Annotated in this window: 58 protein-coding genes and 2 pseudogenes (2 of these 60 running past the window's edge); 33 read left to right on the top strand and 27 right to left on the bottom strand. The window is 59.9% G+C overall.

Going from position 1 to position 54,291, the window contains the following annotated elements:
- Positions 1-97, bottom strand: the 5' portion of a protein-coding gene (locus ACJ8OK_RS06145) for a LysR family transcriptional regulator (RefSeq protein WP_033633109.1). The gene continues 815 nt to the left of window position 1, outside the view; only the first 97 of its 912 coding nucleotides appear in the window; the start codon lies at positions 95-97; the stop codon falls past the left edge of the window.
- A gap of 103 nt (positions 98-200) precedes the next feature.
- Here ACJ8OK_RS06145 and ACJ8OK_RS06140 point away from each other — a divergent pair, with 103 nt between their 5' ends.
- Positions 201-767, top strand: coding sequence for a chromate transporter (locus tag ACJ8OK_RS06140; protein ID WP_033633658.1), 567 nt, complete (start codon positions 201-203; stop codon positions 765-767).
- The gene (locus tag ACJ8OK_RS06135) at positions 764-1,285 is read left to right on the top strand and encodes a chromate transporter (protein ID WP_033633108.1); all 522 of its coding nucleotides are present in this window, start codon (positions 764-766) and stop codon (positions 1,283-1,285) included. The genes ACJ8OK_RS06140 and ACJ8OK_RS06135 overlap by 4 nt, the downstream gene beginning before the upstream one ends.
- A 4-nt stretch (positions 1,286-1,289) precedes the next feature.
- On the opposite strand, the gene ACJ8OK_RS06130 is transcribed toward ACJ8OK_RS06135, so the two are convergent.
- The gene (locus tag ACJ8OK_RS06130; protein WP_004940750.1) at positions 1,290-1,643 is read right to left on the bottom strand and encodes an AprI/Inh family metalloprotease inhibitor; all 354 of its coding nucleotides are present in this window, start codon (positions 1,641-1,643) and stop codon (positions 1,290-1,292) included.
- A 411-nt stretch (positions 1,644-2,054) separates the two neighbouring features.
- On the opposite strand from ACJ8OK_RS06130, the gene ACJ8OK_RS06125 reads away from it, so the two are divergent.
- Entirely contained in the window at positions 2,055-3,671 is a 1,617-nt protein-coding gene (locus tag ACJ8OK_RS06125; protein ID WP_242141697.1) for a serralysin family metalloprotease, read from the top strand.
- A gap of 42 nt (positions 3,672-3,713) precedes the next feature.
- Here ACJ8OK_RS06125 and ACJ8OK_RS06120 read toward each other — a convergent pair whose 3' ends face one another.
- Together ACJ8OK_RS06120 and ACJ8OK_RS06115 are read right to left on the bottom strand one after the other, a co-directional pair.
- Complete coding sequence (locus tag ACJ8OK_RS06120; RefSeq protein ID WP_437198965.1) at positions 3,714-4,364, bottom strand: dihydrofolate reductase family protein; 651 nt, start codon at positions 4,362-4,364, stop codon at positions 3,714-3,716.
- A gap of 68 nt (positions 4,365-4,432) precedes the next feature.
- Entirely contained in the window at positions 4,433-5,437 is a 1,005-nt protein-coding gene (locus tag ACJ8OK_RS06115) for an alpha/beta fold hydrolase (RefSeq protein ID WP_437198963.1), read from the bottom strand.
- Positions 5,438-5,671: 234 nt separating this feature from the next.
- Between ACJ8OK_RS06115 and ACJ8OK_RS06110 the strand changes: the two genes are divergently transcribed.
- From ACJ8OK_RS06110 to ACJ8OK_RS06065, 10 genes and pseudogenes are all read left to right on the top strand, one after another.
- Entirely contained in the window at positions 5,672-6,103 is a 432-nt protein-coding gene (locus tag ACJ8OK_RS06110) for a DcrB-related protein (protein WP_033633102.1), read from the top strand.
- A 31-nt stretch (positions 6,104-6,134) separates the two neighbouring features.
- Positions 6,135-10,352: a TreTu family toxin gene (locus ACJ8OK_RS06105; protein ID WP_442530454.1), complete on the top strand. Its 4,218-nt coding sequence runs from the start codon at positions 6,135-6,137 to the stop codon at positions 10,350-10,352.
- Positions 10,337-10,603, top strand: coding sequence for an immunity protein TriTu family protein (locus ACJ8OK_RS06100; protein WP_041035036.1), 267 nt, complete (start codon positions 10,337-10,339; stop codon positions 10,601-10,603). Before ACJ8OK_RS06105 ends, ACJ8OK_RS06100 begins: the two co-directional genes overlap by 16 nt.
- An 81-nt stretch (positions 10,604-10,684) precedes the next feature.
- Positions 10,685-11,434, top strand: a pseudogene (locus tag ACJ8OK_RS06095) (RHS repeat-associated core domain-containing protein); the annotation flags it as partial.
- 3 nt (positions 11,435-11,437) lie between these two features.
- Positions 11,438-11,791, top strand: coding sequence for a hypothetical protein (locus tag ACJ8OK_RS06090; protein WP_442530453.1), 354 nt, complete (start codon positions 11,438-11,440; stop codon positions 11,789-11,791).
- A gap of 147 nt (positions 11,792-11,938) precedes the next feature.
- A pseudogene (locus ACJ8OK_RS06085) lies at positions 11,939-12,793 on the top strand (RHS repeat domain-containing protein); the annotation flags it as partial.
- 336 nt (positions 12,794-13,129) lie between these two features.
- Positions 13,130-13,429, top strand: coding sequence for a hypothetical protein (locus tag ACJ8OK_RS06080; protein ID WP_033633099.1), 300 nt, complete (start codon positions 13,130-13,132; stop codon positions 13,427-13,429).
- Between the two features lie 262 nt (positions 13,430-13,691).
- Entirely contained in the window at positions 13,692-14,126 is a 435-nt protein-coding gene (locus tag ACJ8OK_RS06075) for a hypothetical protein (RefSeq protein ID WP_072056078.1), read from the top strand.
- A 52-nt stretch (positions 14,127-14,178) separates the two neighbouring features.
- Positions 14,179-14,517 (top strand): hypothetical protein, encoded by a 339-nt coding sequence (locus ACJ8OK_RS06070; RefSeq protein WP_050501254.1) that lies wholly within the window; start codon positions 14,179-14,181, stop codon positions 14,515-14,517.
- Positions 14,504-14,836: a hypothetical protein gene (locus ACJ8OK_RS06065; RefSeq protein ID WP_033633098.1), complete on the top strand. Its 333-nt coding sequence runs from the start codon at positions 14,504-14,506 to the stop codon at positions 14,834-14,836. Before ACJ8OK_RS06070 ends, ACJ8OK_RS06065 begins: the two co-directional genes overlap by 14 nt.
- A gap of 158 nt (positions 14,837-14,994) precedes the next feature.
- On the opposite strand, the gene ACJ8OK_RS06060 is transcribed toward ACJ8OK_RS06065, so the two are convergent.
- Complete coding sequence (locus tag ACJ8OK_RS06060; protein ID WP_442530452.1) at positions 14,995-15,891, bottom strand: PhzF family phenazine biosynthesis protein; 897 nt, start codon at positions 15,889-15,891, stop codon at positions 14,995-14,997.
- Positions 15,892-15,944: 53 nt separating this feature from the next.
- Positions 15,945-16,862: a DMT family transporter gene (locus ACJ8OK_RS06055; RefSeq protein ID WP_060559638.1), complete on the bottom strand. Its 918-nt coding sequence runs from the start codon at positions 16,860-16,862 to the stop codon at positions 15,945-15,947.
- Positions 16,863-17,040: 178 nt separating this feature from the next.
- Here ACJ8OK_RS06055 and ACJ8OK_RS06050 point away from each other — a divergent pair, with 178 nt between their 5' ends.
- The 4 genes from ACJ8OK_RS06050 (at position 17,041) to ACJ8OK_RS06035 (ending at position 19,627) form a co-directional block, all read left to right on the top strand.
- The gene (locus ACJ8OK_RS06050) at positions 17,041-17,910 is read left to right on the top strand and encodes a helix-turn-helix domain-containing protein (RefSeq protein ID WP_033633095.1); all 870 of its coding nucleotides are present in this window, start codon (positions 17,041-17,043) and stop codon (positions 17,908-17,910) included.
- A gap of 18 nt (positions 17,911-17,928) precedes the next feature.
- Entirely contained in the window at positions 17,929-18,363 is a 435-nt protein-coding gene (locus ACJ8OK_RS06045) for a glyoxalase/bleomycin resistance/dioxygenase family protein (protein ID WP_021504557.1), read from the top strand.
- Positions 18,364-18,673: 310 nt separating this feature from the next.
- On the top strand, positions 18,674-19,126 hold the full coding sequence (locus ACJ8OK_RS06040; protein ID WP_015377823.1) for a MoaF-related domain-containing protein: 453 nt from the start codon (positions 18,674-18,676) through the stop codon (positions 19,124-19,126).
- Between the two features lie 9 nt (positions 19,127-19,135).
- On the top strand, positions 19,136-19,627 hold the full coding sequence (locus ACJ8OK_RS06035; RefSeq protein WP_021504558.1) for a nuclear transport factor 2 family protein: 492 nt from the start codon (positions 19,136-19,138) through the stop codon (positions 19,625-19,627).
- A 171-nt stretch (positions 19,628-19,798) separates the two neighbouring features.
- On the opposite strand, the gene ACJ8OK_RS06030 is transcribed toward ACJ8OK_RS06035, so the two are convergent.
- Positions 19,799-20,998: a multidrug efflux MFS transporter gene (locus ACJ8OK_RS06030; RefSeq protein WP_004940721.1), complete on the bottom strand. Its 1,200-nt coding sequence runs from the start codon at positions 20,996-20,998 to the stop codon at positions 19,799-19,801.
- 255 nt (positions 20,999-21,253) lie between these two features.
- Here ACJ8OK_RS06030 and ACJ8OK_RS06025 point away from each other — a divergent pair, with 255 nt between their 5' ends.
- Genes ACJ8OK_RS06025 through ACJ8OK_RS06015 form a run of 3 tightly spaced genes read left to right on the top strand, consistent with a single transcriptional unit; the run spans position 21,254 to position 23,379 of the window.
- Complete coding sequence (locus ACJ8OK_RS06025) at positions 21,254-21,826, top strand: isochorismatase family cysteine hydrolase (RefSeq protein WP_033633093.1); 573 nt, start codon at positions 21,254-21,256, stop codon at positions 21,824-21,826.
- Positions 21,823-22,872: an FUSC family protein gene (locus tag ACJ8OK_RS06020; protein ID WP_442530451.1), complete on the top strand. Its 1,050-nt coding sequence runs from the start codon at positions 21,823-21,825 to the stop codon at positions 22,870-22,872. The genes ACJ8OK_RS06025 and ACJ8OK_RS06020 overlap by 4 nt, the downstream gene beginning before the upstream one ends.
- Before the next feature lie 57 nt (positions 22,873-22,929).
- A complete protein-coding gene (locus ACJ8OK_RS06015) occupies positions 22,930-23,379 on the top strand; it encodes a MarR family winged helix-turn-helix transcriptional regulator (RefSeq protein WP_015377827.1) in 450 nt (149 codons plus the stop codon).
- A gap of 37 nt (positions 23,380-23,416) precedes the next feature.
- On the opposite strand, the gene ACJ8OK_RS06010 is transcribed toward ACJ8OK_RS06015, so the two are convergent.
- Positions 23,417-23,698 carry a YjcB family protein gene (locus ACJ8OK_RS06010; protein WP_004940713.1) on the bottom strand — a complete coding sequence of 94 codons (282 nt, stop codon included), beginning with the start codon at positions 23,696-23,698 and terminating at the stop codon, positions 23,417-23,419.
- 294 nt (positions 23,699-23,992) lie between these two features.
- Between ACJ8OK_RS06010 and mrdA the strand changes: the two genes are divergently transcribed.
- Both mrdA and ACJ8OK_RS06000 read left to right on the top strand, forming a co-directional pair.
- Entirely contained in the window at positions 23,993-25,918 is a 1,926-nt protein-coding gene (gene mrdA, locus ACJ8OK_RS06005; protein ID WP_442530450.1) for a penicillin-binding protein 2, read from the top strand.
- A gap of 107 nt (positions 25,919-26,025) precedes the next feature.
- On the top strand, positions 26,026-27,744 hold the full coding sequence (locus tag ACJ8OK_RS06000; protein ID WP_033633091.1) for a penicillin-binding transpeptidase domain-containing protein: 1,719 nt from the start codon (positions 26,026-26,028) through the stop codon (positions 27,742-27,744).
- A 6-nt stretch (positions 27,745-27,750) separates the two neighbouring features.
- Here ACJ8OK_RS06000 and ACJ8OK_RS05995 read toward each other — a convergent pair whose 3' ends face one another.
- The gene (locus ACJ8OK_RS05995; RefSeq protein WP_021504564.1) at positions 27,751-28,149 is read right to left on the bottom strand and encodes a hypothetical protein; all 399 of its coding nucleotides are present in this window, start codon (positions 28,147-28,149) and stop codon (positions 27,751-27,753) included.
- Positions 28,150-28,195: 46 nt separating this feature from the next.
- Positions 28,196-29,434 carry a hypothetical protein gene (locus ACJ8OK_RS05990; protein ID WP_082997656.1) on the bottom strand — a complete coding sequence of 413 codons (1,239 nt, stop codon included), beginning with the start codon at positions 29,432-29,434 and terminating at the stop codon, positions 28,196-28,198.
- Between the two features lie 335 nt (positions 29,435-29,769).
- Between ACJ8OK_RS05990 and ACJ8OK_RS05985 the strand changes: the two genes are divergently transcribed.
- Positions 29,770-31,395, top strand: coding sequence for a methyl-accepting chemotaxis protein (locus ACJ8OK_RS05985; protein WP_103686716.1), 1,626 nt, complete (start codon positions 29,770-29,772; stop codon positions 31,393-31,395).
- Positions 31,396-31,548: 153 nt separating this feature from the next.
- Here ACJ8OK_RS05985 and osmB read toward each other — a convergent pair whose 3' ends face one another.
- Positions 31,549-31,761 (bottom strand): osmotically-inducible lipoprotein OsmB, encoded by a 213-nt coding sequence (gene osmB, locus ACJ8OK_RS05980; RefSeq protein WP_004940700.1) that lies wholly within the window; start codon positions 31,759-31,761, stop codon positions 31,549-31,551.
- Between the two features lie 230 nt (positions 31,762-31,991).
- On the opposite strand from osmB, the gene ACJ8OK_RS05975 reads away from it, so the two are divergent.
- The 3 genes from ACJ8OK_RS05975 to ACJ8OK_RS05965 all read left to right on the top strand — a co-directional run bounded on the left by ACJ8OK_RS05975 (position 31,992) and on the right by ACJ8OK_RS05965 (position 33,320).
- Complete coding sequence (locus ACJ8OK_RS05975) at positions 31,992-32,387, top strand: DUF427 domain-containing protein (protein WP_135638192.1); 396 nt, start codon at positions 31,992-31,994, stop codon at positions 32,385-32,387.
- Positions 32,388-32,518: 131 nt separating this feature from the next.
- Complete coding sequence (locus tag ACJ8OK_RS05970) at positions 32,519-32,989, top strand: Rrf2 family transcriptional regulator (protein ID WP_004940698.1); 471 nt, start codon at positions 32,519-32,521, stop codon at positions 32,987-32,989.
- 193 nt (positions 32,990-33,182) lie between these two features.
- The gene (locus ACJ8OK_RS05965; protein ID WP_004940695.1) at positions 33,183-33,320 is read left to right on the top strand and encodes an AcrZ family multidrug efflux pump-associated protein; all 138 of its coding nucleotides are present in this window, start codon (positions 33,183-33,185) and stop codon (positions 33,318-33,320) included.
- Positions 33,321-33,359: 39 nt separating this feature from the next.
- Here ACJ8OK_RS05965 and ACJ8OK_RS05960 read toward each other — a convergent pair whose 3' ends face one another.
- The 6 genes from ACJ8OK_RS05960 to ACJ8OK_RS05935 all read right to left on the bottom strand — a co-directional run bounded on the left by ACJ8OK_RS05960 (position 33,360) and on the right by ACJ8OK_RS05935 (position 39,726).
- Positions 33,360-34,121 carry an amino acid ABC transporter ATP-binding protein gene (locus ACJ8OK_RS05960; protein ID WP_004940693.1) on the bottom strand — a complete coding sequence of 254 codons (762 nt, stop codon included), beginning with the start codon at positions 34,119-34,121 and terminating at the stop codon, positions 33,360-33,362.
- Positions 34,118-35,023 carry an amino acid ABC transporter permease gene (locus tag ACJ8OK_RS05955; RefSeq protein ID WP_021504568.1) on the bottom strand — a complete coding sequence of 302 codons (906 nt, stop codon included), beginning with the start codon at positions 35,021-35,023 and terminating at the stop codon, positions 34,118-34,120. The genes ACJ8OK_RS05960 and ACJ8OK_RS05955 overlap by 4 nt, the downstream gene beginning before the upstream one ends.
- A complete protein-coding gene (locus tag ACJ8OK_RS05950) occupies positions 35,020-35,934 on the bottom strand; it encodes an ABC transporter substrate-binding protein (RefSeq protein ID WP_442530464.1) in 915 nt (304 codons plus the stop codon). The genes ACJ8OK_RS05955 and ACJ8OK_RS05950 overlap by 4 nt, the downstream gene beginning before the upstream one ends.
- Before the next feature lie 17 nt (positions 35,935-35,951).
- Positions 35,952-37,289, bottom strand: coding sequence for an LLM class flavin-dependent oxidoreductase (locus ACJ8OK_RS05945; protein ID WP_048795820.1), 1,338 nt, complete (start codon positions 37,287-37,289; stop codon positions 35,952-35,954).
- Positions 37,290-37,308: 19 nt separating this feature from the next.
- Entirely contained in the window at positions 37,309-38,613 is a 1,305-nt protein-coding gene (locus tag ACJ8OK_RS05940) for an MmgE/PrpD family protein (protein ID WP_060559644.1), read from the bottom strand.
- Between the two features lie 225 nt (positions 38,614-38,838).
- Positions 38,839-39,726 (bottom strand): LysR family transcriptional regulator, encoded by an 888-nt coding sequence (locus ACJ8OK_RS05935; protein WP_085336917.1) that lies wholly within the window; start codon positions 39,724-39,726, stop codon positions 38,839-38,841.
- 121 nt (positions 39,727-39,847) lie between these two features.
- On the opposite strand from ACJ8OK_RS05935, the gene ACJ8OK_RS05930 reads away from it, so the two are divergent.
- Together ACJ8OK_RS05930 and ACJ8OK_RS05925 are read left to right on the top strand one after the other, a co-directional pair.
- Positions 39,848-41,002, top strand: a complete 1,155-nt coding sequence (locus ACJ8OK_RS05930) for a serine hydrolase domain-containing protein (RefSeq protein WP_033633082.1) — start codon at positions 39,848-39,850, stop codon at positions 41,000-41,002.
- Positions 40,993-42,210: an MFS transporter gene (locus ACJ8OK_RS05925; RefSeq protein WP_033633081.1), complete on the top strand. Its 1,218-nt coding sequence runs from the start codon at positions 40,993-40,995 to the stop codon at positions 42,208-42,210. The genes ACJ8OK_RS05930 and ACJ8OK_RS05925 overlap by 10 nt, the downstream gene beginning before the upstream one ends.
- On the opposite strand, the gene ACJ8OK_RS05920 is transcribed toward ACJ8OK_RS05925, so the two are convergent.
- The gene (locus tag ACJ8OK_RS05920) at positions 42,137-43,012 is read right to left on the bottom strand and encodes an alpha/beta hydrolase (RefSeq protein WP_311266440.1); all 876 of its coding nucleotides are present in this window, start codon (positions 43,010-43,012) and stop codon (positions 42,137-42,139) included. The genes ACJ8OK_RS05925 and ACJ8OK_RS05920 overlap by 74 nt on opposite strands.
- Positions 43,013-43,155: 143 nt before the next feature.
- On the opposite strand from ACJ8OK_RS05920, the gene ACJ8OK_RS05915 reads away from it, so the two are divergent.
- From ACJ8OK_RS05915 to ACJ8OK_RS05905, 3 genes are all read left to right on the top strand, one after another.
- The gene (locus tag ACJ8OK_RS05915) at positions 43,156-43,905 is read left to right on the top strand and encodes a DeoR/GlpR family DNA-binding transcription regulator (RefSeq protein ID WP_033633079.1); all 750 of its coding nucleotides are present in this window, start codon (positions 43,156-43,158) and stop codon (positions 43,903-43,905) included.
- Positions 43,906-43,917: 12 nt separating this feature from the next.
- Entirely contained in the window at positions 43,918-44,985 is a 1,068-nt protein-coding gene (locus ACJ8OK_RS05910) for an oxidoreductase (protein ID WP_060559647.1), read from the top strand.
- A gap of 113 nt (positions 44,986-45,098) precedes the next feature.
- Positions 45,099-46,493: an MFS transporter gene (locus ACJ8OK_RS05905; protein ID WP_442530449.1), complete on the top strand. Its 1,395-nt coding sequence runs from the start codon at positions 45,099-45,101 to the stop codon at positions 46,491-46,493.
- On the opposite strand, the gene ACJ8OK_RS05900 is transcribed toward ACJ8OK_RS05905, so the two are convergent.
- From ACJ8OK_RS05900 to ACJ8OK_RS05870, 7 genes are all read right to left on the bottom strand, one after another.
- Positions 46,478-47,017, bottom strand: coding sequence for a dihydrofolate reductase family protein (locus tag ACJ8OK_RS05900; RefSeq protein WP_021504579.1), 540 nt, complete (start codon positions 47,015-47,017; stop codon positions 46,478-46,480). The two genes, ACJ8OK_RS05905 and ACJ8OK_RS05900, sit on opposite strands and share 16 nt — an antisense overlap.
- Positions 47,017-47,418 (bottom strand): VOC family protein, encoded by a 402-nt coding sequence (locus tag ACJ8OK_RS05895; protein ID WP_015377846.1) that lies wholly within the window; start codon positions 47,416-47,418, stop codon positions 47,017-47,019. The genes ACJ8OK_RS05900 and ACJ8OK_RS05895 overlap by 1 nt, the downstream gene beginning before the upstream one ends.
- A gap of 147 nt (positions 47,419-47,565) precedes the next feature.
- Positions 47,566-47,760 carry a ribbon-helix-helix protein, CopG family gene (locus ACJ8OK_RS05890; RefSeq protein ID WP_004928567.1) on the bottom strand — a complete coding sequence of 65 codons (195 nt, stop codon included), beginning with the start codon at positions 47,758-47,760 and terminating at the stop codon, positions 47,566-47,568.
- 80 nt (positions 47,761-47,840) lie between these two features.
- Positions 47,841-48,629: a spermidine synthase gene (locus ACJ8OK_RS05885; RefSeq protein ID WP_004928565.1), complete on the bottom strand. Its 789-nt coding sequence runs from the start codon at positions 48,627-48,629 to the stop codon at positions 47,841-47,843.
- 30 nt (positions 48,630-48,659) lie between these two features.
- Complete coding sequence (gene fabZ, locus ACJ8OK_RS05880; RefSeq protein WP_004928563.1) at positions 48,660-49,115, bottom strand: 3-hydroxyacyl-ACP dehydratase FabZ; 456 nt, start codon at positions 49,113-49,115, stop codon at positions 48,660-48,662.
- 187 nt (positions 49,116-49,302) lie between these two features.
- Positions 49,303-49,797, bottom strand: a complete 495-nt coding sequence (locus tag ACJ8OK_RS05875) for a TIGR00645 family protein (RefSeq protein ID WP_442530448.1) — start codon at positions 49,795-49,797, stop codon at positions 49,303-49,305.
- A 94-nt stretch (positions 49,798-49,891) separates the two neighbouring features.
- Entirely contained in the window at positions 49,892-51,091 is a 1,200-nt protein-coding gene (locus ACJ8OK_RS05870) for an MFS transporter (RefSeq protein WP_060559651.1), read from the bottom strand.
- Between the two features lie 97 nt (positions 51,092-51,188).
- Between ACJ8OK_RS05870 and ACJ8OK_RS05865 the strand changes: the two genes are divergently transcribed.
- Positions 51,189-52,130 carry a LysR family transcriptional regulator gene (locus ACJ8OK_RS05865; protein WP_033633074.1) on the top strand — a complete coding sequence of 314 codons (942 nt, stop codon included), beginning with the start codon at positions 51,189-51,191 and terminating at the stop codon, positions 52,128-52,130.
- 6 nt (positions 52,131-52,136) lie between these two features.
- On the opposite strand, the gene ACJ8OK_RS05860 is transcribed toward ACJ8OK_RS05865, so the two are convergent.
- Entirely contained in the window at positions 52,137-52,430 is a 294-nt protein-coding gene (locus ACJ8OK_RS05860; protein WP_033633073.1) for a SelT/SelW/SelH family protein, read from the bottom strand.
- A gap of 127 nt (positions 52,431-52,557) precedes the next feature.
- Positions 52,558-53,796: an NAD(P)/FAD-dependent oxidoreductase gene (locus tag ACJ8OK_RS05855; protein WP_033633072.1), complete on the bottom strand. Its 1,239-nt coding sequence runs from the start codon at positions 53,794-53,796 to the stop codon at positions 52,558-52,560.
- A 65-nt stretch (positions 53,797-53,861) separates the two neighbouring features.
- Between ACJ8OK_RS05855 and ACJ8OK_RS05850 the strand changes: the two genes are divergently transcribed.
- On the top strand, positions 53,862-54,291 hold the 5' end (the start) of the coding sequence (locus ACJ8OK_RS05850; RefSeq protein ID WP_238545856.1) for a sulfite exporter TauE/SafE family protein. The gene runs 482 nt beyond the window's last position; only the first 430 of its 912 coding nucleotides appear in the window; it begins with the start codon at positions 53,862-53,864; its stop codon lies off the right edge, out of view.

Below are 54,291 nucleotides of genomic sequence, written 5' to 3'. Positions count from 1 at the left end.
GCTGCTGGATAAACAGCCGCTCGGCGGCGCGGGTGATGTTGCCTTCTTCCACCACGGTGACGAACGCCCGCAGGCGACGCAGTTCGATCATAGCCATACCTCAAAGGTATCTTTAGTAGTTCCGGAATGCATTAGACATCATGGCACGGCGGCGCGCATGATACCAGACATCAAAACAAGCGATGTGGAACGGCAATGTCATGTCAGATATCAATACGTTAAAACCGCACCCGGCGGCAGCGCCGGGCAACGCGGCGCTGTTTTTGGGCTTTCTGTGGTTGGGGCTGATCGGCTTCGGCGGTGTGCTGCCGATGGCGCGCAGCATGTTGGTGGAGCGGCGGCGCTGGCTGAGCGGCGAACAGTTCACCGAGCTGCTCGGGCTGTGCCAGTTTCTGCCCGGCGGCAACGTGATCAACCTGTCGGTAGCGGTGGGCATGGAGTTTCGCGGGCTGCGCGGCGCGCTGTGCGCCTTGCTGGGCCTCATCAGTGCGCCGACGGCGATTGTGGTGGGGCTGGGCGTGGTGTACGCCCGTTTCCAAAACGATCCTCATGTGCAGCATGTGTTCGCCGGTCTGGCCGCCGCCGCCGCCGGGTTGCTGCTCTCGACCGGGATTAAGATGCTGCTGCCGCTGCGCGGCAAGTGGGCGGCGCTGGCGATTGTGGCGCTGGCGCTGATCGCCATTGCCTGGCTGCGCTTGCCGCTGTTGCCGACCATGCTGGTGCTGGCGCCGCTGAGCATTCTGCTGATGTGGCGGTGGCCGTCATGAGCGGGGTGTTGATGGCGTTGGCGCTGATCTTTACCGAGCTCTCTCTGCTGGCGTTCGGCGGCGGCATGACCATTCTGCCGGAGATGCAGCGGCAGGTGGTGGAGGTGCATCAGTGGATGAGCGCCCAGGAGTTCAGCGCGCTGTTCGCCATGGCGCAGGCCGCGCCGGGGCCGAACATGATGATCGTGCCGCTGGTCGGTTGGCACGTGGCCGGCTGGGCGGGGCTGCTGGTGTCTTCGATCGCCAAGTTCGGGCCGTCTTCCATCGTCACGCTGCTGGTGATGGGGGCCTGGCGGCGCTTTAAGGATCGTCCGTGGCGCCGCATCGTGCAGGCCGGGCTGGTGCCGCTGACCGTGGGGCTGGTGGCGGCCAGCGGCCTTTTGATCGCCGAGGCTTCCGCGCCCAATTGGCGGCTGGCGGCGATCGTGGCGCTGGCGACGGGGTTGAGCATGAGCAAGCGCCTCCATCCGCTGTGGGTGCTGGCCGGTGGCGCGCTGCTCGGCTTGCTGTTCGCCTGAAGGATTAGCGCGGGATCAGCACAAAGCGCGAAGGGCCGTTGCGGTCGATCAGCTCATAGCGTTTCGGCGCGGTCAGGGCCAGAAACGCCACCATGCTCCCTTCGGCGTCGGTCAGCGTCATGCCGTCCGGCGTCGGCCGCCAGGCGACCGGCAGCGCGTGCAGCGCCAGCGGCTGCAGGCATTCGGCTGAGGCGCTGAAGCGGAAGGCGTTGGTGTTGGCTACCGCTTCGTCGCTCAGCTGCACCTCGCAGACGGTTTTACCGTCGCCGATGGCGGCGAGCTGCCAGTCGCCCTTCAGCGCGGCGGGTTCCAGCAACGGCAGTGAACTGCCCAGGGCACTGCTGCACAATACGCTCATAACGACTCCTGTCAGGCTGGCGCGGCGCAAGGCGCGCATAAGGAAATGGGTTGGCATCGGGTCACTCCTTTCGGCTGTCCGTTCACACCTTAGCACGTTCCCGGCGGGATGATGAGGCAAGGATTAGGTTTTTTAATCCTCGATAATTCTGATCTAACCGGCGATAACATGCCCAAAAAGACGAGTCATTAGCCCGCCGATACGTTTATCTTTCTCATTAATACTGCGCTAATACAAATCGTTATGATTATTTCCGCCTTAACGCCCGGCGCGGTGATGCGCGGCGGCGTGGGCTCGCGCCGTCGGGGTTAATTACTATACTGGTCAATCCTAAGCCATGGCTTAGATTAAAACGACTGATGAATAGTCTTACAAAGCGAGTGGATTCCTACTGTGTAAAAGGAGAATGCAATGAGCAGTCGCCACAACGACATTTTGCAAGATGACGATGAGTTCACCAGCCTGGCCGCCACATCCCCCAACGATCACAACTATCAGTTTTACTATCATCAGCCCGGCAGCCCCTATGACGGATTGGGCTACGGCGCGCTGTTCACGCTGGACAACGCTAACCTGTACAGCAACCAGCGCGGCGGGGCAGCCATCAACAACCTGGGTAAAATCCGCGATAACTTCAGCTTCGATCGCGCCGCCGATCAGCTGACGCGGCCGGGCCTGACGCACAACGGCGATCAGGCGTATCACCAGCCGGTGGCGCTGACCTATTCCTTCCTGACGCAGAGCGCGCTGAACCGCATCGGCCAGACCGGCGACGGCGACAAGGGGCTGCAGCCGCTGACCCTGGCGGCGCAGGCTCAGGCGCTGAAATCGATGCAGGCCTGGGCCGATGTGGCGAACGTAACCTTTACTGCGGCGGCGTCCACCGACATCAACCACCGCGCGGATATTACCTTCGCTTACTTCACCCAGCGCGCCGACGGCAGCACCGCCGCCGGCAGCGGCCCGAATGCCATCAACGCGTACGCCTATTATCCGCCTAGCTCCAAAGCGGGCAGCGATAACGCCTTCGCCGGCACGGTGTGGTTCAACAAAAATTTCGCCACCCATAAGGCGCCGGTTAGCGGCGACTTCAGCAGCCAGACCTTCACCCACGAGCTGGGGCATGCCCTGGGGCTGGCGCACCCGGGATCTTATGACGCGTCGCTGGGCAACCCGAGCTACCAGAACGACGCGGCTTATTATCAGGATTCGCTGCAATACTCGATCATGAGCTATTTCAACGCCGGTTACACCGGCGCCGACACCAAAGGGGTGTATGGCTATGGCCCGATGGTGGATGACATCGCCGCGATCCAAAAATTGTACGGCGCCAACATGAGCACCCGCACCGGCGACACGGTGTACGGCTTCAACTCCAACACCGGGCGCGATTTCCTGACCGCCACGGCGGACAACGGCAAACCGGTCAACTTCGCGGTGTGGGACGCCGGCGGCAACGACACGCTGGACTTCTCCGGCTACAGCCAGCAGCAGATGATCAACCTGAACGACGGCGCGTTCTCCAGCGTCGGCGGCGGCACGCAGAACGTCGCCATCGCGCGCGGGGCGATCATCGAGAACGCCATCGGCGGCAGCGGGCGCGATCTGATCATCGGCAACGATCAGGACAACCTGCTGGCGGGCAACGCCGGTTCCGATATCCTGTACGGTGGGCTGGGGGCGGATCATCTGTGGGGCGGCAAAGACGCCAACAACTTCACCGACTATTTCGTCTATCTCAACGCCAAAGAGTCCACGGTGGCGGCGTTCGACGTGATTGAAGACTTCGAGCACGGCATCGACAAGATCGATCTCTCCGGCCTGCGCTTCAACAACAGCCTGAGCGAGCTGCGCTTTATCGACAGCGGCAGCGCCTTCAGCGGCCAGAAAGGCGAGATCCAGCTCAACTTCGACGCCTTCAACGGCACCACCGATCTGTTGATGAACACCCAGAGCAACAGCTACGCCGCCGACTTCAAGATCCACGTGGTCGGGCAGGTGGAGCAGAGCGATATTCTGTTTGCCTGAGGGCGAGGAAGGAAAAGAGAAAAGGGCCGAACGGCCCTTTTTTTACGACTGGGCCGCCGCCGCGCTTTCCACCGTGAAGTCGCCGGTGGCCACCTCGCCGGCGCGGCGGTAGTGGGCCACGATCACGCCGCCGGGTGAGACCACCGATTGGGTCAGCGTGAAGGCCGCCGGCGCGGCGTTGTCATCGAACAGCCGCTTGCCTGCGCCGAGCAGCACCGGGTAGGTAAGCAGGCGCAGTTCGTCCACCAGATCGTTGGCCAGCAGCTGTTGCATCAGCGTGCTGCTGCCCTGCACCAGCAGCACCGGCCCCTGAGCGCGCTTCAGCTCGCGCAGCCGGGCGATGATGTCCCGCCCCAGCCACTGGCTGTTCTCCCACGCCAGCGTCTCGCCGTGGTGGGTGGCGACGTACTTGGTGGCCTGATTGAACACGCGGGCGATATCGGCCGAAAACGGGTCGGCCTCGTCGGTGATCTGCGGCCAGTAGCCGGCGAAGATATCGTAGGTGCGCCGTCCGAGCAGCAGATCGAAAGGCGCAGAGAAAAGATCGCTCATCGTTTCCGCGACGGCGTCATCCCAGTAGGGGGCGGTCCAGCCGCCGAAGCGAAAGCCGCCGCTGCGGTCTTCGTCCTGCCCGCCCGGCGCCTGCATCACGCCGTCGAGGCTGACGAACGCGCTGGCAATAATCTGTCGCATGGCTGTCTCCTGCAATTGAGTGCCAGCTGAAAGTTTAGCCGCCGTGCAGCGGCTGCGCCAACGGCCGCTCAGGGTTGCAGCGCCTTGAGCAACGCCTGATGGAAGCGCTCCGGCTCCTCCATCTGCGGCGCGTGGCCGAACCCTGCGAACTCGATCAGCGTGGCGTGCGGGATCAGTTTCGCCGCCTGTTTGCCTAACACGTCATAATGCCCGATTTTGGCCTTGACTGCCGGCGGGGCGATATCGCTGCCGATGGCGGTGGTGTCGGCGGTGCCGATCATCAGCGTGGTGGGCGTTTGCAGATCCTTGAACTCGTAATACACCGGCTGGGTGAAAATCATGTCATAGATCAGCGCCGAGTTCCACGCCACCAGGCGATGGCCCGGCCCGTTGTTCAGCCCGGCCAGCATGTCCACCCAGCGATCGTACTCCGGCTTCCAGCGGCCGCCGTAGTAAGTGTGCTGCTCATAATTGCGGATGCTCTCAGCGGAGGTGTTCAGCTCGCGCGCGAACCATTGATCGACGCTGCGCCACGGCACGCCTTTCGCCTTCCAGTCCTCAAGGCCGATCGGGTTGACCATCACCAGCCGTTCCACCGCCTGCGGGTACATCAGGCTGTAGCGCGTGGCCAGCATGCCGCCGGTGGAGTGGCCGATGACGATGGCCTTGCTGATGTTCAGGTTCTGCAGCAGGCCGTGGGTATTTTGCGCCAGCTGCTGGAAGCTGTACTGGTAATGCGCCGGCTTGGTGGAGGAACAAAAGCCGATCTGATCCGGCGCGATCACGCGATAACCGGCCTTGCTCAGCGCCTTGATGGTGTCCTGCCAGGTGGCGGCGCAGAAGTTTTTACCGTGCAGCAACAGCGCGGTGCGGCCGTTGGCGGTGCCTTCCGGCGGCACGTCCATATAGCCCATTTTTAACGGCTGCCCCTGCGAGGTGAAGCTGAACTGCTGCAACGGGTAGGGGTAGTGAAAGCCCTGCAGCTCCGGGCCGAACGTCGGCGTTTCGGCGGCACCGGCGGCGAACGCGGCCAGCGCGGCGCACAGCAGCGCGCTACGGGTGAATCTCAGCATCCTGATCTCCTGAAAAACGGACGAAAGCCGAGTATAGCCATAATCGGCGCGGCGGCGCGCCGGTGGATTCAGATAATTCTGTAATATGACGGTTTGATTCCCGGCCAGATTCCGGCACCGCTCTTTTGCACAGTGAACGCGGTCACGCCGCGCAACATTCGCCGTATCTGATGGTTTTATTTCAAGGCTAAGTTATGCGATGCTTAAGCATTATTTATGCAAAAGGATCCTCGCATGTCCGCTTTATCCCGCTGCGCTTTTAGCGAAGGCAGCGTCGCTTTGCCGGAAGGCTATGCCGATCGCACGGTCAACGTCCTGTTGGCCGGCGATGATGTTTCCCCCTCAGTCAATATTTCCCGCGATGCGCTGCAGCCGGCGGAGAATCTGGAAAGCTACGTCACCCGCCAGCTCGATGCGCTGGCGCAGGGGCTGAAAGGCTGGGCGTTCAAAAGCCGCGAACCGGCGACGTTGGGCGATGGGCTGGCCGCCGGTGAGTGGGTGCGCGCCAGCTACCTGCGCGACGGCAAACGCATCTGGCAGAACCAGGCGGTGTTCGCGCTGGCGGAGGGCCGGGTGCTGGTGTTCACCCTGGCGATGGCGCGCAAGCTGACGCCGCAAGACGACGCGCTGCTGCAGCAGGTGCTGAACAGCTACCGGGCGGCCTAACGATGAACTCTTTGCGTAAAAGGAACTTACGATGACCGAAGCGGCTCGCGTCGGCGATACCATCGGGCATTCCCATGCCCTGGCCGGCATGATTGCCGGCACCCTTGTCGGCGGCCTGATCGCCGCCGCAGGCGCATTGGCGGCGGGTGCGCTGTTCGTCGCCGGCCTGGCGGCTTCCTGTATCGGCGTCGGCGTGCTGCTTATCGGCGCCAGCCTGGCGGTGGGGTATCTCACCGGGGAGGCGGCCACCGCGGCGCGCGACGGCATTGCCGACGCCGGTGCCGGTAGCCTGACCCCCAAAGGCAATATCGTCACCGGCTCCCCCAACGTCTTCATCAACGGCAAACCCGCTGCGCTCGCCACCAACAGCCAGGTGGCCTGCAGCGACGACGGCCCGAGCATGCAGATGGCGCAGGGCTCCGACAAGGTCAGCATCAACGGCCAGCCCGCCTCGCGCGTGGGGGACAAAACCAACTGCGACGCGCAGGTGATGGAAGGCTCGCCCAACGTGTTTATCGGCGGCGGCACCGTCACCACCTTGCCGATCAAGCCCGAAGTGCCGGATTGGCTGTACAAGGTCTCTGACCTGACGCTGCTGTTCGCCGGCCTGGTGGGCGGCGTGGGCGGCGCCGCCGGCAAGCTGGGGGCGCTCGGCAAACTGCTGGGCAAGCTGCCCGGCATCAACAAACTGGCGCGCATCGCCTGCCGCGCCGGCACCCTGATGACCGCCACCGCCGCGGTCGGCATTATCGCCCGGCCGGTGGATATCGTCAGCGGCCAGAAATTCCTCGACGGCGAAGACGATCTCGATTTCGTGCTGCCTTCGCGCCTGCCGGTCGCCTGGCAGCGCTATTGGCGCAGCGGCAACCCCGGCGACGGCGTACTGGGCCGCGGCTGGAACCTGTTCTGGGAGAGCAGCCTGCAGCCGTATCAGGACGGCCTGGTGTGGCGTGCGCCTTCCGGCGACTTCGTCGCTTTCCCTAGGGTGCCGCGCGGCCACAAAACCTACTGCGAAGCCGAAAAATGCTGGCTGATGCACAACGACGACGGCAGCTGGCAGCTGTTTGACGTCGGCGAACAGATTTTCCACTACCCGCCGCTGGCGGGCGACCAGCCGAGCCGGCTGAGCATGATCACCGACGCCATCGGCAACGCCACCTCGCTGTTCTACGACGATGAGGGACTGCTGAGCGAACTGGTGGACAGCGCCGGGCAGCGCCTGATGTGCCGCTATGCGCAGGGCCGCCTGCGTGAAGTGGCGCTGCAAACCGCCGACGGTGAACGAACGCTGGCGCGCTACGGTTACGATGAGCAGGGCCAACTGACGACGGTGAGCAACCGCGCCGGTGAGGTGACGCGGCGCTTTGGCTGGCGCGACGGCCTGATGATCAGCCACCAGGACGCCGCCGGGCTGCTGAACGAATACCAATGGCAAGAGATCGACGGCGTGCCGCGCGTGACGGCCTACCGCAACAGCGCCGGGGAATCCCTTGAGTTCGGCTATGACTTCGCCGGCGGGCGCCGCAGCGCGGTGCGCGGCGACGGCAAACGGGCGGAGTGGCGGCTGGATGACGACGACAACGTGGCGCAGTACACCGATTTCGACCAGCGCCGCTACGGTTTCATCTACCAACGCGGCGAGCTGTGCAGCGTGCTGCTGCCCGGCGGCGCGCAGCGCCAGAGCGAATGGGATCCTTACGGCCGCCTGCTGTCGGAGACCGATCCGCTCGGCCGCGTGACGCGCTATCAATATTCGCGCAACAGCGGCCGGCTGTTCGCCGTCGCCTACCCGGACGGCAGCAGTGAGGCGCAGCATTGGGACACGCTGGGGCGCCCGACGCGCTATGTCGATGCGCTGGGCAACGCCACGCTGTACCGCTATCCGGATGACGAAGAGAGCCTGCCCGCTAGTGTGATCGACGCGCTGGGCGGGGAAGTGAAGCTGGAGTGGGACGCCCGCGGCCAGCTGACGCGCTACACCGACTGTTCCGGCAGCGTAACGGCTTATACCTACGATGCGCTGGGGCAACTGACGACGCAGACCGATGCCGAAGGCCATCAGACGCGCTACTTGTGGGATAACGGCGGCCGCCTGCATACCCTGATCCACCCGGACGGCGGCGAAGAGCGCTTTAACTGGAATGCGCACGGCCAGCTGGCCGTGCATCAGGATGCGTTGGGCAGCCTGACCCGCTGGCAGTACAACGCCCTGGGGCTGCCGGTCAGCATTACCGATCGCATCAACCGCACCCGGCGCTATCACTACAGCCCACAGGGCTGGCTGACGCGGCTGGATAACGGCAACGGCGGCGAATACCGCTTCGGCTACGACGCGGTCGGCCGCGTGCTGGCTGAAGAGCGCCCGGACGACACCCGCCACTATTATCGCTACGGCGCGGCCGGGCTGCTGGAGGAGCACCGCGAGGTCGGCCAGCCGGGCAGCGCAGGCGAACTGACGCAGCGCGAACAGCGCTTCCGCTTCGACGAGGCCGGGCAACTGGTCTGGCGCGGCAACGCCAGCGCGGAATGGCATTACCGTTTCGACGCCATGGGGCGGCTGCAAGAGCTGAACCGCCTGCCGACGGCGAGCGGCGCGGCGCTGGGCATCGAGCCGGACAGCGTGCAGATGCGCTATGACGCCGCCGGGCGGCTGCTCGGCGAGCAGGGCGTGAACGGCGAGCTGCAATACCAATGGGATGCGCTGGCCAACCTGCAGGCGCTGACGCTGCCGCAGGGCGATCGCCTGCAGTGGCTGTATTACGGCTCCGGCCACGCCAGCGCCATCAAATTCAACCAGCAGGTGGTGAGCGAATTCACCCGCGATCGCCTGCACCGGGAAACCGGCCGCAGCCAGGGCGCGCTGCAGCAGCAGCGGCGTTACGACGCCCTGGGCCGCCGCAGCTGGCAGAGCAGCGCCTTTGGCCACGACAAATTGACCCGGCCGGAAGACGGCGTGCTGTGGCGCGCTTATCGCTACACCGGCCGCGGCGAGCTGGCCGGGGTGAGCGACGCGCTGCGCGGCGAAGTGCACTACGGTTACGACGCCGAAGGCCGCCTGCTGCAACACCGCGAACCCAATCAGGGCAAACCGGGTGCGCGGCTGGTGTACGATCTGGCGGATAACCTGCTGGGCGAACGCAGCCCGCAGAGCGACATCGACGCGCACCTGCCGCTGGCGCCGATCGCCGATAACCGCCTGAGGCACTGGCAAAAACTGTTTTACCGTTACGACGCCTGGGGCAACCTGATCAGCCGGCGCAACGGCCTGTACGAACAGCACTACCGCTACGACGCCGACAATCGGCTGGTGCAGGCGCACGGCCGCGGCCCGCAGGGCGAGTTCGAGGCGCAGTATCATTACGACGCGCTGGGCCGCCGCAGCCGCAAAACGGTGCGCTACAAAGGCAAAACCGAACAGACGACCCGTTTCCTGTGGCAGGGTTACCGGTTGCTGCAGGAGCAGCGCGACGACGGCAGCCGCCGCAGCTGGAGCTACGATCCGGCCAGCCCGTGGAGCCCGCTGGCGGCGCTGGAGCAGGCGGGCGACAGCCGCTCGGCAGATATTTACTGGTATCACACCGATCTGAACAGCGCGCCGTTGGAAGTGACCGACGCAGCGGGCAACCTGTGCTGGTCCGGGCAGTACGACACCTTCGGCAAGCTGCAGGGCCAGACGGTGGCCGGCGCGGCGAAGCGGCAGGGCGCGCAATATCAGCAGCCGCTGCGCTACGCCGGGCAATATCAGGACGACGAAAGCGGCCTGCACTATAACCTGTTCCGCTACTACGAACCCGAGGTGGGGCGTTTTACCACGCAGGATCCGATAGGGTTGCGTGGCGGGTTGAACCTGTATCAGTATGCGCCGAACCCGCTGATGTGGGTGGATCCGTTTGGGTTGACTGAGGTTACTGTTGGTCGCTGGATGGGACCGGCAGAATATGAAAAAATGGTTTCCACAGGTAAGGTTGTGCAAAGCACAACGGGAACAACCCATGTAGCATCACCTGCAAATGTTGATGCGTTTGGAAAACAAGCTAAACCGGGTACTATGTACGTTGAATTCGAAGTGCCTGAACGATCATTAATCAAGACAAATGAAGGTTGGGCAAAAATAGTTGGCCCTGACTCGTTGGAGGGGCGATTAGCCAAACGTAAGGGGCTACCAGTACCAGAAATGCCGACTGTGAAAAACATTGAGGTTAAGGCTCATAAAACAGAATCAGGAATTTCAACATGCTCAAAAAAATAAGTGATTGGATCTTATCCAATAGCCATTATGAAGTTAAGTACAATGCTAATGATTTTACAGATAGTCTGGTTGTTGATATAGATGACGATACGAAGATTGCGCGTTTTACGGTGTGGGATGATGCATCTTGTATGTTGGAGATCATTGATGTTGAAACCGGGAACTATATAATTAATGAACGAAGAGAATTATCAGACGAGGAAACAGTAATAGAAGCATTTAAAGAGTTTGTATCGTTGCTTAGAACTTAGTTATAAAGATTATTGATCTGATTTTGATTTGCTAATTTTAAATGCTCGGCTTTATGCACTGATGGACTTTTAAATAACGATCCGGCGAGCCCGCTGGCGGCGTTGGAGCTGGCGGGTGACAGCCGCTCGGCGGATATTTACTGGTATCAAACCGATCTGAATAGCGCGCCGCTGGAGGTGACCAACGCGGCGAAGCGGCAGGGCGCGCAATATCAGCAGCCGCTGCGCTACGCCGGGCAATATCAGGACGACGAAAGCGGCCTGCACTACAACCTGTTCCGCTACTACGAACCCGAGGTGGGGCGTTTCACCACGCAGGATCCGATAGGGCTGCGCGGCGGGTTGAACCTGTATCAGTATGCGCCGAACCCGCTGATGTGGGTGGATCCGTTTGGGTTATCTGTAGAAGGAGTTCCACATGGCTTTAATAGTTTCGGCCAATTTAAACAGTTCGGTGAAGCATTACAGGCAGGAATGAGTAAATTAGGATATCCCGGCACAGTTTCATATATGCAAGGAAGCTCCGTATCGGGGGTAAGTTTCTCTACAGGTCAACCATTTGATGTTGGCCGTGTTAGTGATTTTGACGTTGCTATTTCACATCCTGAGCTATATCAAAAAGCAGAGCAGCTGGGAATAGGAAAAGGAGGGCGCACTGGACCAATTGATATGGGTAGTGAAATGGCTAAGAAATTAGGTATTGATGATACATTGCAAAAATTATCCAAAATGTCAGGAGGTAGACCTGTGAACGCAATGGTCTTTGAGTCTGCTGCTGAAGTTAAGGCTAAAGGAAAGGGAACTAGAATACCTGGTAAATGTGGTGGATAAATTATGAAAAAATTATATTTTTTAAAATATGGTAGTATTATATCAAAAAAAGAAGCGAGCAAATTACTGGACGATAAATGGGATATAACTTGTTCGGAGTATGATAGCTCCTATTTTGGTGTTTACTTTGCATATGCTGGCCTTTATGCGGACAAGTTAACCATTACTGATAATTATATTCCTCACTCTAATGAGTGGTTAGAGGAAGATAACAAAGAGTTTAGCACGATAATTAAGGTGTCTTTCACTAATGGGAAGAATCCAGAAAAACTCAGCAGGTACAAATTCTTGAAGAATGCGTTTAATCAACTTGATGGATTATCGATCATAAGTGATGAGTGCATCGAAGAAGAGTGACCGACAAGCTGCGAAAGGATCCTTTCTTTGGGGCTCTTTAGTGTGCAGTATTAAATATGAGATATAAGATCAAAGCTTGAAAAGGAGATATTAGGTTCTTTAAAAATAAAAAAGGAAGAGTAAAAACATTAGATTGTTAGTTGCATCAAAGGCCGCCTGCTGCAACACCGCGAACCCAATCAGGGCAAACCGGGCGCGCGGCTGGTGTACGATCTGGCGGATAACCTGCTGGGTGAGCGCAGCCCGCAGAGCGACATCGACGCGCACCTGCCGCTGGCGCCGATCGCCGACAACCGCCTGACGCACTGGCAAAAACTGTTTTACCGTTACGACGCCTGGGGCAACCTGATCAGCCGGCGCAACGGCCTGTACGAACAGCACTACCGCTACGACGCCAATCGGCTGGTGCAGGCGCACGGCCGCGGCCCGCAGGGCGAGTTCGAGGCGCAGTACCATTACGACGCGCTGGGCCGCCGCAGCCGCAAAACGGTGCGCTACAGGGGCAAAACCGAACAGACGACCCGTTTCCTGTGGCAGGGCTACCGGTTGCTGCAGGAGCAGCGTGACGACGGCAGCCGCCGCAGCTGGAGCTACGATCCGGCCAGCCCGTGGAGCCCGCTGGCGGCGCTGGAGCAGGCGGGCGACAGCCGCTCGGCGGATATTTACTGGTATCACACCGATCTGAACAGCGCGCCGCTGGAGGTGACTGACGCGGCGGGCAACCTGTGCTGGTCCGGGCAATACGACACCTTCGGCAAGCTGCAGGGCCAGACGGTGGCCGGTGCGGCGAAGCGGCAGGGCGCGCAATATCAGCAGCCGCTGCGCTACGCCGGGCAATATCAGGACGACGAAAGCGGCCTGCACTACAACCTGTTCCGCTACTACGAACCCGAGGTGGGGCGTTTCACCACGCAGGATCCGATAGGGCTGCGCGGCGGGCTGAACCTTTATCAGTATGCGTCGAACCCGCTGATGTGGGTGGATCCGTTGGGGTTGAAAGTACTATATCGAGGCATGAGTCTCGATGAGTACAATAGTTTGATGAATGAGGGATGGAAAGCAGGCCAAGGAACGATGGAGGGGAAATGGTTCGCTGAGTCTTATAAAGATGCAGTTACGTGGGGTAACAAAATGGGGCATGGGGGCGATGTTTTTAGAGTCGTACAAATTGATGTGCCCGACAACGTGGCAAGTAAAATGCATATTGACCCTCACCTAGATGGAATAGGACCTGCGAGATATGCTGAAGTTGTTGATTTGAATAATCACGCTAAGGTTACTTGGAGCAAAGAAATTAAAGCTAAGCGTGGGTGTTGAGTATCTAATGGAGAGTGTGTTATGAATCTCGTAAAGGTTGATTGGACTCCTGAACATATGGGCGGGAGAAAAACAGTCCCTCCAGCAGGAAAGTATTATGCAGTATCTCGATTTCCTGAGGACAAGGAGTGGCAAAACAATGCCTGGAGCGTTGTTTTTGAGCTAGAGGAATCCAAGTCTGAAAATGGCAAGACGTTTTCGTTGGGAACTGTAGATTTTCTTATGGAATCTGCACCTAAAGAGCGTATGGTTCAGCATGATAAATTCGAAATTTACGAAGGTCCCAAAAAAGTAGCGGATGTTTTTCTTCTTCGAACCTGATTATTGATAGTGTTGGTACTGGATAGTGCTAACTACTACAGGATCAGGTGGTAGTCGGCGCAAAGAAGCTGCAGGGCGCGAAATATCAGCAACCGCTCGCTACGTCGGGCAATATCAAGTGGCCTGCATACAACCTAACCTGTTCCTAGGCTAGGTGTTTTACCACGCTGGAGCCGATAGGGCTGCGCGGTGGGTTGAACCTTTATCCGTATGTGCTGAATACGTCGATGTGAGTTGTTCCGTTTAAGATATGTCCATAAAAATGAAGAATGTAATTACTGAACTGTGGGAAGCTGGTGAATTACCGATTAAAAATGCTCTGTATTTTTCAGATGGTAGAGCTGAGTTGATCGATATCATATCCTACCCCACGCCTAAAGTATCTAAATCGGGATGTTTCGATTTTTTTGAGTTCTATGAAAAAAATAAAGATGAGATTACTACTATTGATGTAATTAAAAAAATTAACTTGAGTTGTGGTGGATACTTATGTTTAGGTGAGGGGAGCTATGGTTCAGAAGGTTTTATCGCTTATTTGGATCGCGAAGAAAAACTAGTTTGGGTTGTTTACTCGGAAAACTCCAACCCCTTCGTTTCTGCAACCATATTACATGATTCAACGGTTGCTATAGATTCAAGTGCTGGATTCCGACTGAAGGTCAATGTGCTAAAACCTGAGGAAATGGTGATAGTTTGATTGCTGAGTGTGCAGGAATTGAATGAGGAAATAAAGAACATGGAGGATTGTCATGAGGTTTTTTATCTGTGATGACGGTTATCCGTCTATAGAATCTAATAGTGACTATAGGATACTAACTGACTTTATAAAGGATGATATCCAAAGAGGTTTTTATGGTGTCAATGAGTTTATTGAGGCTTGTAAACTTGTAAGATCTGGAAATCTGCCATTTTGGGAGGGAACGGGAAACTCTCATACTATAACTATTAAACCTAATGGCGTGGGGATTTTTAATGAGTACACCGAGGAGTCTATGATTGTTTCGAGTATAGATGAGTTTGAGGGGTGCCTTGAACAATGGAAGAGTCTGTTTTTTAATATGGGTGATTTTACAAATGAAACTAAATAAAGAGAATGAGAGAATAGTTCTATCTGGCCATGAAGCGATAGATATATTATCTGAGATAGAGTTTATTTTGATATCATTGCGGAACATTGCACGGCATTATTATACCGATGCAAGTGGGGAAGTAAGTCAGAAGGTGAGAAATGCATATTGTGAGGAAACTACGCAGTTTATTGATAAAAATAATGTTACTGGCCGCTTATCAAAAGTAAGAGGGGTTATTTCTGAAAGGTTTAGTCATGAGTTAGGGATGGATAATATGGATGATATAGAAAGGGAAATGGAGAAAATCATTTATTGGGAGAAACCCGTTGACGAATGATGTTTAAATCTATTTGAGAAAATACTTTATGAAATTTATTGATGACAATATAATTAATGAGTGGGTTTCCAAGCATTATGCTACGATTAACCTTTCTCTATTAGGGGAAGCCGAATAGGCAGATAAAACCACTCCCTCCAACCTGTTACCCCCCCAAACTAAATACCCAATGTGCCATTAATCAGGGTGCAGCACTGCCCGCCGATCCAGGGCTCGCCGTCAATAAAGCGCACGCTCACGCGGCCATCTCGCTTCAGTTGGGTGCCCTGGCGCACCTGGTAGCCCTGCGCGGTCCGGCCGCCGTCGGGGAAGCGGCTGGCCTTCAATAAGCGCGCCAGGCAGGCGTTGGCGCTGCCGGTTACCGGATCTTCAATCAAAACACCGCATTCCACCATAAACGCGCGCATTTCGTAATCGGCGGGTTCGGTTGCGGAGCAGGCGCCATAAATCACTACGCCATCCACATCACAGGCGGTTTGCAGCTGTTTAATCGTGGCCTGATCCGGCGTTACCGCCAGGCAGGACTGCGCGTCCGGCAGGCGCACCATCAGCCAGCGAATACCCATCTCGGCAATCACCGGCAGGGGGGGTGCTGCAATCACTGCAGGCCGTAAAGCGGCCGTCAGCCGTTCGGTTTCCTCGGCCGCCATGGGGCGGAACTCTACTTCGGGCGCGGCGAACGCCAATGTACCTTCCGGCAGGATATTGACCGCCACCAGGCCGACGCCGCATTCCTGCATCATCGTTCCAGGGCGTTTAGGCGTCAACCCGGCTTCCAGCAGGGCGTGGGCGGTGCCCAGCGTTGGGTGGCCGGCGAAGGGCAGCTCTTTTTCGGTGGTGAAAATGCGCACCTTATAATCCGCCGCCGGGTGCGTCGGTTTAAGCACAAAGGTGGTTTCCGAAAGGTTGGTCCAACGGGCCAATGCCAGCATCTGCGCGTCGTTCAGCCCTTCGGCTTCCAGCACCACCGCCACGGGATTGCCCTGCAGCGGCGTACGGGTAAACACGTCCACCTGTTGGTAGGCGCGGGGTGTCACATCATCACTTCTGAGCATTTGCCATCATCCGTTATCAACAAAACCTGATGATAACGATATTTGCAATAGCTTCAAAGGGTTGAGTTTTGTTTTGAGATGCCCGCCCGTCGCCACTTCATCCCCGGCTTGGCGAACATCACCAGGTTGCCCAACAGGATCAGGCACAGGCCCAGCACGGCGTTGAAATGCCACTGGTAGCCTTCGTAAATCGTTGAGATGGTCAGCGCCACCAGCGGGAACAGCAGGGTGCTGTAGGCCGCCGCGCCGGCGCCGATGCGGCCGAGCAGGCTGAAGTAGGCGGCGAAGGCGATCACCGATCCGAAGACAGCCAGGTACAACAGGGATCCGATATAGCGGCTGCTGTATTCCATCTGGAACGACGCGCCCTGCGCCAGGGCGATCAACGCCATCAACAGCGCGCCGTAGGTCATGGCATAGGTATTGGTGGAAAAAATATCCAGCCCGCGGCGCTGATGGCGCGCGCTGATCATATTGCCCAGCGAGAAGCCGTAGGTGCCGAGCGCGCTCAGGCCGATGCCTTTAAGCAGCTCCGGCGCCATGCGGGTGGCGGCCAGATCTTGCCAGAACAGCGCCACGATGCCGGTCAACCCCAGCAGCGCCGCCGGCAGCAGGTTGGGGCTGGGGCGCTGGCGGAAGAACAGCAGGCTGTTGAGGGCGTTGAACAGCACCGCCATCGAGAAGATCACCGATTCCAGCCCGCTGCTGATATAAGCCGCTGCGTGGTAAAAACAGAAGAAGTTGAAACCGAACACGCAGCAGCCCTGCAGCACGCAGAACAGATGATCGCGCGGGGCGATGCGGCGCAGGCGGCGTGTTAACAACAGCACGGCGAACATCACCGCAGCGGAAATGGCGAAACGGTAAGCGATCGACACGGGAATGGCCACCGGGCCTTCCTGTTGCAGGGTAATCGCTATCCAGGTGGTGCCCCAAATCAGCACCACGGCGAGGTACAACAGCGCATTCATTCTATTCACTCCGAAAAAACCGATGGCGCAGTATCCGCTTTGGCGCGCGGCGGCGCTTGCAGCGCTTTGCGCCCAGTTGCATATTCTTGCGCTTTTTTTGCCAAAAGCGCGGGGCGGCCGCTGGCATGCCGCGGCGCCACTCTTTACACTGTCAGCATGTCGAACAACGGGGCCGGCGATGTCCAACTATCAGGCGTTTGAAACACTGCGTGAGCACAAGGCGCGGCTGCACGGCAGCGTGCTGCTGGGCACCGGCGTGGAGCTGGCGGCCTGGTCTAACTGCAACGATCGCGTCACGCAGGAAAGCGCCGACCACCATACCCTGAGCCTGTACGTCGCCGACGGCTATGAGTGCTACCAGCAGGTGCCGGGCGGCTGGCGCAACGGCGGCGGGCCGGATCGCTTCTGCATCATGCCGCGCCAGTACGCTTCCACCTGGGATGTGCGCAGCGATCTGTCATTCGTGCATCTGTACTGCACCGATGACCATCTGCGGCAGTTGGCGGAGCAAACCTGGGATCGCAGCCCGGCGGCGATCAACGTGGAGCAACGCAGCTTCGGCGAAGATCCGCAGATCACGCTGCTGTATCGTCAGTTTTTGCTCAACTGCGACTGGCGGGACAGCGCCAACCTGCTGGCGCTCAGCAGCGCCTCGAACCTGCTGATGTCGCACCTGATCCAGCGCTACAGCCAACTGCAGTGGAAGCTGCCGGCGGCGCGCGGCGGCCTGGCTCCCGCGGTAGCCAGGCGGGTGCGGGAATATATCGCAAGCCACCTGGATCGGCCTTTGTTGTTGGCCGATCTGGCGGCGCAGGCCGGGTTGAGCGAATACCATTTTGCCCGCATGTTCAAACATTCGACCGGCCTGGCGCCGCACCAGTTTGTGATGCGCGCGCGGCTGCAGCGGGCGGAACAGCTGTTGCGGCACAGCCAACAGCCGATCACCGAGATCGCGCTGGCGTGCGGCTTCAGCTCCGCCAGCCATTTCAGCAACCGCTTCAAGGCGGCCTATGGATTTGCTCCGCTGCAGGTGCGGCAGGGGCGCTAACCGGAAGGGAGTGCAAGCATGGATCAACCATTTGCCGGGCTGGGCGTGTTGTTCGTCGCCGGATTCGGGCCGATCACGCGTGAGAGCGACGAGAGCAAGGCGTTTTATGTCGAGGCGCTGGGGTTGCCGCTCAAGCCGATGCCGGGCAACGAAACCTATCTGCTGGCCGAGCAGGGCGCGCTGGACGGGGTGAAACACTTCGCCCTGTGGCCGCTGGCGCAGGCGGCGCAGTCCTGCTTTGGCGACGATCGCTGGCCGGCGGATCTCGCGGTGCCGCAGGCATGGATCGAGTTCGACGTGGCCGACATGGCGGCCGCCACCCAGGGGCTGGTCGATCGCGGTTATCGGCTGCTGGTCGCCAATCGTGAAGAGCCGTGGGGGCAAAGCGTTACCCGTTTGCTCAGCCCGGAAGGGTTGCTGGTTGGCGTCACCTATACGCCCTGGCTGCGTTAAACGCCACGCCGTTCGCCGCCGTTTCCCTGCGGCGGGCGGCTTAAGAATAAATACGCATTAGCTTAAAGCGATCTGCGCTATAGACCCATCAAATCCCCGAGTGGTTTCCCTTTCTGAAAGCAGTAATTCCGTTCATTGCGTAAAAACCAATGGCCAGAACGCGCTATTGCCATGCCATTTTACGGCGATTTTTCGCCCGCTTTTTTCGCCGCCAGGTGCCTGATAGGAATAGAGATTATTCTTATATTTCCGCCAACCGTTAAGAAATAATAATGATTCTCGTTTTCAACCACGGAAAGGAGAAGGAACGATGAAAACAGTGAAACGAACGGGCATCGCGCTGGCGATAGCCCTGACTTTCCCCCTGGCATTGCCTGCCGCTTTGGCGGCGCAAACCACCCTGACAAACAGTAAGGCGGCGACGATGACGGAAAAACACGGGCAGTTTATTGCGGTCGGTAAAGTGGTGCAGGTGACCTTCGGCGATTTCGCCTTCAAGCTGGATTTTACCGATGACAAGACCATGACCTTCACCGGTATCGGCGAAGCGTCGCAGGGCATCACCGATACCGTGCAGTACACCGCGGTGGAGATTCGGCCGAAGGTCTACATGGTCTATTGGCATGAACCACAGTCCGGCGACAACGTGACGCATGTCGAGGACTTTGAGCGCGGCGAGGTATACACCAACATCGCCGCCAGGGACGGCAGCTTCACCCATCTGAAAGGGCAGCTGAAAATCGTAGGTCACTCAGGAAACTAAGGAGCAGTTATGAAAAAGGCATTGATCACCTGTGCGATCGTCGGCGGTTTGCTGGCGAGTTACCCGGCGCTGTCAACGGATCAGGCGGCGTCTTACAAATCGGCCGGCAAGGGCGGTTATCATCATGCCCAGCAGAAGCTGAAGGTGGTGGAAGATCTGTATGCGGGCTTTTTCAACCGTCATGACATCAGCGTGGCGCAAAAGCTGATTGTGGAGAACTACAAGCAGCATAACCCGTTCGTCGGCGACGGCATCAAGCCGTTCCTGGATTTCTTCAGCCAGACCTTCAAAGACAATCCGCAGTACAGCGCCAAAATATACCGCAGCGCGGTCAACGGCGATCTGGTCTACGTTCACGTCCAATACCAAAATAATCCGCAGGATCGCGGCACCGCCAGCGTGGATATTTATCGGGTGAACGATCAGGGTAAAATCACCGAGCATTGGGACGTCAATCAGGATGTGCCGGAAAAATCGGCCAATGACAATACCATGTTCTGATCCGCAAGGGCCGCTGCGGCGGCCCTCTACATGCCCGCAACACTTTATTTACTTACATAAATAGGAAATGACCGCCGCGTCGAGTAGGCTACGGCCGCCTTTGGCAGTGGTGGTACGGTTGATGGGCGTCATTGTCCCGCCACTGCTTGAGGCGTTTCCCCACATTCCTCGTTATCCCGCGCGTTGATTTTCCACTTTTTTGAACTGATGCCGCAGCTGCAGCGCATTGCAAAGCACCAATACCGCCGTGACGGCGAACACCCAGCGGAACCCCATCATCGCCGAAATGCCCGATCCCAGCAGCGGGCCAACCACGTTGCCCAGGTACATAAAGGATTGGTTATAGCCGAAGATGCGCCCGGTCACCTGATCGGAGGAATACTTCAGCAGCAGCGCCTGCACCGCCGGCATCAGCGCGCCGTCGGCGAACCCCAGCAGGAAGCGCAGAATGCCCAGCTGCAGCGGCGTATTCACCCAGGCCATCACGGCGAACAGGCCGGTGGTGAACAGCAGCGCGGCGATCAGGATGCGCGCGGTGCCGATGCGATCGCCGAGCCGCCCGAGGCGTGGTGCCGAGATCAGCGCCGCAATGCCGGGCACGGCGGCGATCATGCCGCTGACAAAGGCGATATTGCTGACGTCGCCCGACAGTTCGCGGATGAACAGCGTCAGGATCGGGCTGATGGAGGAGTTAGCCAGCTGGATCATCAGGGTACAAACGAACAGGGTGACGATCAGCGTCGGATAAGGCAGCGAACGGAACACCGCCTTGCCGCTCAGCTGATCCGCTTTTTTCACCGTGATGCGCCGTTCTTTAATCAGGAACAGCGTCACCAGGAAGCTGACGAACATCAGCCCGGCGGTGACAAAAAACACCACCCGCAGCCCCAAATGGTCGGCCATCAGCCCGCCCAGCAGCGGCCCGGCGATCACTCCGGAGATCTGCCCGGTAGAGAGCGTGCCCAGCGCCCAGCCGCTTTTATCGCGTGGCGCCTGCGAGGCGACCAGCGCCATGGCGTTGGGAATATAGCCGGACGTCAGCCCCATCAGGGCGCGCAGCGCGAACAGCTGCCAGACGTTGGTGGCCAGCCCCTGCAGGGCGATGACGATCGCCATACCCAGCGAAGCGCGCAGCAGCATCAGCTTGCGGCCTTTGCGGTCGGCGAGGCTGCCCCACAGCGGCGACACCACCGCCGAGACCAAAAAGGTGCCGCTGAACACCAGCCCGGACCACAGGCTGAGGGATTGATGATCGCTGACGCCGAGCTGTTCGACGTACAGCGGCAGAAAAGGGAGGATTTGGCTCATCGCCAGCCCGGTGAAGAAACACCCGAGCCAGACCGAGATCAGATTGACTTTCCACGCTTCCATCGACTTGTCGTACCACTTTGAATTTGGAGGGATTTGTTAAGCAAGATAATAATAACACCGCGAACTGGCCGGCGCGGGGGAAATGCGTGAGAAAACGTAAAGCCCGTCGGTGGCGTTGTTACATTTCGCTATAAAATAATAGCTATATTATCATAGGTATTTATTTTAAGCTACTCCACCAAGCCGCTCAACAATTCGGCGGCGCCACACTCTCTCTACCCATTTCGCCGTGTCGGCGGCAAGGAGACGCTTTCTATGAATACCGCACTGATCGCTCTGGATTACATCGTGGATATCTCCCACCCGGAAGGAAAAATTGCGCGCTCGGCGCAGCAGGTCATCGAGCGCGATGCCATCGCGCGGGCAAATAGCGCATTGTCTCTCGCGCAGCGCAAGGATTGGCTGCGCATATTGGTTAAAGTCGGTTTCGCGGCCGGCTATGTCGATCAACCCAAATACTCGCGGATGTTTGGGCAGGCGCATCAATTTGGCGCTATCGCACTGGGCCAGCCGGGCACGGATTTTCATCCTGATTTAGCGTCTGATTTGGGGGAGTTAACCATCGTAAAACCGCGCGTTAGCGCGTTTTATGGCACCAATCTGGATGCGACGCTGCGTGCCCGCCGCATTGAACGGTTGGTGATCTGTGGGGTCAGCAGCACCTGGGCGGTACAGGCGACGGCGCGCGACGCGCACGATCGCGATTATCAGGTGCTGATACTGGAAGAGGCTTGCGCGGCGGCCACGGCGGAAGAGCACCGGATCTCAATGGAAACGCTTGCCACTATTGCCGATATCGTCACGCTGGAACAGCTGAGCGCATTGTGAAGCTGCTGCGTGAAGAAATCGCCTGGCGTCAGCTGCGACGGGGAGCATGGGTGTTGGCGCCGTTGCTGGCCCTGAGCCTGGCGACAGGCAATGCCAACTGGCTGAAGGCTTCGGTGGTCACCATATCGCTGTTTGTCGTTTGCGAGCGTCTTGAACTGGCGCCGCTCGGCGTGGCGCTGCATGCGGCGGCATTGCTGCTGCTCTTTATGGCGCTGCTGTGCGCCATGCACACGCCGGTAATCTTCATTTTGGCGTGCGTGTTGGCAGCGGCGGCGGCGGTTGGGATCTCCGCGTTCGGCGGCAAGCTGCGATCCCTGGGGAATTTTATTTTTATTCCGGCTCTTTATCTGGCGTGTGAAACCGCTGAAGGTGGCGCCGGCGCGCCATTAGCCCAATGCGGCTGGGCGCTGCTCCCTTTTCTGGAGGCAGCCGTCTTGCCGGTGCTGATGCTTGCATTGGCGGAGCACCGGCGGCTAGCGTGGTTGTCGACGAGTGACAGCCTGCATCATTATCTCCAGCTGCGCCGCAGCGATGAGCTTGGCGCTCGCGTGGCCTGCGGCGAGGCTTTGCTCGCCGTAAGTTGTGCCGTTGCACTGTCGGCGGCGATCGTTGAGTGGCAACACCTCGATTACGGGCAATGGGTGATCTGGTCGGCCGTCAGCGTGATCAGCGGCGATATGGCCGGTACGCGCAACAAACTCCGCCAGCGTGCGTCAGGCGCATTGCTGGGGGTGCCCGTCGGTATTTTGCTGGGCAGCCTCATGCCGCATGGCAATGTGGGTTATGAACTGCTGAGCGTGGTGACGATGCTCACCCTGGTGTCTTTTCATCGTTATACCTTGGGGTTTGGCGCCCGTTGCGCCTGCATCGCCTGCGCGTTGGTGATTGCCGGAAAAGCGCCGTCGATCACCGCAGAAAGGGTGGTCAATGTGTTGCTGGGCGGTGGCATCGGTCTGCTGTTCGCTTTGGCGGGTGCCGGTGTTGCCGCTCAACGCCGGCACCCGCCAATAGCGAGCTGGCATATTTCGTCCGCCAATTTCGGTTGACCGTTCCCGGTCTCGGTGTGAAAGTACGGACAAATCTATCGTTATCTATTGATGCCAATGAAAAAAGATCATCCTGAAGACGTGACGCTGCTGCGCACGCAGTTAATGTCGCTGGTGCGCCGTTTGCGGCGCGAGTCGCGCAGCGACGAAAAATCCTGGGCCCAGTTGATGCTGCTGGGAGCTATCGATCGCCACGGCGGCGAGGCGACGCCGTCGCTGCTGGCGGAGTCGGAGCGCATGCGTTCCTCTAACCTGGCGGCCGCCTTGCGCGAGCTGGAGGCCGATGGGCTGCTGGTGCGCACGCCGGATGCTGAAGACAAACGCCGGGTGCGGGTGCGCCTGACGCCCGCCGGGCTGGGGCTGTTGCAGCAAAGCCGCACCCGGCGCGAGGCGTGGCTGCTGGCGGCGATGGAAAGCTGTTTAACGGAGCAAGAACAGGCGCAGCTGATCGAAGCGGGGGCGTTGATGGCGCGGCTGGCGGCGGCGCCGTCAACGGACGCGGAATAATCGGCGGGGCGGCAGATGCGCCGCCCGTGCAGCGAGGTTACGGCATCGGCCAATCGGCCGGCATGGTGCTGACGACGTCCACGTAGCGATCCCAGGCCGATGACCAGAATTGGGTGAAGGCTTCCAGGGTGAGGTGGATGCCCATCAGGCCCATCACGAACCAGCAGGCGGTAAACAGGCCCAGGCTGCTGAACATGAACGCCATGCCGTTGCGGCTGGTTTTACGGCAAACGACGTTTAACTGGCTGGCGAAGAACATCATCACGGCGCTCAGCAACTCCCAGCGCATCATGACTAAACCGGTGGCAATGGTACTCATCGAACTCGATCCTATGTAACAAAAAGCCGCATCCGGCAGGGCGCCGACAGGGAAATGCGGGGGAATAACGGGAATAATGTGATTCAGATCACATTGTAGCATTGGGGCGAACGGCGGCTCAATGGGGCGCGCGGTGAAAAAAACGCCGACGGTAACATTCCAATATGCTGAAACAGTTATGCCATTTCATTAGCAACCTTTTCATGGGGCGGCGCGCCCGATAACGCTATGCTTGCCGGCTTTTCAGTTCCCTGATTTTACGGGGAAATGTGACGCAAAAGGTACCGGCACCGCATGGCCCTGTTAAAAGAAAAAATTCGCGACCACTCTGCGGAAGAGAGGCTGTTTATCCGCCGGGCAGGCGTAGCGCTGGCGCTGGTGGTGGTCTGCTTCGGCGCGCTGATCGTTAACCTCTACCGGCTGCAAATCCGCCAGCACGGCTTTTACCAGACGCGTTCCAACCAGAACGACATCAAGATGCTGCCGCTCGCCCCCAGCCGCGGGTTAATCTTCGATCGCAATGGCACTCCGCTGGTGCGAAACGTGACACTGTATCGTGTCGAAATCACGCCCAGCAAAATCACCGACATGGCGGCGCTGCTGCAGGCGCTGACGCCGATCGTCGATCTGACGCCGGAAGACATCAGCACGTTTCGTGACGATATGCGCCACAACAGCCGCTACAAGCCGGTGACGCTAAAAACCGGGCTGAGCGACACTGAGGTGGCGCGCTTTGCCGTCAATCAATACCGTTTCGACGGGGTGACCATCGATACCTATCAGCAGCGTGAATATCCTTACGGCGCCCAGCTTGCGCACGTGCTGGGCTATGTGTCGAAGATCAACGACAGCGATCTCAAGCGCCTGGACAAGGCCGGCCTGAGCGAGAACTACGCCGCCGACCGCAATATCGGCAAACAGGGTATCGAGGCCTATTACGAATCCGAACTGCATGGCACCACCGGTTATCAGGAGGTGGAGGTGGATAACCATGGGAGGGTGATCCGCTTGCTGAAGGAACAGCCGCCGAAGGCCGGCAAAAACATTTACCTGACGCTGGATCTGCCGCTGCAGCAGTACATCGAATCAGTGCTGAAGGGGCAACGCGCCGCGGTGGTGGTGGAAGATCCGCGCGACGGCGGCATTCTGGCGATGGTCTCCAGCCCCAGTTACGATCCCAATCCCTTCGTCAAAGGCATCGGCTATCAGGCCTATAAGGCGCTGCTGGGCAACCCGGATCTGCCGCTCATCAACCGCGTTACCCAGGGATTGTACCCGCCGGCTTCCACGGTGAAGCCCTACATGGCCGTTTCGGCGCTGTTCGCCGGGGTGATCACGCCCGCCACCACCTTTTTCGGCGCGCCGACCTGGACGCTGCCCGGCACCGAGCGGCGCTACCGCGACTGGCTGAAAACCGGCCACGGCATGCTCAACGTCACCAAAGCGATTGAAGAGTCCGCCGACACCTTCTTTTATCAGGTGGCCTATGAGATGGGCATCGATCGCATTCACCACTGGCTGAGCCAGTTCGGTTATGGCCAGTCCACCGGCATCGATCTGAACGAAGAGTACCGCGGCGTGCTGCCGAGCCGCGACTGGAAGCTGAAGGTGCACAAAAAGGGCTGGTATCAGGGGGATACGGTCTCGGTGGGCATCGGCCAGGGGTATTGGGTGGCGACGCCGATCCAGATGGTGAAAGCCTTGAGCACGCTGCTCAACAACGGCCGGGTGAAAACGCCGCATCTGTTATATTCGCTGCAGCAGGGCAACCGGGTGACGCGCTACCAGCCGCCGGCGCAAACGGTGCAGATCGGCGATCCCAACTCGCCTTATTGGGGCATCGTGCGCAACGGCATGTACGGCATGGCCAACTTGCCGAACGGCACCGGTTACAAGCTGTTCCACACCGCGCCGTATCAGATCGCTGCCAAATCCGGCACCTCGCAAGTGTTCAGCCTGAAGCAAAACCAGACTTACAACGCCAAAATGATCCCGGTGCGGCTGCGCGATCACATCTTTTATACGCTGTTTGCGCCCTACAAAAATCCCCGGGTGGCGATGGCGCTGATCCTGGAAAACGGCGGCGGCGACGGCGTGGTGGCGGGGCCGACCGCGCGCGCGATCCTCGACCACATTTTTGACCCGGCCAACGCGCCACAGCCCGGCGATACGCCGCAAAGTAAACCGCAGTTAAACGACAGCGCGGATGTGCAACGGTGATGCGGTTTGTTTTTACTTTCTTACAAACTGCAATCTCCTGACCATTTCCGGCAAGGTAGACTGAAATAACACCATAAACTGAATAAAAACGTAGGGTTAACACAACAGTGGCGCCATCGACCAAAAAGAGCGGTAAAACCTATTCCACAGTTCGTTTCGGCTGGATTTGCGCCGGCATGCTGGTCTGTTTTTTTCTGTTGGCGTTCAGGGTCGGCTACCTGCAACTGCTGGAACACCAGCAGTTGGCCAACCAGGCTGACCAGCGTTCGATCCGCACCCAGGTGGTGCCGACCAACCGCGCCATGATCACCGATCGCAACGATGAGGCGCTGGCGGTCAGCGTGTCGTCCAAAGACATCGTGCTGGATCCGAAGCATATTCTCGATACCCAGACCGATACCGGCAACGAACGCTGGCAGAGCATGGCCAACGTGCTGAAGATCCCGCTGGCGGACATCCAGCACCTGATCCAGAGCAACGCGCGCAAACGTTTCGTTTATCTGGCGCGCAAGGTGGAGGACGATAACGCCGCCTACATCAGTAAGCTGCACCTGACCGGCGTCAGCACCGAGCAGGATTTCAGCCGCTTCTATCCGATGGGCCAGGACGCCGCCGGGCTGATCGGCATCGTCGGCCAGGACAATCAGGGGCTGGAGGGCATTGAGCTGGGTTTCAACCCGCTGTTGCAGGGCAAAAACGGCCTGCGGGTCTATCAGAAGGACGGCAGCGGCGCGGTGATCGGCGTGCTTAAAAGCGTGGATCCGGTGCCGCCGCCGAACGTGACGCTCAGTATCGATAAATTTATTCAGTACGTGCTCTATGCGCAGATCCGCGACGGCGTGGTGGCTAACCAGGCCGACTCCGGCTGTGCGGTGCTGGTCAAGATCGACACCGGCGAGGTCCTCGGCATGGCCAGCTACCCGTCGTTCAACCCGAACAACTATGGCAGCACCCCGGCGAAGGATATTCGCAACGTGTGCAGCAGCGACAGCTTCGAACCGGGCTCGACGGTGAAACCGGTGGTGGTAATGGTGGGGCTGGAGCATAAGCTGATCCGGCCGGATACGGTGCTGGACACCACGCCGTATCGGGTGAACGGTCACCTGATCAAAGACGTCGGCCATTGGTCGAAACTGACCATCACCGGCGTGCTGCAAAAATCGAGCGACATCGCGGTATCGCACATTGCGCTGGCGCTGCCGGCCACGGTGCTGCCGGCGGTCTACCGCAGCTTTGGCCTGGGGCGACCGACCGAGCTCGGCATCGGCAACGAGAGCAGCGGCTATCTGCCGCAGCATCGCGAACGCTGGGCCGATATCGAACGCGCTACCTTCTCTTTCGGCTATGGGCTGCGCGTGACGCCGCTGCAGATGGCGCGCGAGTATGCCGCGATCGGTTCCTTTGGCATTTATCGGCCGCTGTCGATCACCAAGGTGACGCCGCCGGTGATGGGGCAACGTATTCTGCCGGCGGATACGGTTCGGTCCGTGGTGCATATGATGGAGAGCGACGCCTTGCCGGGCGGCAGCGGGGTGAGCGCCGCAGTGCCGGGCTACCGGCTGGCGATCAAAACCGGTACCGCCGAGAAAATGGGCCCGAGCGGCAAATACGATGGCGGTTACATCAACTACACCGCCGGCGTGGCGCCGGCCAGCGATCCGCAGGTGGCGCTGGTGGTGATGGTCAACAACCCGAAAGCCGGCAAGCACTTCGGCGGTTCGGTGGCCGGACCGGTGTTTGGCAAGATCATGGCTCAGGTGCTGGAGCACATGAATATTCTGCCGGATGCCCAGCCGCTTAACGTGGTGTCGTCGGTCAAGGGGTAAGGGGGATTAGCGCGATTCCAGCAGGCGCTTCAGCGCCTGCAGATCGGCGTTCACCAGCCCGACGTCGCGGGCGAACAGCGCGTCGTCCATGTCCGGCTGGCGGAACAGGGTGAAGATCACCTCGGCGCCTTGTCGGTTGGCGAGCGCGCGCAGCGGCACGTAGACTACGCCGCCGTCCGGCAGCGTCACCCAATGATCCAGCACGCCGAAGGCATTGGGCGCGCTAAATCGAATGCGGATCCGCCCCTGCGGAGTCTCCGCCATCCAATCTTCACCTTCCCGCCGTAAGCTATTGGCTAATCCTTTGGCCCACAACGGGAAGTTTTCCGGGCGGCTGAGAAAGGCGTACACCTCGTCACAGGGGCGGTTGATGGCGACATGCAGCGTTTGCGCGCTCAGCATCATGATTTCTCCGGTTGACGGCGATACTTCAGTGTAGATCCCGCCGCGCTCAGAAGTAGTAACCGATGTTTACGTTGGTGCGAAAATACCATTTATTGCTGCCGGAGGACTGGGTGCCGGTCCATCCGGTGGCGTTTTCCACGCCGCCCCACGGGTTGGCGTTCTGCGCCCAGGTCAGATCCACCCACAGCATCACCGGCATGGCGAACACCTGCACCCCGAGCGTATTCATTTTGGAGTCGGAGCCGCCGTGCCTGTCCTTCCAGAGCACGCTGTAGTCGTTGTAGAAGCGCAGCTTTTTCACCGGTCCCCAGGGCACCTCGACGTCGCGCGCCAGGTTGATGGCGGCAGTGGTGGCCTGCGACGGGATCAGATAGGCCGGCGTCAGGCCGTTGCCGCCCATCAGGATCACCGAATTGCTGGCGCCGGCCGGGCCTTTGGCGTCGTAACCGTAGCGGATCACCTGGCCGGACAGATGCCAGGCATCCCGATTCACCAGCGTATGCAGGCCCGCCGCCCAGAAGCTGCCGTTATCGCCGGTCGCCTGGTTGTAGAGCCGCGAGGCCGCCAGCGAACCGCCGAGCTCATTGTCCCAGCCGCCCTGGTGGAAAGCTCGCGTCAGCCGCAGGTTTACCTGATCGCGTTTTTCGTTGCGCTGCAGATGCTGTGAGGCAAAATTGGTGTTCTTCAGATCGTCGTAGCTGGCGACGTCGGGGGCGTAACGCACGCCGGTCGGCATCATGCGCGGGTAGTAGGCGGCGTCGAAGGCCCAATCGCCCCGTTGGTATTGGTATTTGGCGCCGAGCCCGGTGTTGACGCCAAAGCCGAGGTAAAACGGAATGCCGTACGACCAGCCGAACTGCGGATAGGGCATCAGGCCGAACGGTTTGAACGGCGCGCCCAGCTGCACGGTGGAGCGCTCAGACAGGTGGTAGCCGACATAGGCGCGGTCGATGGCGTATTTGCGCCGATCCTGAAACCAGAATCCGCTATCGAAAAACGCGTCGTTTATCTGGCCGGCGGCATCGATGCGAAAGGCGTCAAAGCGTAAATGCGGCGGATGCCGATAATTGCTGCTGCGCCAGTCTTCATAGCGATAATTGGCGCGCAGCGCACCGCCGATGTCAATATTCTTTTTATTATCCTCGCTTTGCCAATGAATATGCGGAAAGACCGGGCGGTTTTTTTTTACCGGCGCCACGGTGGCAGCCGCATCGCTGGGTAATGCGACGGCAGTCGCGTAACTCGCTGGTGAAACAAGAAAAAAACAAAGAGTGATCTTGCGCATGCCTGGCCCCTGGTGAATGTTTTGTTTTTATTAAGACGAGCGGGGTTTACCTGTGAATAAGGCGTTATTGCTCGTTTGTTTTATATTTGAGACGTTTCATTGTGCGTTTCATATATTAAATTCATTTCCGGTTAATATATGAAACTTTGTTTCTTGTTTAATGGGAAAACTATAAATCCGGTATTGAACAAGTCAAGAAATAAAAATGAGCGTTGACGAGAAATTCCGATTATTGGGTCGCCCTGGTTTGCGGGGGCGACACAAAGCAGGTTGAAATAGTCGTGTCATAAATGCGCGTTAGACTCGCGGCATTCTGTCATTACTGACTAAAAATCATGAACATAAAACTGACACTTGGCCGCCGGGTAAAACCTGCGGCAGCGCTGCCGCACGCGTTTGGCATCGGCAAGAGCATGGGCTTATTAGGCGGCGTAATTTGCGTTATTGCGCTATTTTCTCTGCTGCAATTGTTTTCCACCGTATTTATTTCCACTATTCTGCACGACGCCAAGGTTAACCTGGTGACGGGAGACGGGTTGCATCGCCAGCAGGCGACGATGGATCGTGCCAGACTGTCGCTGCTGACGGCCAGCGACACCCTGAACCGTGCGGGCATCTATTATCTGCAGGACAAAGTCACCGGCTCCGACGGCAGTTGGCATAGCCTGCTGGATGAATCGTTGGCGGCGTTGGAGGCTTCAAAGCAGGCCTTTGCCCGGTTCGAGCGCTTGAGCGCGGCCGCGCCCGAAGCGGCGGGCGCCCTGAAAGACAGTTATCGCCTGTTCTATGACGGCCTGAAGGAACAGGCGCAAGGGTTGCAAAGCAGCGCCAGCATCGATGCGTTTTTCGCCGTGCCGATCCAGGCGTTTCAGGCGGATTTCAACGAAAAGTACCTCGCTTATCAGGCGCTGAACGAACAGCATGGCAATGACGTCAACGTGCGGCAATTGGCGGCGCTGGAGCAGGCCAATACCTTTGCGCTTGGCGCATTGGCCGCGCTGGCGCTGATCGCCGTGGGGGTGTGGTTCGGCGTCGCCCGCTGGGTGATAGCGCCGCTGCAGCGGGCAATTGTCCACCTCAACGTGCTGGCCGCCGGCGATCTTTCGCGGCCGCTGCCGCCTGAGCGGGCGTTGAACCGCGAGATGCGTCAGCTGCAAACCAGCATTGGCCACATGCAGGGCGGTCTGCAGCGCCTGGTAAGCGAGGTGCGCGATGCGGCGAGCGGGATCCTGAACGGCGTCGAGCGGCTGGCGGACGGCAATCGACAGTTGACGGCACAGTCGGCGAAGCAGAACGGGGAACTGCAGTTGGCGACCGAGCACGTGCAGCAGTTGGCGGCGCGGGTGGAAGAAAACGGCCAATACGCGCAGCAGGCCAGCCAACGAACCGAACAGGCCCGGCAGTGCGCCGGCGCCGGTGAGCAGATGATGCAAACCGTCAATGTTTCGATGCACGGGATCGTCAACCAATCGGCTGAGATGCGCGGCATTGTCGCGCTGATCGACAGCGTGGCGTTTCAGACCCATATTCTGGCGTTGAATGCGGCGATCGAGGCCGCGCACGCCGGCGTTCACGGCCGCGGTTTCGCCATCGTGGCTAAAGAAGTGGGCTTGCTGGCGCAAAAGAGCAGCCATTCGACGCGCGATATTCAGCAGTTGATCGGTCGCTCATTGCAGCAAATCGATCAAGGTTCGCAGGCGGTCGAACGGCTGACGGGCAACCTGCGCAAAATTATCGATCTGGTGAACAAATGCAGTGCGCTGATGGGGGAAATCTCGCTGGCGTCGTTCAATCAAGGGGAGAGCATCCAGGACGTGACGGCGCGCATCACCGCGCTGAATCAGGTGGCGCAGCAAACCGGCGCCGTGGTGAGCGCGGTGACCGAGGCTTCGCAGCTGCTGCAGGGGGAGTCGGAACGATTGGATAAAGCGATGGCGCGCTTCAGGCTGCCGGTGCAATAAATAACCCTGACGCGGGTTAATGAATAATAACGCTGCGTTTAATGTTATTCATTATTTCCCTGTGCTGAGGGACGTTATTTCGATAAATAAAAACAGGCCGGCGCTTATGGATTAAAAAAGCGTCGGCCTGCAGAGATTATTTTAACGGGAGGATTAACGGCTGGTCTGGTGGCCGATAATGCCGCCCAGCGCTGCGCCGCCGAGGGTGCCCAGCGTGCTGCCGTCGGTCAGCACTGCGCCGCCGACCGCGCCGACGCCCGCGCCGATCGCCGTGTTGCGATCGCGATTGGACATATGCCCACATGCGGTAACGGAAAGCGTCGCCATCACCACCACCAACACACCTGCGGCACGTTTAATATTCATAATGAGTTCCTGGTAAATTGGCTGATTAATGGATTAAAAATAATCCGATTAACCCACCGGTAGAAGTTGGGATGAATGTATTCCTCCGAAAGAAAATCGAACAGGTAAAAATTCTTAATTTTGCGGCAGTGAAAAGCGATTGCTCGCCGAATGTGCGGCCACCGACAAAACCGCTGGTCTATACTGGGAAGACGCCTCGCGGGGGCGGGGCACATACTCTGGAGGCCGCCATGTCCGATCTCGTTTCCGCGTCCGGCAAACCGGTGAAAATCCCCGGCCCGGATCACCCGATCACCTTGACCCGTCATCCGACGCGGGTCGTGGTGCGTGCTGCCGGGAAAACCCTGGCCGACAGTCGCAATGCGCTCATCCTGCAGGAAGCCACCTATCCGCCGGTGTTTTACTTTCCGCGTGAGGACGTGAATATGGCGCTGTTGCAGAAAAACGAGCACGTCAGCTACTGCCCGTATAAGGGCGACTGCAGTTATTTCACCTTCGCGCTGAACGGCGCACAGGGGGCCAATACGGCCTGGAGCTATGAAATGCCTTACAACACCGTGGTGGCGATCAAGGATTATCTGGCATTTTATCCCGACAAAGTGACAGAAATCAGTACTGAAGCCTGACCTGCCGCCGCCGCCGGGCGGGGGCAGGTTGACATTCCGCTTATCCCTACTCATTATGTGTATTACTGGAAACTGATACGCTTTCCTTATGTTTTAATCCGACATAAACGAAACTCTGAGCAGGTGCCAAGGTGTCTACCTCTACGCGATTTGCCGTTGCCATCCATATTCTGACCAACATCACGCTGTGTCGTGGCCAGACGGTGCGTTCCGAAGATATCGCGCGCAGCGTCAACACCAACCCGACGGTGGTGCGGCGGATCCTCGGCGCGCTGGCGGAGGCCGGGCTGACCTATTCGCAGATGGGGCAAGGCGGCGGGGCGCTGCTGGCGCGGCCGGCAGAAGCGATCTCGCTGCTGGACGTGTATCGCGCGGTGGAGGATCAACCCTATTTCATGCTGCACCGCGCCCGGCCTAACGATGCGTGTTATATCGGCCACGCGATTACTCCGGTGCTGGAGCAAGAGTTTGCGCGCGTTGGTCACGCGCTGGAGGCCAGCCTGGCGCAAACCAGCATCGCCGAAATGGCCGGGCAGGTCGAGCGGCAAGCCGGCTATCCTTTTGTCCCTTGTTCAGCGCAATATCAAGCGGATACGCAATAAAAACCCACGCCAATTCCGTCTTCCCGCAGAGCATTTTTTGCATTGCGTTAATGTAATTGTGTAAGTTACATTAGCTCGCATCAAGTGTGATGTGGCTCACGTTTTAGACTGCCTCCCCACGATAATCGATCGATTGGCCGGAAACCTTTTCTTCCGGCGCAGATTCGCTGTGCTTATAAACCAGGAGAGAACGATGTTAGAAATGCTTGAAAGCTTGGCCACCGTGGTGGTCCTGGTGCCGGTAATGGTGGCCGTCTTGCTCGGCGCGATTTACGGCTTGGGTGAAGTGTTCAACGTCTTTTCCGCTATCGGCCGCAAAAATAACGGCTGAATTTGAACGTCAGGGGACGCAACGCCCCCTGACGCAGGACTACAATACCGTCGCCAGGAAGTTGCGCGTCCTCTCATGTCCCGGCGCATCCAGAACCTGCTGCACGCTGCCCGTTTCAACCACCTTTCCCTGATCCATAAAGACAATCTGGTCGGCCACTTCGCGGGCGAAGCCGATTTCGTGCGTGACCACCACCATGGTCATGCCCGAATGCGCCAGGTCTTTCATCACCTGCAGCACTTCGCCAACCAATTCAGGATCGAGGGCGGAGGTCGGTTCATCAAACAGTAACACCTGCGGGTTCATCGCCAGCGCGCGGGCGATGGCGACGCGTTGTTGCTGGCCGCCGGACAGTTCTCGCGGCCAGGCGTTGATGCGATGTTCCAGCCCGACGCGGGCCAGCAGCTGCTTCGCCCGTTCCTGCACCTCGGCTTTTTTTTCCTTTTTCACCCGCAGCGGCGCGTCGCTGACGTTTTGCAACACGGTGCGGTGCGCAAACAAGTTGAACTGCTGAAATACCATGCCGATGCTTTTACGCTGTTCGGCCACCTCGGCTTCTTTCAGCTCGTACAGATGCCGGCCTTTTTGACGATAGCCGATCAGCTGTTCGCCAACGCGAATGGTGCCGCCGTCCAGCTTTTCCAGGTGGTTGATGCAGCGCAACAGGGTGGATTTGCCGGAGCCGGAAGGGCCGAGGATCACCGTCACCGAGCCTGCCGGGATGGTCAGGCTGATGTTTTTCAACACGTCGGTGCCGGAAAAGGATTTCCGCACCCGGTTGATGTGGATGGATGCGCTCATTGTTCACCTCCCTGAGGGGCTTTGCGGTTGAGGAAGAACCCGCCGCGGCGCGTTGCCTGCGTGCCGCGGCCAAAATAGCGCTCCACGTAGTATTGGCCAATCGACAGAATCGAAGTCATGGCCAGATACCACAGGGTGGCGACCAGCAGCAGCGGGATGACCTCGTAGGTGCGTTGGTAAATGATCTGCGCCGAATACAGCACGTCCTGCAGGGCAATCACCGACACCACCGCGGTGGTTTTCAACTGCCCGATCACCTCATTGCCCGCCGGCGGCAGGATGGTGCGCATCGCCTGCGGCAATACCACGCGCCACAGGATTTGCCCACGACGGTATCCCAGCGCTTTGGCGGCTTCCAGCTGGCCGCTGCCGACGCTTTGGATGCCTGCGCGCACGATCTCCGCCGCATAGGCCGACTGATGCATCACCAGCGCGATCACCGCCGCGCTGAAGGTGCTGATAAGGGTATTGGTCGGCGCGCTGGCGACTTCGCCAAGAAACGGGATCCACAGGCTGATGCGCGGATAAAGCGCGGCGATGTTGTACCAAAGGAACAGCTGCACCAGCATCGGCACCGCACGGAAGAACCAGGTGTAGAACCAGCTTACCGCAACCAATACCGGATTGGCCGACAGGCGCATCAGCGCCAGCAGCACGCCACCGGCGAAGCCGAACACCACCGAAATCACCGTCAGCTTTAGCGTCATGAGCACGCCGTTGAGGATGGAAGCCTCGGTCAGGTTTTCCGCCACCACCGCCCATTCAAAGCGCGGGTTGTGCAGCATGGAATTGATGATAACGCCGACGATCAACAGCACAACCAGGGCGCTGAGCCAGCGCCCGTAATGCCGATGGCCGACGATGCTCAGTTCCGCGTCGTCGACAGGGTGTTGCCCACTCATTTTGCGATCTCTTCATTGATGCCGGCGGTTTTCACTGCACCAAAACCGATATCCCAGCCGTCGAGGATTTTCTGGTAACTGCCGTCGGCGATCAGAGAATTCAGCGCCGCCTGCACCGGTTTCACCAGTTCGGAGCCTTTCGGCAGGGCAATGGCCACCGTGGTGCCGTCAATGTTGATATCACCGGCCAGCGTCAGCGGTTTAACGTGGGTGGCCTGGTAGCGCAACCCTTCATACGGGCCGAAAAACATCGGTATGCGGCCGCTGATCACCGCTTGCACCCCGGCCGGGCGGTCCGGGAAGATCGGCATGGTGATGGCCGGCTTGCCGGCGGCGACGCATTGATCGCTGGCCTGCTGCAGGCGGGTGATCTGCGAGGTGCCTGCGCCGGCGCCGACGGTCTGGCCGCACAGCTGCGCCAGCTCGGTGTAAGGGCCTGGCGCAGCGTCTTTGCGGGCGATCAAGGCCAGCTTGGAAGCGTTGTAATAGCCGACGAAGTCCACCTGCTGGAAGCGCTTTTTGTTGGCGTCAATGTTGGCCAGCGCGACGTCATAACGGCCGGACTTCAGGCCGGGGATGATGTTGTCGAAGCCGCCGGTGTCCTTCCAGTGGATCGCCACGCCCAGGCGATCGGCAATCGCGCTCATCACGTCGATTTCACGCCCGGCCAGCGTTTTGTTGTCCGCCTGGTAAAAGGTGGTCGGCGGGGTGTTCGGGTTGGTGCCGGCAACGATATAGCCGGCCTTTTTGATCGCTTCAGGCAGGCTGTCGTGCAGCGCGGGATCGGCGGCAGCTTTCACCGCAGCCTTGAAGGGAACATCGCCTTCAGCGGCATGACCGGCTGCCAACGGCGCCAGCGTGGAGGAAGCCAACAGCAGGGATAGTACGGTGCGTTTGAATGTGGTTTTCATCATGATTTCCCTGCGGATTAAGCCGATTTTACGTTAGCGAAGTTGATTGCCGGTTCCGGCAGACCCAGGTTTTCACGCAGGGTTGCATGCTGATACTCTTCACGGAACAGGCCACGGCGACGCAGCTCCGGGATCACCAGCTCGACGAACAGTTCCAGCTGGTTGGGCAATACCGCCGGCATGATGTTGAAGCCGTCTGCGCCTTGCTGTTCCAGCCACAGCTGGAAGTCGTCGGCGATCTCTTCGGCGGTGCCTACCACCACGCGGTGGCCGCGCGAACCGGCCGCGACGGCCGCCAGCTCACGCAGCGTCAGGTTTTCCCGCGCGGCCAGATCGGTCAGCAGTTTCACGCGGCTTTGGCCGCCTTCGGTGGCGCCCACGTTCGGCACCGGGCCGTCCAGCGGATAATCGCTCAAATCGAAACCAAAGCGCGCCGACAGCTGCTCAATGCCGTTATCGATATCCACCAGTTGATTCAGCTGATACCAGGTTTCCTGCGCTTCTTCTTTGGTACGCCCGACAATCGGCATCACACCTGGCAGGATCAGCAGGTGGTCCGGGTTGCGGCCGGCGTCGGCCACGTATTTTTTCTGACTGCGGTAGAAAGCTTGTCCTTCTTCCAGGCTGGCGGCGGCGGTGAACACCACTTCGGCGGTTTCCGCCGCCAGCTGCTGGCCGGCCGGGGAAGAGCCGGCCTCAATGATCACCGGCCGTCCTTGCGGCGAGCGGGAAATGTTCAGCGGGCCCTGCACCGAGAAATGCTTGCCCTTATGGTTGGCGGCGTGGATTTTCTCGTCGATGGCGTACACGCCATTTTGCTTGTCGCGCACGATGGCGTCTTTTTCCCAGCCGTCCCACAGTTTGTAGCTGGCCTCGAGGAATTCCCGCGCCACTTCATAGCGTTCGGCGTGCGACGGCAGATCTTCACGGCTGAAGTTGCGCGCCGCATCGCTGGAGAAAGAGGTCACCACGTTCCAGGCGGCGCGGCCGTGGCTGATATGGTCGATGGAGGCCATGGCGCGTGCCAGGTGGAAGGGTTGATCGAACGTGGTGGAGGCGGTCGCCGCCAGCCCGATATGGCGGGTGTTGACCGCCAGCGCCGCGAGCAGCGTCAGCGGCTCCAGGCGTGACATCGTCGAGGGCAGGCGGTGCACGCTGGTTGCCAACGCGTCGCCGACGAAGAACATATCGAAGGTGCCTTCTTCGGCTTTTTTTGCGATCCAGGTGAACCAGTCGATATCGGTTGGTGAACCGCTGGCGCCTTCTGCGCGCCATCCCCCGATGTGGTGCCCCAGCGCCTGAACGAACAGGCCGAGACGGAGTTGGCGCGATGGTGTTGAAGGTGAAGTACTCATAATTATTCCTGTTTTATTATTAATTTAACAATGCAATCAGTCGCGGCAGCGCGCCAGGGGACATAAGCGCGCAGTCGCGGATAACGCTCTCGCCTTCAAGGCCCGGAAGCAGCTGCAGAATGGCGCGCAGCTTGGCGTCGAGGTCTGTTGGCCGGGCGGCGGTTTGCTTTCTTGTGACTATGTCACTTATTTGCCTCCCGTCCTGCAGCGTCAGGGTCAGGCGATGGAAGCGCATCTCCGGATCGAGCGCGTCCGGCGGGGCTGCGGGATCGGCATGACGCTCAACTTTTGCCGCCAGGGCGGCGATAGCCGCATCGACAGGCTGCTCGCCGTAATGCGTCAGCGGGACCTCGCCGTGGTATAGCGCATCGGCGATGACGTATTCGAGGCTAAAGCGCGCTTCCACACCGGTGGCCGGTTGGCGAATAAAGGGCGCAGTATCTGCGCCGGGCGGAAAACTGACCTCAACCTGTGCGATCTCCGCAAGGGCGTCGCCTTGTGCCAGCAGCCGCGCGCGCAGGGCGAGCGCCGCCTCGGCCGCGCTGTGAGTGCCACCGCAAGTCGGGTACCGCTTGAACTCCAGCCCCGGCTGCAGGATGCGCCAGGGCGTGCCCCAGCCGGCGGTCAGGCATTCCGGTTTTTGCCGGCCGCCGCCGTGGGAAGTCAGCAGGCTGTCCAGCACGCCCTCCGGTTGGCCGATGAAGCCGGCCTGAGCCAGCAGGGCGGCGTTGACCGCGTTGCGTGCCGCCAGCCCGGCGTGCAGCGGTTTGGCCGCCGAACCGAACTGGCTGCGCAGGCCCGCTGCCTGCGTGGCCGCCAGGCCCAGAGCAATCTGCGTCTGCCGCTGGTCAAGCTGCAGATAACGCGCCACGGCGGCGCAGGCGGCGACCGCGCCCAGGGTGGCGGTGCTGTGAAAACCCAGCGCGTAATGTTGCGTGCCAGCGGCCAATCCCAGCCGGCCAGCGGCCTCTACGCCGATGACATAGGCGGTTAACAGCTCGGTGACATTGTCACTCTCACCGTTCAGCGCCAGCAGGGCTGAGAGCACTACGGTGCTCGGATGGCCACGCAGCGCAGGATGGTAATCATCGAAGTCCAACGCGTGGCTGACATAGCCATAGCGCAGTGCGCGGTTCTCGCTGCCGTTCGGCGGAAACGTCTTACCGATCGCTGCCAGACCGGCATCGCTCAACGCCCCGCGGGCAATCGGCAGCGCGCAGGCGAAGTAATCTTTCACGCCGCGGCGAGCGGCTGACAGGGCGTTTTCATCCGGCTGGCTGTTCAATATCAGATGGGCGAATTGGGCGGTTATCGGTAATGACAAGGCGTTAACACCTGAATTTATATACGGTTATGCACGAGTGCGGGGTGAAAGGTATTGTGTGGCGATTTTCGTTGTCCCGAAAGAACGAACGGCGCTTCCATATCTCTGAATGGAATATAACGACGGCACTGCGCCGTCGTCAGAGCTGCTGGCAGGCGCGGCAGGCTGCGCCTTAGCTATTTTTGTGCAAAGCAAAGCTGAATTTGCTCTAGCACGATAGAGGACTCAGGCCGAGAAAAGGCGAACGCTCATGATGTCGATAAATGCCCTGAGACGCGGTGTAAGATGTTTGCTTGAAGGCCAGAGAATTTTGAGACTGCCACTGTGTCGGCAGTGGTCGCCAAGCACCGGTTGGAGCCGCCGACGCTCCAGCGCCTCTCGCACCGCGAAATCGGGCAAGCAGGCGATGCCCAGGCCCTGTTCCGCCAGGTAAATCAGCGTGTCGACGGTGTTGCATACCGTGCGCTTGCCCAGGCCTTCGTCGAGCAGTTTATCTCCGCCCGCCACCGGCCAGGTCTCGACTTTGCCGGTGGTGGGGAATCTGTATAACAGGCAGGCGTGATCGCGCAGTTCTGCCGGTTGGCGGGGTATTCCCGCTCGGCGCAGATACTCTGGCGCCGCCACCAGCTGTAGGTGAAACGTGCCCAGTTGGCGGCTCATTAAGCGAGAATCCTCGGTATCGCCCACGCGGATCACCGCATCGAACCCTTCTTCGATCACCGCGACTCGACGGTCGGAAAAATCGGTTTCCAGCTCAATCTCCGGGTAACGCCGGACAAATTCCGCCAGCACCGGATTCAGCAGGCCGCCCACCAGCGGCAAACTGACACGCAGCTTGCCGCGCGGCGCGCTGTGCGTATCGCTGATTTCCCGTTCCGCCGCCGCCAATTCCCCGAGAATGCGCTGGCAGCGGTGCAGAAACAGCCGGCCTTCTGCGGTCAGCGTCATGCTGCGCGTGCTGCGGTGGAACAGACGCGCGCCCAGCCGATTTTCCAGGCGGGCGACGCTTTTCCCCACTGCGGAAGCGGAAATGCCGAGCACGCGCCCGGCCTCTACGAAACTCAGCGTCTCTGCGGCCTGCACAAAGACGTTCACCCCAGACAGATTATCCATTGCTTGCCCCATTGCGGACTTGAGTGTCCGCTATGAAAGGAAATCTAGCCTGTTTTTTCGTTAATCGCCACGCTCTATGCTCGGTGGCGACAGCATGGGCTGACTACCTGGGGTAATAAAGATGAATGAATACGGATCCTCTGCCAACGCGATTGAGCAAGCCTTGCGCGAAAAACGATTGGTTGGCGCGGTCGTTTTGGTGGCGCAGGGCGGTGAGATCGTTTATCGCCGCGCGGCGGGCATGGCAGATCGCGAAGCGGGCAAGCCGATGGCGCTCAATACGCTGTTTCGTCTGGCTTCGGTATCCAAACCGATCGTGTCCACGGCGGCGCTGGCATTGATGGCGCAAGGCGCCATGCGGTTAGACGATCCGATCACCCGTTGGCTGCCGAATTTTCGCCCGCGGCTGGCGGATGGCACCGCTCCGTTGATGACGCTACGGCATCTCATGACCCACACCGCCGGACTAAGCTACCGCTTTTTCCAGCCGGAAGGGGGATTCTATGCCCAGCTGGGCGTCTCCGACGGCATGGATGAAGCGTCTGTCAGCCTGCAGGAGAACGTGCGGCGTATTGCCTGCGCCCCTTTGCTGGCTGCGCCCGGCGCGGCGTGGCGCTATTCCATCGCCACCGATGTCCTGGGCGCGGCGATCGAACAGGCGAGCGGCCTGCCGCTGGCGCAGGCAGTAAAAAAATGGGTGACCGGGCCGCTGGCGATGACGGATACCGATTTCCTTGCGGTGGACGCCGCGCGCCTGGCGGCCGCTTACGCCGACCATCCCGGCGAGCCGCGCCGTTTGCGCCAACCGGATCGTTTACCGTTCATCGATGGCAGCGCCGGTTTTCATCTGTCGCCGGCGCGAGCGTTGGATCCGTTGGCTTACGCCTCAGGCGGCGCCGGCATGGTCGGCTCGGCGGAGGATTTCCTGCGCCTGCTGGAAGCGTTGCGCCAGGGGGGCGGGCAGGTGCTGCCGGCCGAATGGGTGATGGCGCTGACCACCAACCAAATCGGCGATTTGCCGATGCCGTTTTGGCCGGGGCGTGGTTTCGGCCTCGGCATTACCGTACTGAAAGACCCCATCGCCGCGCAAACGCCGGAGTCCGTTGGCAGCTGGCGAATGGGCGGCACCTATGGCCACTCGTGGTTCGTCGATCCCGCCCGGCAACTGAGCGTGGTGGCGTTTACCAACACGGCGCTGGAGGGCATGTCCGGCGCCTTTGTCGGCGAGATTTGTCAGGCGGTCTATGCCGCGACGGGAGCGATGCAATGCGCCTGATGCCACCGATTTTCTTCATCGCGCTGGGGCTGTTCGGCGTCTACTGCATCGAGTTCGGCGTGGTGGGCATTTTGCCGCAGATCATCGCACGGTATGGCATCTCCACGGCGCAGGCCGGCTGGCTGGTCGGGATCTTCGCCCTGACCATCGCGCTGCTCGGGCCGCTGTTGGTGCTGCTGGCGTCGCGTTTCAATCGCAAACGCATGTTGTTGATCGCGTTGGCCGTGTTTGCGGCAGCCAGCGCGCTGGCCGCTCAGGCGGACAGCTTTGCCATGCTGATGCTGCTGCGCATTGTGCCGGCGTTGTTTCATCCGATCTATTTTTCACTGGCCATGGTGGCGGCCGCGGCGCTTTATCCGCCGCATCTGGCCACCAAAGCAACCGCCTATGCGTTTATCGGCACCAGCATGGGCATGGTGTTGGGGATACCATTGACGCAATGGATCGCCGGGCAGTTCAGCTATGAGGCGTCGTTCCGATTTTGCGCGCTGGTAAACCTTCTGGCGGCGTTGGGATTGCTGTGGCGCTTGCCTGATGCGGCCGTGCAGCGCCTCAGCTATGGCAAACAGTTGGCAATCCTGCGCAGCGGCACGCTGTGGTTGAATATCATTACCTGCGTGCTGATCTTTGCCGCGATGTTCGCCGTCTACGCTTATGCGGCCGAGTACCTCAGCCGTGAAGCCGGCATTGGCGCCGCCGCCATCGGCTTTCTTCTGGTGGTGTTCGGTGTGGGCGGCGTCGCGGGCAATCTGTTGGCCGGCAAGGGGTTGAGCCGCCATCGTGCAGTGACGGTGCTGCTGCATCCGATAGCCTTGATTGTGGCTTATGCGCTGCTGTATCGCTACGGCAGCGCGAATATCGGTTCGATGACGGTGCTTTGTCTGTATTGGGGAGCGGTGCACACCAGCGGTTTGATCGTGACGCAGGTCTGGTTGACATCCGAAGCGCCGCAGGCGCCAGCGTTCGCCACCGGGCTGTATATCGCCTTTATCAATCTGGGGGTGGCGGTGGGGGCGCTGACGGGAGGCTGGTTTATCGCCGCGTGGGGGCTACAGGGCAGCCTGCTGTGTGGGGCCATGTTTGCCGCACTGGCGGCGATCGCGATTGCCGCCAGGCTGCGGTTGCAACGGCAGGCTACCGCTGCGTTGCGTCAATCATCGCCATCACCTGCCGGAACATCGCGCTTTCCGCATCGGCCAGTTCGTTGACCAGCGTAAAGTGATTGCAGTAGCGATCGGCCAGCAATTGAACGTCGAGGCCGCGCGCCAGGCAGGCGTCATAATAGGCCTGCGTCTGGTTTTTGAACCCTTGCGTTTCGCGTTGGCCGACGTCGAGCAGGATCTGCGGCGCATGGTCTTTCTCCGGCAGCAGAAACAGCGGGCTGAGGGTTTGCGCCTGTTCGGGTGTCAGATGCAGCCAGTCGTTGATGTAGATATCGCACAGCGGGCGCAAATCGTAGAGGCCGCTCAGCGCCAGCGCGCCTTTGATCGCGTCGGGCGGCAGGCGATAGCGTTGTTGCCAGCCGTCGGCGATCAGCATGCCGCACAGGTGGCCGCCGGCCGAACTGCCGCTGACGAAAATGCGCGCCGGATCGATGCCGAAAGGCGCCCCGTGATGATAAAGCCAGGCGACGGCGCTGCGCACCTCGTGCACGATCTCCGCCAGCGTCGCTTCTGGCGCCAGCGTGTATTCCAGCGTGGCGACGGCCACGCCGCGCTGGGCAAACGCGGCGGCCATCGAACAGGCTTCCTCTTTGCGCTGTGAATGCCAGTAGCCGCCATGAATAAAGATCAGCAGCGGGGCGGGCTGCGTGCAGGCCGGGAACAGATCGAGGCGCTCGGCGGCGCTCATGCCGTAACGCAGATCGTAAATGCCGGGCGTCTGTGCCTTGGCGCGCTGGGCCAGCGCGGCGTATTCCGCCATGCAGGCGTCAAAATCCTCCACCGACGCGCGGGCGTTGTATTGCACCGCTCTGGCGGCGGTATCGTCGAACATCAGGTCGATTTTCATAACTTCTCCTTGTTGGTGACGCTCGATTATCCACCTAATGCTTTTTTAATGTTTGATGCGGAATGCGCCGCCGACGGGCGTTCTTTTTTGCTTCTTTTTGCGGTATATTGCTGTTTTATGCGTTCTACTGCGGAAATGACCCCATGCACAAAGCGGCACGACAGCGCCATTTACTGGATTTGCTCAGCGAACGCGGGCAGGCGGCGGTGGCGGAATTGGCCACCGCCATCGGTGTTTCGGTCGATACCGTGCGCCGCGACTTGGCCGATCTCGAGCGGCAAGGGTTGGCGCAGAAACATCACGGCGGCGCGATAGCGCTCGAACCGTCCGGCATGCCGCGCCAGGCGCGCGCTGCGCTGTTGCCGCAGGTCAAGCAGCGGCTTGGCCGCGCGGTGGCCGCGCAGATCCCGCCCGGCAGCACCCTGATGCTGGATGCGGGCAGTACGCTGTTGGCGGTGGCGCAGGCGTTGCGCGGCCCGGCGACGGTGATCACCGCTTCGCTGGATATCGCGCAGTGCCTGAGCGACAGGCCGGAGATCAACCTGATCTTGCTCGGCGGCCAGTGGGATGCGCGCCAGCGGCTGTTCGCCGGCAGCGCCACGCTGGCGTTGCTGGCGCGCTACCGTGCGGATATCGCCTTGCTGGGCGCCTGCGCGGTGCATCCTCAGCTGGGACTGAGCGCCGGCGAAGAGGCCGATGCAGAGGTCAAACGCGCCATGCTGGCTAACAGCGGCGAGCGCTGGCTGGTGGCCGACCATATGAAACTGGACCGCTGCGAACCGCATCACGTTGCGGATCTGGCGCAGATCCAACGCCTGTTTACCGATCGCCCGTGGGACAACCTGGACGAACAATCATTGATTGAACTTTGTGTCGTCGCCGACGACCGCTAGAGGAGAACACTGATGAACGATACCGCTCGACCGTTGCAGGTGGCGCTGATTGGCTACGGCTTTGTCGGCAAGGCGTTTCACGCGCCGCTGATTAACGCGGTGCCGGGGTTGGAACTGAGCGTGGTGGCTTCGCGCGATGCCGCCAAGGTACATGCCGATCTGCCGCACGCGCAGGTGATCGCCGATCCGCTGGAGGCCATCCGCCGGCCGGAGGTGGATTTGGTGGTGATCGCATCGCCGAACGACACCCATGCGCCGCTGGCGCTGGCCGCGCTGGAGGCGGGCAAGCACGTGGTGGTGGATAAGCCGTTTACGCTGGATTTGGCGCAGGCGCGCGCGCTGATTGCCGCGGCGGAGAAGCACGGCCGCCTGCTGTCGGTGTTCCAGAACCGTCGCTGGGACAGCGATTTCCTGGGGGTGAAACAGGTGATCGAGCAGGGGCTGATCGGTAAGGTGACGCACTTTGAGTCCCATATCGACCGCTATCGCCCTGAAGTACGGGTGCGCTGGCGTGAACAAAACCTCCCAGGCAGCGGGCTGTGGTTCGATCTGGGGCCGCACATGGTCGATCAGGCGCTGCAGCTGTTCGGTTTGCCGCACAGCGTGCAGGCCAACATCGCTACGTTGCGCCCCAACGCGCAGATTAACGACTGGGCCCACGTGGTGCTGAACTATCCGACGCACCGCGTGATCCTGCACGGCAGCATGCTGGTGGCGGGCGGCGTCTCACGCTTTACCGTGCACGGCGAGAAAGGCAGCGTGGTCAAAGCGCGCGCCGACGGGCAGGAGAGCCAGCTGCTGGCCGGCGTGACGCCGGGTTCGGCGGAGTGGGGCAAAGACGACGACGCGATGAGCCTGTTTATCGGCACGGAGCCGATGCGCACGCTGCCGACGCCGGATGGCGATCAGCGCCAGTATTACTTCCAGGTGCGCGATGCGTTGCGCGGCGCAGGCGCCAACCCGGTTACCGCAGCGCAGGCGTTGGCGGTGATGGCGGTGCTGGAAGCGGCCACCCTGGCGGCGGAAACCGGTGTGACTCAGCCGTTGCCGCTCTCCGAGGCGGAAATCGCCGCCTGGTAACGGCTCGCGTCAGATAAGGCGTCAGGCGCATGGATACAGTGCATGCCATGCGTCTTCCGCCATGCTAACCCCTGACATAGGATTACCCGCAGTCTAGGTCAGGAGTGTTCATCATGTTATCCCACCCTTCGCCGCAAGGCGTCCGCGGCATACTGGCCGCTCTTTCTCTGAGCATGCTGCTGTCATCGCTTGGCATCAGCATTGCCAACGTCGGGCTGCCGGCGCTCGCCACTGCGTTCCATGCCTCGTTCCAGGCGGTGCAGTGGGTGTTGCTCTGCTATTTGCTGGCCGTCACCACTTGCATTATCGGCATCGGCCGTTTGGGCGACAGCCTCAATCGCCGCCGCCTGCTGCTGGCGGGCATCGCGCTGTTTACCGCCGCTTCGCTGATTTGCACGCTGGCTCCGCAACTGTGGCTGTTGCTGGCGGCGCGCCTGGCGCAGGGGTTGGGGGGAGCGGTCATGATGTCAATCGCCATGGCGCTGGCGGGCGAGGTTCTGGGGACGGAAAAAATCGGCCGCGCGATGGGGCTGCTCGGCACGATGTCGGCCGTGGGCACCGCGCTGGGGCCGTCGTTGGGCGGTGCGCTGATCGCCGGTTTCGGCTGGCGGGCGATGTTCCTGATCAACCTGCCATTGGGCCTGCTGGCGCTGTGGCTTGCCTGGCGATACTTGCCGAATGGGCCGCGCGCGGCAACGCGTGCGGAACCGTTCGATCGCGCCGGCACGTTGCTGCTGGGCGGCGCGTTGCTCTGCTATTCGCTGGCGATGACCCTCGGGCGCGGCGACTTCGGCGCGCTTAACCTGGGGTTGATGTTGGGCGCTCTGCTGGCGGCGGGGTTGTTTATCCGCGTGGAGCGCCGCGCCGCATCGCCGCTGCTTGCGCCGTCGATGTTCCGCCATCCGGCCCTGACGGCGGGGCTGGCGGCCAGTGCGCTGGTGATGACGGTGATGACCGCCACGCTGGTGGTCGGGCCGTTCTATCTGTCGCGGGCGCTGGGGTTAAGCGCCGCGCAGGTGGGACTGGTGATGTCGGCGGGGCCGGCGGTGGCGATCCTGACCGGTATTCCGGCGGGATATCTGGTGGATCGCTTTGGATCGCAACGCATCGCCCAGCTTGGGCTGGCGGCAGTGGCTGCCGGGGCGGGATTGCTGTCGCTGCTGGGCCGCTGGGGCGTACTTGGCTATGTCGCGCCGATCGCGCTGTTGACCGCCGGCTATGCGCTGTTTCAGGTGGCCAACAACACCATGCTGATGAAGGATCTGTTTCCTGAACGGCGCGGGCTGATCGCCGGCATGGTGAACCTGTCGCGCAATCTGGGGGCGATCACCGGCGCGTCGGCGATGGGGGCGCTGTTTTATCTGGCTTCGCAGCAGGTCGCGGGCACTGCGGCCGCCGCGGCTTACGGCATGCGGGTGACCTACGGCGTGGCGGCGCTGTTGGCATTGGCGGCGTTGCTCATCACCTTCGGCGGCCGCCGCCTGATGCTGCGTTACGGCGCGCGCTGAACCGCGTAGCGTTCTTGCACGAAACCGTTGTCCGATGAGGTGACGGCAAGCAGGCGCAGGCGCTGCTCCTGGCCATCGGCGCCGAATAAGGGGATACCGCCGCCCAGCAGCAGCGGCACGCGCGTAATCGTCAGTTCGTCGATCAAGCCGGCCTGCAGGAAGCGCTGCACGGTCTGGCCGCCGTCGATATACAGGTGACGGCAGCCTTGCTCGGCCAACTGCGCCACGATGGCCGCCGGTTCGCCATTCATCCAGCGAACGTGGCCTGTTGCGTGCGGCGCGGGCGGCTGCGTCGACAGCACCACCACCGGCAGTGCGCCATAGGGCCACTCGGGAAAGGCGCGGACTTTATCATAGGTATGGCGGCCCATCACCAGCGCGTCGATGTCGGCGACAAACGCTTCAAAACTTAACCCATTGAGCAGCGAAACCGCATATTCGGGTCGCAGCAGCCAGTCGATGTCGCCATCCGGGCCGGCAATGAATCCGTCTACGCTGGTGGCGATGTAAACCGAGCATTTCATCAGGCGAGATCTCCCCGATAAACCACATGCACCTTGTTGCCGTCGGGATCGCGCAGGTAAGCGCCGAAATAGCCTTTGCCGTAGTGCGCGCGCTCGCCGGGCTCGCCTTCACTGCTGCCGCCCGCCAGCAGACCGGCGGCGTAGGCGCGTTTAACCGCCAGCTCGTCGGCGGCGAGGAAGGCCAGCATGCTGCCGTTGCCGGCGCTGGCGGGCTGTCTGTCGAAGGGTTGGTAGGCGTAAAAACGCGGCAGCGTTTGGCCTGGCATCACCCAGCAGCGGGCGGCGGGGCCGCCGTCCGGCGTCACTTCCCGCCGTTGTAAGCCCAATGGCAACAGAATGGCGTCGTAGAACGCGGCGGCGGCATCCAGATCGCTGACGCCGACGGTAATATGGCTGAACATGGCGCGTTTCCTTCCCCAAGAGAGAATAATGAACGCCTAAAACAGTAGCAGCGATATCGCAGGATGGACAGACCGCCGTGGAGGATTCGGATTAGGGACGCGCGCAGGGGGGCAAAGCGCGCTTCACGGTTTATGGGGCGGGCCGCCTCAATTGCTCTCGACGCGCGGATTGGCGTGGGTCGGCTGGCTGGGATAATCCACCTGATGCTTGTGCAGATAATCGCGGATCAGTTGACGCACCACCTGAGAAGGGGTGACGTCCTGCTGCAGGCACAGCTCTTCCAGAGCTTTCTTCTTGTCCGGGTCAATCAGCACCGTTAGCCGCGCCGTTTTCTTTTCCATCAGGATCCTCCAGAGAATGATGACTGAATGATAATACCATGTGGACGAAGCGGCCAGCCAGACCGCGTCGCCGCTCGTTCTTAGCGGAAATGCAGCCGTTCTATTTTGCGTGACAGGTAGCCGAGTTCGCAGTTGAACAGCTCGCCGCTGCCGGCGGCCAGCGTGCGCAGCGTGCTGAGCGGCAACGTCACCTGCGCCGGCGTGGCGTAAATGATCACGTTGCCGCTGGGGGCGACGCAAAATAATACGGTGCCGAATATCCGGTGCAGGCTGTGGTACAGCAGGCTGTTTTCATCGGGCAGATCGTGGTAATTGAGCACCAGCCAGCCCCCGTCGTTCAGCCGCGCGGCGCAGTTTTCCAGGAATGTCTGGGTGCCTTGCTGCGGATCCATGGCGAACGCCGAATAGAGATCGGAGAAAATCAGATCGTAACGCGTCTCGGCGGGCGGGCGCACAAAGTCCATGGCGTCGGCGGTACGCAGGCTGATGGTGTCGGTGGCCGGCAGCGTAAAATAGCGGCGCGCGACGGCGATCACCGCGGCGCGCAGTTCAACCACGTCCAGACGCATGGCCGGATCGAGCGCGTGCAGCGCACGCAGCAAGCTGCCGCCACCTAATCCCAGGATCAACGCCGAGGTCGGCGGCTGCCAGGCCACCGCCATCAGCATCGCTTTGATGTAGTTGTGGATCGGTTGCGCGGGGTTGCTGAGGCTCATCTTGCTTTGCTCGCAGATGCCGTCAAACCGCAGCGTGCGGTAGTCCTTGTGATCGGAAACGATGATTTCGCCCCAGGCGTCGGTTTCGCGAGCGATCACCTGGCCGCGCGGGGAGAAATCGAGGGTTCTGAGTAAGCTGTCAACCAGAGACATGGTATTCGCAGGTTTCCTTTGGCAAGCGGCCTATTTACGGGCGCACATGAAATCGGCGGTGCAAATGCGCCGGCCATCGATGCTGGCGCGGCCGGTGAAGCGGGCGATCGCGCCCCGCCGGCGTACAAAGGCGACCTCCATCAACACCTGGTCGCCGGGACGGGCGGCGCGATAAAACCGCGCCCGCTGAATGGAAGCGAAGTAGTAATGTTCCCCTTCATTCAACGCCCCGAGATAATAATGCGCCAGCAGCCCGGTGCTTTGCGCCAGCGCTTCCACCAACAGCACGCCGGGAAAACCGGCGAAGTGCGCATGGCCGTTCCAGAACGTCGGCTCATTGGCGGTGATGTTCTTGATGGCGCTCAGCCGGCCTTCGGCAATGCAGGTGCCGGCGGGCAGCACGCGATCGACCAACAGGCAGGGATAACGATGAGGCAGGATCGCCTGAATATCGTTGAATTGCAGGGGGTGACCGTTTAATGGCATGGAAGTGCGTGATCCTGTCTGCGGCGAATCCGGTGCGTGGCCGGCGTTCGGTCCATAATGAGTGTAATGACATTATAATAAAATTATCATCAGATGTGCCAGATGAAAGACATGACGGCGGTGACGGTTGGGGAACAGCGAAGGAGGGGAAGACACCCGATCCTGACGATCGGGCGTGGTGGCGCGTTTAGTGCTTGGAGCGGGTCACCTTGTCCAAATAACCCATCACGAAGGCGGAGAGCACGAAGGTGAGGTGGATGATCACATACCACATCAGCTTGTTGTCGGGCACGTTCTTGGCGTCCATAAACACCCGCAGCAGGTGAATGGAGGAGATGGCGACGATAGATGCGGCGACCTTGTTTTTCAGCGAGGTGGCGTCCATTTTGCCCAGCCAGCTGAGTTTCTCTTTCCCTTCGGTGATATCCAATTGCGAGACGAAGTTTTCATAGCCGGAGAACATCACCATCACCAACAGGCCGCCGACCAGCGCCATGTCGATCAGCGACAGCAAGGTCAACACCAGATCGGCTTCGGTAACGGCAAAAATATTTGGCAGGACGTGGAGAATTTCCTGAAAAAACTTGATCGACAGGGCGACCAGAGTGAGCGAAAGGCCGAAATAAACCGGCGCGAGCAGCCAGCGGGAGGCGCACATCGCGTTTTCTAGCAAGCGTTCCATCATAAAATTGTTTTAAATGCGTAGCAAAAAGGGCGCTCAGTATAGCGCAAGAGGCCTGGGTGAAATCAACCGCTTGCGCCAGCAGAGGGCGCTATCAGGCCACTACGCGCGCCGTTTTGCGCCCGCTGCGGATCCACAGCGCCACGGCCCCCGCCGCCGTCGCCAGCGCCACGACGCCCGGCCAGCCCGCGCTTGCCAGAATGCGGCTGCCGAGGGCGGCGCCGGTCGCCATACCGATGAACACGCCGGTGAACAAGAGGGCGTTCAATCGGCTGCGGGCTGCCGGATCGAGACCGTAAACGATGGTTTGGTGCGCGATCAGCGTAGCCTGGATGCCCAGGTCGAATCCGACGGCGCTCAGCGCAATCAGCGCCAGTTGCGCCGGGAGCGGCAACAGCGGCAGCAGAAACATCAAGGCGAAGGAGGCCAGGACCAGTCCCGCGCCGATACGGGTCACGACGTCAGGGCCGTGCCGATCGGCCAGACTGCCCGCCAACGGCGCCGCCAGCGCACCCGCCGCCCCCGCCAGGCCAAACGCGCCGGCGGCCGCGCTGCCGATCTGGTAGCGCTCCGCCAGCATCAACGCCAGCGTTGACCAGAAAGCGCTGAAGCCCAATGACAGAAAGCCTTGCGCCAGCGTTGCGCGCCGTAGCGCTGGATACTCGGCCCACAGATGTCCCAGCGAGCGCAGCAGCGCGGGGTAACTCAGCGCGTTATGAGGGCGAAGACGCGGCAACATGCGCCAGATCGCCAGCGTGATCGACAAAACGCCCAGCGCCGCGAGTGCGTAGACGCTGCGCCAGCCGGCGTACTCGGCGATCGCGCCGCTGAACACCCGCGACAGCAAAATGCCGGCCAATAGCCCGGTCATCACTGCGCCGACGGTTTTGCCGCGGCTGGCCTCCGGCGCCAGCGTGGCGGCGGCGGGGATAATGTCCTGCGCGACGGTGGCGGTCAGGCCTATCGCCAGGCTGCTGAGCAACAACAGCGGGAACGAGGCAGCAAAAGCACAGAGTAACAGCGTCAGCGTCAGCAGCGCGCCTTTTACCAGAATGATCCGCCGGCGATCGTACCGGTCGCCGAGCGGCGCCAACAGTAAAATGCCCAGCGCATAGCCTAACTGGGTCAGCGTCGGCACCATGCCGGCATCGGCGACGCCGGCGTGGAAATCGGCGCCCATCATGCCAAGCATGGGCTGGCTGTAATAGATTGACGCGACGCTGAGGCCGGCGCCGGCGGCCAGCAGAAATACGACGTTGGCGGACGGTGCACCGTGGGTGGTGGCGGTGTTCATGGTAAAAATTCCTGCAAAGTGAATGTGCGGTCATTTTTACCGCTTGCTTCATGCCGCTGTAGCCCCCTCGCAGGTAAAACTGTTATACACTCAACGTATGAATAAAATTAACTTACCTAACGGCGACCGCATAACTTTGCTGCATACGCTGGTGCGCATCGTCGAAAGCGGCAGCCTGTCGGCGGCGGCGCAGCAGCTGGGCACTTCTCAGCCGACGATCAGCCGGCGTCTGCAGGCATTGGAACAGCTGCTGGGCGCCAAACTGATCCAGCGGACCACCCACGCCCTCAAACTGACCGACGACGGCGAGCGCTGTTACCGCCAGGCGCGGGGGCTGATTGAACAATGGCAAAGCCTGGAAGAAGGGCTTGGCGGCGCGCGCGACGAACCGGTCGGCGTGTTGCGCGTGCGGGCGCCGCACGCATTCGGCCAGGAGCAGCTGATCGGTCCGTTGGGCAAGTATTTGCGGCGCTACCCGCAAACTTACGTTGAGTGGACGCTGAACGATCATTCTCCGGACTTTATTCCCGAGGGGGTGGATTGCGCCATTCACGTCGGTGCGGTGACCGATCCGTCGGTCGTGGCGGTGTTGCTGGCGGAGGTGCCGCGCAGCACGGTGGCGTCACCGGCGCTGTTGGCTGAACGACCGGCGATCGTCGATCTCGACGATTTGGCCTCATTGCCGTGGCTGGCGGTAAACAGTTTTTATCGTAATGAGGTCGTCTTGACCCACGCGACCAGCGGTGAACAGCGGCGTTTCGACATCGCGCCGAGGTTGAGCACCGACAGCCTTTATGCGGCGCGCAAGGCGGCGCTGGAAGGGCTGGGCGTCGCGATCGTGTCGTCTTGGGTGGTGAAAGAAGAATTGGCGCAAGGCGCTCTGCAGACGCTGTTACCCCTGTGGCGAGCTGAGCCACTGCCTATTTACCTGTTGTATCCCTACGCCAGCTATTATCCCGCGCGTTTACGCAAATTCATGGAAATGATGAAAGAAACGATGCCGCGCATTCTCGGCGCGCAGCCGCCGACGGGGCGCTGACGGCCTTCAGTGTCTGGCTTTTTTACCGTCGCTGTGGCCGAGAGAACGATCGGGGAAGCTGTGATCGCGCAGCCGCTGCTTTAACTGCGCCGCATCGGGGAAGCCGCCGTCAATCTTGCGATCCCAAATCATCACGCCATCGACGCTGATTTGGTAGACCCCGCCGGTGCCCGGCATCAGGGTGACGGAGGCGAGATCGTCGCCGAAGGTGCTCAGCAGCTCTTGCGCCATCCAGCCGGCGCGCAGCAGCCAGTTGCATTGTGAACAGTAGTGAATCGTAACGGCGGGTGCGTTTTTCATCGTTGATCGACCGGTTAGTGGTGACGGCTTGCAATCAGCCTGCTGGCTCGCAAGCGATGGTGGCCGTGTATCGCCGAATAGTCAAGCGCCTGCTGCGGCCAGAGCGACAAGGGGAGCCGAGAGTGCATCACGGCCGCTTGCTTCCGGCAAACCATTCAACCCCGCGCAGCATGCCCGCCCAATAAAACCGGGGTAAAAAACAGGCTTTCAGCCACCAGGCCATACGGCTGGGCTGGGTTGCGTCGAGCAGTGGAAACGTGGGCAGCAATTTACCGTCATAGCCAAACTCCGCCAGCACAACTTTGCCTTTCTCGACCGTCAATGGACAGGAACCATAACCATCATAATGGGCTGTGAGAGGCGTGCCATGAATACGTGCCGCGACGTTTTCCGCCACCACCACCACCTGCTTTCGCGCTGCCGCCAGGGTTTTGGCGTTTGGCGTTGAGCAACAGTCGCCTACCGCAAAAATATCCGGCCAATGCTTATGTTGCAGCGTCAATTTATCCACATCGCACCAGCCGGTGCCATCCGCGAGTCCGCTTTGCGAAATAAACGCCGGGGCTGATTGAGGCGGCACCACGTGAAGCATATCGAAGGGCAGGGTTAACTCGCGTTTTTCCTCTTCATTTTTCTCCACGGCAAATATCGCTTGCCGATTTTCGCCATCTATACGGATTAAATTATGATTGAAGTTGACCTGTGCACGGTATTTTTCCAAATAGCCACTCAGCGGGGGGACAAATTGCGGAATGCCGAAAACCGCCGTGCCCGCAAGGCAGAAATTGACGTTAATATTATTCAGAACGCCTTGCCGCCGCCAATGGTCGCATGAAAGATATAAGGCTTTTTGCGGCGCGCCGGCGCATTTTATGGGAAGCGTGGGTTGGGAAAATATCGCCTTGCCGCCTTGCATCTCCCGGACCAGTTGCCAGGTGTATTCTGCAAGATCAAAACGATAATTAGAGGTGACGCCGTTAAATCCTAACGTCTCTTCAAGGCCTTCTATTTTATCCCAACGTAAAACAAGGCCGCAGGCAACAATAAGGAAATCATAGCTTACGCGTTTCCCCTGACGGGTCTCGATATATTTTTCATTGGGATCAACCCTGACAACGCTGTCCTGGAGCCATGAGACGCCAGAAGGAATAACATCGCGCATGGCGCGCTGCGTTTTATTGATATCAAAGAGCCCGCCGCCCACCAGGGTCCATGCCGGCTGGTAATAATGACAGTCATTGGGTTCAACGACAGTTATATCCGCATCTTTAACTCGCTTCCTTATGCTTGCGATGACGCCGATGCCAGATGAACCACCGCCAATAACAACAACTTTCTTCAGGGTGTTTATTTTTTCTGGTTTCATGCAGGTCTCCTTTCATAAGAAAGTAGGGGGTTGCGGCTCAGATTTAAAGATAATTTATAGAACTTATGGTTATATTAAAAATTGCATATTCGATTTGGCTATATGTAATAGCTAAATGTAATAAGTTATTTGACAATCAACGCAAACTGATCGTTAATAAATGCCATAAATATCGAAAGGGAATTAATGCATTGGATTTTTTCCATTTTACTTTTTATACCCTGACGCTGTTGGTGATAACCGGGGGAATAGTCGGATTTCTCCTGGCTCTGACCGGGGGAGGCGGATCCATCGTCTGCGTTCCCTTGTTGCTGTATATGGTGAAAATCCCGGATACGCACTTGGTTATAGGCACCAGTGCCATGTCCGTTGCCATTAGCGCGCTGATCAATCTTTTTGTTCATGCCGCCAAAGGAAACGTCCGGTGGCGGACCGGCGTTACCGTTTCTCTGGTGGCGGTGGTGGGAACGCTGGCTGGCTCTCAGGTGGGAAAAA

The organism is Serratia sp. CY71090, assembly GCF_052166845.1.
Classification (GTDB): domain Bacteria; phylum Pseudomonadota; class Gammaproteobacteria; order Enterobacterales; family Enterobacteriaceae; genus Serratia; species Serratia nematodiphila.
Note: the sequence above shows the minus strand (reverse complement) of the source record. Positions and strands in the feature narration are given on the sequence as shown.

Bases quoted from the DNA above. Each gene is read 5' to 3' on its own strand.
- ACJ8OK_RS06050 (WP_033633095.1), top strand. From the start codon at position 17,041: ATGTCCAACTATCAGGCGTTTGAAACACTGCGTGAGCACAAGGCGCGG.
- ACJ8OK_RS06130 (WP_004940750.1), bottom strand. From the start codon at position 1,643: ATGAGCGTATTGTGCAGCAGTGCCCTGGGCAGTTCACTGCCGTTGCTG.
- ACJ8OK_RS06135 (WP_033633108.1), top strand. From the start codon at position 764: ATGAGCGGGGTGTTGATGGCGTTGGCGCTGATCTTTACCGAGCTCTCT.
- ACJ8OK_RS06040 (WP_015377823.1), top strand. From the start codon at position 18,674: ATGAAAACAGTGAAACGAACGGGCATCGCGCTGGCGATAGCCCTGACT.
- ACJ8OK_RS05905 (WP_442530449.1), top strand. From the start codon at position 45,099: ATGTTATCCCACCCTTCGCCGCAAGGCGTCCGCGGCATACTGGCCGCT.
- ACJ8OK_RS06035 (WP_021504558.1), top strand. From the start codon at position 19,136: ATGAAAAAGGCATTGATCACCTGTGCGATCGTCGGCGGTTTGCTGGCG.
- ACJ8OK_RS05860 (WP_033633073.1), bottom strand. From the start codon at position 52,430: ATGAAAAACGCACCCGCCGTTACGATTCACTACTGTTCACAATGCAAC.
- ACJ8OK_RS05890 (WP_004928567.1), bottom strand. From the start codon at position 47,760: ATGGAAAAGAAAACGGCGCGGCTAACGGTGCTGATTGACCCGGACAAG.
- ACJ8OK_RS05960 (WP_004940693.1), bottom strand. From the start codon at position 34,121: ATGAGCGCATCCATCCACATCAACCGGGTGCGGAAATCCTTTTCCGGC.
- ACJ8OK_RS05975 (WP_135638192.1), top strand. From the start codon at position 31,992: ATGTCCGATCTCGTTTCCGCGTCCGGCAAACCGGTGAAAATCCCCGGC.
- ACJ8OK_RS06025 (WP_033633093.1), top strand. From the start codon at position 21,254: ATGAATACCGCACTGATCGCTCTGGATTACATCGTGGATATCTCCCAC.
- ACJ8OK_RS05950 (WP_442530464.1), bottom strand. From the start codon at position 35,934: ATGAAAACCACATTCAAACGCACCGTACTATCCCTGCTGTTGGCTTCC.
- ACJ8OK_RS05885 (WP_004928565.1), bottom strand. From the start codon at position 48,629: ATGTCTCTGGTTGACAGCTTACTCAGAACCCTCGATTTCTCCCCGCGC.
- ACJ8OK_RS05985 (WP_103686716.1), top strand. From the start codon at position 29,770: ATGAACATAAAACTGACACTTGGCCGCCGGGTAAAACCTGCGGCAGCG.
- mrdA (WP_442530450.1), top strand. From the start codon at position 23,993: ATGGCCCTGTTAAAAGAAAAAATTCGCGACCACTCTGCGGAAGAGAGG.
- ACJ8OK_RS06105 (WP_442530454.1), top strand. From the start codon at position 6,135: ATGACCGAAGCGGCTCGCGTCGGCGATACCATCGGGCATTCCCATGCC.
- ACJ8OK_RS06080 (WP_033633099.1), top strand. From the start codon at position 13,130: ATGAATCTCGTAAAGGTTGATTGGACTCCTGAACATATGGGCGGGAGA.
- ACJ8OK_RS06110 (WP_033633102.1), top strand. From the start codon at position 5,672: ATGTCCGCTTTATCCCGCTGCGCTTTTAGCGAAGGCAGCGTCGCTTTG.
- fabZ (WP_004928563.1), bottom strand. From the start codon at position 49,115: ATGCCATTAAACGGTCACCCCCTGCAATTCAACGATATTCAGGCGATC.
- ACJ8OK_RS06055 (WP_060559638.1), bottom strand. From the start codon at position 16,862: ATGAATGCGCTGTTGTACCTCGCCGTGGTGCTGATTTGGGGCACCACC.
- osmB (WP_004940700.1), bottom strand. From the start codon at position 31,761: ATGAATATTAAACGTGCCGCAGGTGTGTTGGTGGTGGTGATGGCGACG.
- ACJ8OK_RS06120 (WP_437198965.1), bottom strand. From the start codon at position 4,364: ATGCGACAGATTATTGCCAGCGCGTTCGTCAGCCTCGACGGCGTGATG.
- ACJ8OK_RS05995 (WP_021504564.1), bottom strand. From the start codon at position 28,149: ATGATGCTGAGCGCGCAAACGCTGCATGTCGCCATCAACCGCCCCTGT.
- ACJ8OK_RS06045 (WP_021504557.1), top strand. From the start codon at position 17,929: ATGGATCAACCATTTGCCGGGCTGGGCGTGTTGTTCGTCGCCGGATTC.
- ACJ8OK_RS06100 (WP_041035036.1), top strand. From the start codon at position 10,337: ATGCTCAAAAAAATAAGTGATTGGATCTTATCCAATAGCCATTATGAA.
- ACJ8OK_RS05955 (WP_021504568.1), bottom strand. From the start codon at position 35,023: ATGAGTGGGCAACACCCTGTCGACGACGCGGAACTGAGCATCGTCGGC.
- ACJ8OK_RS06090 (WP_442530453.1), top strand. From the start codon at position 11,438: ATGAAAAAATTATATTTTTTAAAATATGGTAGTATTATATCAAAAAAA.
- ACJ8OK_RS05935 (WP_085336917.1), bottom strand. From the start codon at position 39,726: ATGGATAATCTGTCTGGGGTGAACGTCTTTGTGCAGGCCGCAGAGACG.
- ACJ8OK_RS06070 (WP_050501254.1), top strand. From the start codon at position 14,179: ATGAGGTTTTTTATCTGTGATGACGGTTATCCGTCTATAGAATCTAAT.
- ACJ8OK_RS05930 (WP_033633082.1), top strand. From the start codon at position 39,848: ATGAATGAATACGGATCCTCTGCCAACGCGATTGAGCAAGCCTTGCGC.
- ACJ8OK_RS05900 (WP_021504579.1), bottom strand. From the start codon at position 47,017: ATGAAATGCTCGGTTTACATCGCCACCAGCGTAGACGGATTCATTGCC.
- ACJ8OK_RS06115 (WP_437198963.1), bottom strand. From the start codon at position 5,437: ATGCTGAGATTCACCCGTAGCGCGCTGCTGTGCGCCGCGCTGGCCGCG.
- ACJ8OK_RS06010 (WP_004940713.1), bottom strand. From the start codon at position 23,698: ATGAGTACCATTGCCACCGGTTTAGTCATGATGCGCTGGGAGTTGCTG.
- ACJ8OK_RS05945 (WP_048795820.1), bottom strand. From the start codon at position 37,289: ATGAGTACTTCACCTTCAACACCATCGCGCCAACTCCGTCTCGGCCTG.
- ACJ8OK_RS05870 (WP_060559651.1), bottom strand. From the start codon at position 51,091: ATGAACACCGCCACCACCCACGGTGCACCGTCCGCCAACGTCGTATTT.
- ACJ8OK_RS05965 (WP_004940695.1), top strand. From the start codon at position 33,183: ATGTTAGAAATGCTTGAAAGCTTGGCCACCGTGGTGGTCCTGGTGCCG.
- ACJ8OK_RS05875 (WP_442530448.1), bottom strand. From the start codon at position 49,797: ATGGAACGCTTGCTAGAAAACGCGATGTGCGCCTCCCGCTGGCTGCTC.
- ACJ8OK_RS06030 (WP_004940721.1), bottom strand. From the start codon at position 20,998: ATGGAAGCGTGGAAAGTCAATCTGATCTCGGTCTGGCTCGGGTGTTTC.
- ACJ8OK_RS05920 (WP_311266440.1), bottom strand. From the start codon at position 43,012: ATGAAAATCGACCTGATGTTCGACGATACCGCCGCCAGAGCGGTGCAA.
- ACJ8OK_RS05925 (WP_033633081.1), top strand. From the start codon at position 40,993: ATGCGCCTGATGCCACCGATTTTCTTCATCGCGCTGGGGCTGTTCGGC.
- ACJ8OK_RS06015 (WP_015377827.1), top strand. From the start codon at position 22,930: ATGAAAAAAGATCATCCTGAAGACGTGACGCTGCTGCGCACGCAGTTA.
- ACJ8OK_RS05910 (WP_060559647.1), top strand. From the start codon at position 43,918: ATGAACGATACCGCTCGACCGTTGCAGGTGGCGCTGATTGGCTACGGC.
- ACJ8OK_RS06075 (WP_072056078.1), top strand. From the start codon at position 13,692: ATGAAGAATGTAATTACTGAACTGTGGGAAGCTGGTGAATTACCGATT.
- ACJ8OK_RS06140 (WP_033633658.1), top strand. From the start codon at position 201: ATGTCAGATATCAATACGTTAAAACCGCACCCGGCGGCAGCGCCGGGC.
- ACJ8OK_RS06125 (WP_242141697.1), top strand. From the start codon at position 2,055: ATGAGCAGTCGCCACAACGACATTTTGCAAGATGACGATGAGTTCACC.
- ACJ8OK_RS05915 (WP_033633079.1), top strand. From the start codon at position 43,156: ATGCACAAAGCGGCACGACAGCGCCATTTACTGGATTTGCTCAGCGAA.
- ACJ8OK_RS05895 (WP_015377846.1), bottom strand. From the start codon at position 47,418: ATGTTCAGCCATATTACCGTCGGCGTCAGCGATCTGGATGCCGCCGCC.
- ACJ8OK_RS06065 (WP_033633098.1), top strand. From the start codon at position 14,504: ATGAAACTAAATAAAGAGAATGAGAGAATAGTTCTATCTGGCCATGAA.
- ACJ8OK_RS05990 (WP_082997656.1), bottom strand. From the start codon at position 29,434: ATGCGCAAGATCACTCTTTGTTTTTTTCTTGTTTCACCAGCGAGTTAC.
- ACJ8OK_RS06060 (WP_442530452.1), bottom strand. From the start codon at position 15,891: ATGCTCAGAAGTGATGATGTGACACCCCGCGCCTACCAACAGGTGGAC.
- ACJ8OK_RS05855 (WP_033633072.1), bottom strand. From the start codon at position 53,796: ATGAAACCAGAAAAAATAAACACCCTGAAGAAAGTTGTTGTTATTGGC.
- ACJ8OK_RS05865 (WP_033633074.1), top strand. From the start codon at position 51,189: ATGAATAAAATTAACTTACCTAACGGCGACCGCATAACTTTGCTGCAT.